This window comes from Lyngbya aestuarii BL J (assembly GCF_000478195.2).
GTDB classification, from domain to species: Bacteria; Cyanobacteriota; Cyanobacteriia; order Cyanobacteriales; family Microcoleaceae; genus Capilliphycus; species Capilliphycus aestuarii.
Genome location: NZ_AUZM01000011.1, coordinates 57,672 through 115,342, shown reverse-complemented (window position 1 = coordinate 115,342; position 57,671 = coordinate 57,672). Strand labels below are relative to the sequence as shown.

The 57,671-nt window shown below is 40.3% G+C and carries 43 protein-coding genes and 1 pseudogene (2 of these 44 cut by a window edge); 36 read left to right on the top strand and 8 right to left on the bottom strand.

What is annotated here, in order from left to right; all coding sequences use genetic code 11:
- From M595_RS07235 to M595_RS07220, 4 genes are all read left to right on the top strand, one after another.
- Window positions 1-299, top strand: partial view of a hypothetical protein gene (locus M595_RS07235; protein WP_023065410.1) — the 3' portion only. It extends 127 nt beyond the left edge of the window; 299 of the gene's 426 nt are visible here — the last part of the coding sequence; the start codon falls outside the window, past its left edge; its stop codon occupies window positions 297-299.
- 37 nt (window positions 300-336) lie between these two features.
- Window positions 337-1,638, top strand: coding sequence for a homoserine dehydrogenase (locus tag M595_RS07230; protein WP_023065403.1), 1,302 nt, complete (start codon window positions 337-339; stop codon window positions 1,636-1,638).
- Window positions 1,639-2,187: 549 nt separating this feature from the next.
- Entirely contained in the window at window positions 2,188-3,282 is a 1,095-nt protein-coding gene (locus tag M595_RS07225; RefSeq protein ID WP_023065445.1) for a hypothetical protein, read from the top strand.
- 511 nt (window positions 3,283-3,793) lie between these two features.
- Window positions 3,794-4,600: a PEP-CTERM sorting domain-containing protein gene (locus M595_RS07220; RefSeq protein WP_023065470.1), complete on the top strand. Its 807-nt coding sequence runs from the start codon at window positions 3,794-3,796 to the stop codon at window positions 4,598-4,600.
- Window positions 4,601-4,681: 81 nt separating this feature from the next.
- On the opposite strand, the gene M595_RS07215 is transcribed toward M595_RS07220, so the two are convergent.
- The gene (locus M595_RS07215) at window positions 4,682-5,107 is read right to left on the bottom strand and encodes a Fur family transcriptional regulator (protein ID WP_052001715.1); all 426 of its coding nucleotides are present in this window, start codon (window positions 5,105-5,107) and stop codon (window positions 4,682-4,684) included.
- A gap of 161 nt (window positions 5,108-5,268) precedes the next feature.
- Here M595_RS07215 and M595_RS32870 point away from each other — a divergent pair, with 161 nt between their 5' ends.
- The 6 genes from M595_RS32870 to M595_RS07185 all read left to right on the top strand — a co-directional run bounded on the left by M595_RS32870 (window position 5,269) and on the right by M595_RS07185 (window position 11,979).
- Window positions 5,269-5,970 (top strand): rubrerythrin family protein, encoded by a 702-nt coding sequence (locus M595_RS32870; RefSeq protein WP_023065408.1) that lies wholly within the window; start codon window positions 5,269-5,271, stop codon window positions 5,968-5,970.
- Between the two features lie 137 nt (window positions 5,971-6,107).
- On the top strand, window positions 6,108-6,842 hold the full coding sequence (locus M595_RS07205) for a glutathione peroxidase (RefSeq protein WP_023065444.1): 735 nt from the start codon (window positions 6,108-6,110) through the stop codon (window positions 6,840-6,842).
- 323 nt (window positions 6,843-7,165) lie between these two features.
- Window positions 7,166-7,579, top strand: a complete 414-nt coding sequence (locus M595_RS07200; protein ID WP_023065409.1) for a hypothetical protein — start codon at window positions 7,166-7,168, stop codon at window positions 7,577-7,579.
- A 58-nt stretch (window positions 7,580-7,637) separates the two neighbouring features.
- The gene (locus M595_RS07195; protein ID WP_023065438.1) at window positions 7,638-8,768 is read left to right on the top strand and encodes a mechanosensitive ion channel family protein; all 1,131 of its coding nucleotides are present in this window, start codon (window positions 7,638-7,640) and stop codon (window positions 8,766-8,768) included.
- Between the two features lies 1 nt (window position 8,769).
- Window positions 8,770-9,906: a mechanosensitive ion channel family protein gene (locus M595_RS07190; protein WP_023065387.1), complete on the top strand. Its 1,137-nt coding sequence runs from the start codon at window positions 8,770-8,772 to the stop codon at window positions 9,904-9,906.
- 594 nt (window positions 9,907-10,500) lie between these two features.
- Entirely contained in the window at window positions 10,501-11,979 is a 1,479-nt protein-coding gene (locus tag M595_RS07185) for a SulP family inorganic anion transporter (RefSeq protein WP_023065420.1), read from the top strand.
- 83 nt (window positions 11,980-12,062) lie between these two features.
- Here M595_RS07185 and M595_RS07180 read toward each other — a convergent pair whose 3' ends face one another.
- Window positions 12,063-12,803 carry a dienelactone hydrolase family protein gene (locus tag M595_RS07180; RefSeq protein ID WP_040483720.1) on the bottom strand — a complete coding sequence of 247 codons (741 nt, stop codon included), beginning with the start codon at window positions 12,801-12,803 and terminating at the stop codon, window positions 12,063-12,065.
- A gap of 192 nt (window positions 12,804-12,995) precedes the next feature.
- On the opposite strand from M595_RS07180, the gene M595_RS07175 reads away from it, so the two are divergent.
- Window positions 12,996-13,577, top strand: a complete 582-nt coding sequence (locus tag M595_RS07175; RefSeq protein ID WP_023065433.1) for an Npun_F5749 family FMN-dependent PPOX-type flavoprotein — start codon at window positions 12,996-12,998, stop codon at window positions 13,575-13,577.
- On the opposite strand, the gene cysE is transcribed toward M595_RS07175, so the two are convergent.
- A complete protein-coding gene (cysE, locus tag M595_RS07170; protein ID WP_052001718.1) occupies window positions 13,567-14,409 on the bottom strand; it encodes a serine O-acetyltransferase in 843 nt (280 codons plus the stop codon). The genes M595_RS07175 and cysE overlap by 11 nt on opposite strands.
- A gap of 240 nt (window positions 14,410-14,649) precedes the next feature.
- On the opposite strand from cysE, the pseudogene M595_RS07165 reads away from it, so the two are divergent.
- The 4 genes and pseudogenes from M595_RS07165 (at window position 14,650) to mrdA (ending at window position 21,343) form a co-directional block, all read left to right on the top strand.
- Window positions 14,650-15,836 (top strand): annotated as a pseudogene (locus M595_RS07165) (RNA-guided endonuclease InsQ/TnpB family protein).
- A gap of 419 nt (window positions 15,837-16,255) precedes the next feature.
- Complete coding sequence (locus M595_RS07160) at window positions 16,256-17,689, top strand: cache domain-containing protein (RefSeq protein WP_023065460.1); 1,434 nt, start codon at window positions 16,256-16,258, stop codon at window positions 17,687-17,689.
- Window positions 17,690-19,153: a sensor domain-containing diguanylate cyclase gene (locus tag M595_RS07155; protein WP_023065427.1), complete on the top strand. Its 1,464-nt coding sequence runs from the start codon at window positions 17,690-17,692 to the stop codon at window positions 19,151-19,153.
- Between the two features lie 384 nt (window positions 19,154-19,537).
- Window positions 19,538-21,343: a penicillin-binding protein 2 gene (mrdA, locus tag M595_RS07150; RefSeq protein WP_023065415.1), complete on the top strand. Its 1,806-nt coding sequence runs from the start codon at window positions 19,538-19,540 to the stop codon at window positions 21,341-21,343.
- A gap of 65 nt (window positions 21,344-21,408) precedes the next feature.
- Here the strand turns inward: mrdA and M595_RS07145 are convergent, their stop codons facing one another.
- The gene (locus M595_RS07145) at window positions 21,409-24,942 is read right to left on the bottom strand and encodes an EAL domain-containing protein (protein WP_023065430.1); all 3,534 of its coding nucleotides are present in this window, start codon (window positions 24,940-24,942) and stop codon (window positions 21,409-21,411) included.
- A 248-nt stretch (window positions 24,943-25,190) separates the two neighbouring features.
- Between M595_RS07145 and M595_RS07140 the strand changes: the two genes are divergently transcribed.
- A complete protein-coding gene (locus M595_RS07140; RefSeq protein WP_023065471.1) occupies window positions 25,191-27,200 on the top strand; it encodes an amylo-alpha-1,6-glucosidase in 2,010 nt (669 codons plus the stop codon).
- A gap of 107 nt (window positions 27,201-27,307) precedes the next feature.
- A complete protein-coding gene (locus M595_RS07135; protein WP_023065380.1) occupies window positions 27,308-27,604 on the top strand; it encodes a TMEM165/GDT1 family protein in 297 nt (98 codons plus the stop codon).
- Between the two features lie 131 nt (window positions 27,605-27,735).
- Here the strand turns inward: M595_RS07135 and M595_RS07130 are convergent, their stop codons facing one another.
- On the bottom strand, window positions 27,736-28,254 hold the full coding sequence (locus M595_RS07130) for a DUF4149 domain-containing protein (RefSeq protein ID WP_023065384.1): 519 nt from the start codon (window positions 28,252-28,254) through the stop codon (window positions 27,736-27,738).
- Between the two features lie 208 nt (window positions 28,255-28,462).
- Here M595_RS07130 and queC point away from each other — a divergent pair, with 208 nt between their 5' ends.
- The 11 genes from queC to M595_RS07075 all read left to right on the top strand — a co-directional run bounded on the left by queC (window position 28,463) and on the right by M595_RS07075 (window position 41,046).
- Window positions 28,463-29,137: a 7-cyano-7-deazaguanine synthase QueC gene (queC, locus tag M595_RS07125; RefSeq protein WP_023065419.1), complete on the top strand. Its 675-nt coding sequence runs from the start codon at window positions 28,463-28,465 to the stop codon at window positions 29,135-29,137.
- A 408-nt stretch (window positions 29,138-29,545) separates the two neighbouring features.
- A complete protein-coding gene (locus tag M595_RS07120) occupies window positions 29,546-30,883 on the top strand; it encodes a Card1-like endonuclease domain-containing protein (protein WP_023065422.1) in 1,338 nt (445 codons plus the stop codon).
- The gene (locus tag M595_RS07115) at window positions 30,883-32,514 is read left to right on the top strand and encodes a Cas10/Cmr2 second palm domain-containing protein (RefSeq protein ID WP_023065393.1); all 1,632 of its coding nucleotides are present in this window, start codon (window positions 30,883-30,885) and stop codon (window positions 32,512-32,514) included. Before M595_RS07120 ends, M595_RS07115 begins: the two co-directional genes overlap by 1 nt.
- On the top strand, window positions 32,495-33,154 hold the full coding sequence (locus M595_RS07110; RefSeq protein WP_040483719.1) for an RAMP superfamily CRISPR-associated protein: 660 nt from the start codon (window positions 32,495-32,497) through the stop codon (window positions 33,152-33,154). The genes M595_RS07115 and M595_RS07110 overlap by 20 nt, the downstream gene beginning before the upstream one ends.
- The gene (locus M595_RS07105; RefSeq protein WP_023065391.1) at window positions 33,154-34,881 is read left to right on the top strand and encodes a type III-B CRISPR module-associated Cmr3 family protein; all 1,728 of its coding nucleotides are present in this window, start codon (window positions 33,154-33,156) and stop codon (window positions 34,879-34,881) included. Before M595_RS07110 ends, M595_RS07105 begins: the two co-directional genes overlap by 1 nt.
- On the top strand, window positions 34,874-36,592 hold the full coding sequence (locus M595_RS32180; RefSeq protein WP_040483718.1) for an RAMP superfamily CRISPR-associated protein: 1,719 nt from the start codon (window positions 34,874-34,876) through the stop codon (window positions 36,590-36,592). Before M595_RS07105 ends, M595_RS32180 begins: the two co-directional genes overlap by 8 nt.
- Window positions 36,579-37,211, top strand: a complete 633-nt coding sequence (gene csx19 / locus M595_RS07095; RefSeq protein ID WP_040483717.1) for a type III-D CRISPR-associated protein Csx19 — start codon at window positions 36,579-36,581, stop codon at window positions 37,209-37,211. Before M595_RS32180 ends, csx19 begins: the two co-directional genes overlap by 14 nt.
- Complete coding sequence (locus M595_RS07090) at window positions 37,208-37,798, top strand: Uma2 family endonuclease (RefSeq protein ID WP_023065469.1); 591 nt, start codon at window positions 37,208-37,210, stop codon at window positions 37,796-37,798. Before csx19 ends, M595_RS07090 begins: the two co-directional genes overlap by 4 nt.
- An 18-nt stretch (window positions 37,799-37,816) precedes the next feature.
- A complete protein-coding gene (locus M595_RS07085) occupies window positions 37,817-38,275 on the top strand; it encodes a DUF29 domain-containing protein (RefSeq protein WP_023065400.1) in 459 nt (152 codons plus the stop codon).
- Window positions 38,276-40,363, top strand: a complete 2,088-nt coding sequence (locus M595_RS07080; RefSeq protein WP_023065377.1) for a TIGR03986 family type III CRISPR-associated RAMP protein — start codon at window positions 38,276-38,278, stop codon at window positions 40,361-40,363.
- 74 nt (window positions 40,364-40,437) lie between these two features.
- A complete protein-coding gene (locus M595_RS07075; RefSeq protein ID WP_023065449.1) occupies window positions 40,438-41,046 on the top strand; it encodes a Uma2 family endonuclease in 609 nt (202 codons plus the stop codon).
- A gap of 91 nt (window positions 41,047-41,137) precedes the next feature.
- Here the strand turns inward: M595_RS07075 and M595_RS07070 are convergent, their stop codons facing one another.
- Both M595_RS07070 and M595_RS07065 read right to left on the bottom strand, forming a co-directional pair.
- Complete coding sequence (locus tag M595_RS07070; protein WP_023065417.1) at window positions 41,138-42,706, bottom strand: phytoene desaturase family protein; 1,569 nt, start codon at window positions 42,704-42,706, stop codon at window positions 41,138-41,140.
- A gap of 268 nt (window positions 42,707-42,974) precedes the next feature.
- Window positions 42,975-43,619 (bottom strand): histidine phosphatase family protein, encoded by a 645-nt coding sequence (locus M595_RS07065; RefSeq protein ID WP_023065404.1) that lies wholly within the window; start codon window positions 43,617-43,619, stop codon window positions 42,975-42,977.
- Between the two features lie 175 nt (window positions 43,620-43,794).
- Here M595_RS07065 and M595_RS07060 point away from each other — a divergent pair, with 175 nt between their 5' ends.
- The gene (locus M595_RS07060) at window positions 43,795-44,157 is read left to right on the top strand and encodes a DUF4864 domain-containing protein (RefSeq protein WP_023065386.1); all 363 of its coding nucleotides are present in this window, start codon (window positions 43,795-43,797) and stop codon (window positions 44,155-44,157) included.
- Window positions 44,158-44,220: 63 nt separating this feature from the next.
- Entirely contained in the window at window positions 44,221-45,936 is a 1,716-nt protein-coding gene (locus M595_RS07055) for a mechanosensitive ion channel family protein (protein WP_023065414.1), read from the top strand.
- 56 nt (window positions 45,937-45,992) lie between these two features.
- Here M595_RS07055 and M595_RS07050 read toward each other — a convergent pair whose 3' ends face one another.
- On the bottom strand, window positions 45,993-46,772 hold the full coding sequence (locus M595_RS07050) for a DUF4079 domain-containing protein (protein ID WP_023065443.1): 780 nt from the start codon (window positions 46,770-46,772) through the stop codon (window positions 45,993-45,995).
- 185 nt (window positions 46,773-46,957) lie between these two features.
- On the opposite strand from M595_RS07050, the gene M595_RS07045 reads away from it, so the two are divergent.
- The 6 genes from M595_RS07045 to M595_RS07020 form a co-directional block, all read left to right on the top strand.
- A complete protein-coding gene (locus M595_RS07045; protein WP_023065432.1) occupies window positions 46,958-48,304 on the top strand; it encodes an FAD-binding oxidoreductase in 1,347 nt (448 codons plus the stop codon).
- Between the two features lie 71 nt (window positions 48,305-48,375).
- The gene (locus M595_RS07040) at window positions 48,376-49,785 is read left to right on the top strand and encodes a (Fe-S)-binding protein (RefSeq protein ID WP_023065473.1); all 1,410 of its coding nucleotides are present in this window, start codon (window positions 48,376-48,378) and stop codon (window positions 49,783-49,785) included.
- 693 nt (window positions 49,786-50,478) lie between these two features.
- Complete coding sequence (locus M595_RS07035; protein ID WP_023065383.1) at window positions 50,479-51,822, top strand: NAD(P)/FAD-dependent oxidoreductase; 1,344 nt, start codon at window positions 50,479-50,481, stop codon at window positions 51,820-51,822.
- A 255-nt stretch (window positions 51,823-52,077) separates the two neighbouring features.
- Window positions 52,078-54,525: a protein kinase domain-containing protein gene (locus tag M595_RS07030; RefSeq protein ID WP_023065478.1), complete on the top strand. Its 2,448-nt coding sequence runs from the start codon at window positions 52,078-52,080 to the stop codon at window positions 54,523-54,525.
- Window positions 54,526-54,915: 390 nt separating this feature from the next.
- Entirely contained in the window at window positions 54,916-55,713 is a 798-nt protein-coding gene (locus M595_RS07025; RefSeq protein WP_023065453.1) for a DUF928 domain-containing protein, read from the top strand.
- A 15-nt stretch (window positions 55,714-55,728) separates the two neighbouring features.
- Window positions 55,729-57,671, top strand: partial view of a CHASE2 domain-containing protein gene (locus tag M595_RS07020; protein ID WP_023065412.1) — the 5' portion only. Its footprint extends 292 nt past the window's final position; the window shows 1,943 of its 2,235 coding nt (coding positions 1-1,943); its start codon is at window positions 55,729-55,731; the stop codon falls past the right edge of the window.

The following is a 57,671-nucleotide window of genomic DNA, read 5'->3' as shown; positions in this document are numbered from 1 at the left end:
TGGGATATATCGCCCTGTTTGGGTTGGTTTGGGATACCCTCTACATCTACTTGCAAAAATTTCGTTGGGATCGAGACTGGCCAGGACTCTTTCAACTCCTCGCCGGAATTTGGGAAGGATTGTTTGTGGGGGGATTGGCTAACACGATCGGTTTACCCGGTATTTCTCCGCAAACTTTCAAGATAGGATTATTTATCTGTCATTACAGTCTGGTTTGGTTGACCACTTACCTCGCCTCTCAAGCCCTAACCCGAATTTTATTTCCTCACTGGCGGTTTCGGGGGGGCCGTTGGTTTTAGAATAGGAAGAATACGAAATTAGTGACGGGTGGGAATTGTGGCTTTTAAGATTGGTTTGTTGGGACTCGGAACAGTTGGAACAGGAACCGTACAAATACTTCTCGATACCAACGGACGACATCCTTTATTGCAAGGGTTAAGCCTACATCGAGTGGGGGTGCGATCGCTGTCTAAGCCTCGTCAAGTGGAACTCCCAGAAACTCTACTGACGACAGATTTAGAAGAAATTGTCACTGATCCGAACGTTGATATTGTTGTTGAACTGATTGGCGGTTTAGAACCTGCGCGATCGCTGATTCTCAAAGCCATTTCTCACGGAAAACACGTCGTCACTGCTAATAAAGCCGTCATCTCTCGCTACGCGGATGAAATCTTCACGGCGGCGAATGAAAAGGGCGTTTATGTGATGTTAGAGGCGGCTGTTGGGGGAGGAATTCCCGTGATTCAACCCTTGAAACAGTCTCTCGGGGCGAATCGCATTCATCGGATTATGGGGATTGTCAACGGGACAACTAACTACATCCTCACCCGAATGCAACTCGAAGGGGTCGATTTTTCTGAGGTTTTAGCGATCGCCCAAGAGTTAGGTTACGCTGAAGCTGATCCGACGGCTGATGTTGATGGGTTAGATGCTGCCGATAAAATTGCGATTTTGGCATCTTTAGGGTTTGGGGGACGGATCAAACTCAGTGAGGTTTACTGTGAAGGAATTCGTAATATTAATGCTAGCGATATTTCCTATGCGGATCGTTTGGGTTTTGTCATCAAGTTACTCGCGATCGCCAGCCGTGATTCCCAAGCTACTGCTGAGAATGATTTACTTTCGATTCGAGTTCATCCGACTTTAGTTCCGAAAGCCCATCCTTTAGCGAGTATTAATGATGTTTACAACGCAATTTTAATTGAAGGTGAACCGATTGGACAGGTGATGTTTTTTGGCCCTGGTGCGGGTGCTGGCCCAACGGCAAGTGCTGTGGTTTCTGATATTTTGAATATTGCGGCGGTTCTCAATAGTCCCCTTTCCGGTGAGGTTCATCCATTGATGAGTTGTACCCATCAACATTATTGTAATCTTGCGCCGATGGAAGATTTAATTACCCGCTTTTATGCTCGTTTTATCACTCAAGATGAATCGGGTGTGATTGGGAAGTTAGGAACTTGTTTTGGAAACCATGATGTCAGTATAGAATCGATTGTACAGATTGATACCCATGGAGAATTGGCGGAAATTGTGGTTGTTACCCACGATGTTCGAGAGGGGAATTTTCGACAGGCGCTTGATGAAATTCAAAGCTTTAATGTTGTTAATCGGATTCCTAGTATTTTGCGCGTGTTGTAAGTTTTAGGTATAAAATAGGAATAAAAGAGGTTTTCAACTTGTTCATAATTTGTATCTAAACTCTTGACGAATTTGGCAACTTTGAGACGGGATTAAAACAGGTTAAGGTTGCTTGAAAAATGGATATCCTCAATCTAAGTTCTGTTACATCCCTCTAAGGTTTTATATCAATTGGAGTAATAACATGAGTTTAGAAGATAATATCAAAGCAACCGCCAAGAATATTGGGTGAAATTACCGGAGATCCTCAGCAAAAAATGGAAGGGAAAAGAATCTTGCCGAAGCTGAAATTCAGCAGGGAATTTAAAACTTAAAAGACAAAGCGAAAAAATTGATTGATTAGTCTTTAAAACTATCTGAATATCAATTCAATTATTCATAATTTGGAGCGTAGACAATATGCTCTTTTTTATTATAAAATTTTCCTTTAAAGATGGATAGAAGAATCGGGAATCATGGTAAATTAGTTCCGGGTGATTTTCTGTCAAGCTGTCAATCTTGCCCTAGAATCCCTGGTTACAGTTAAAAGCCAATTTATTACTAACTCAAATGTTTTTCTTTGGTATAGAACACGAAGTTGCTTTTCTCAACTCGAAAGGAAAGTTTGCGGATTTCTCCCGTACAACATTTGCCGATTTTCAGCAAATAATAGACCAACTCCCCCTCTACCCCAACGATGAGTTACAATTACGAGTTGGCGATGCGGGAATTAGAAAGAAGCGCTGGTATATCGAAGGATTTGAAAGATTTGATGAATCTGGAAAAGTGATTGACTGTGCCGTGAAAGGGATTGAAATTAGAACCACCATTCACGCAGATATTCAAAGGGCAATTAATGAATTAACAACCAGTTTTAAATTATTACGAGAAATGGCGGCTAATTTTGGATTTACACCCGTTCTCACCAGTTTTAATCCTTATACTTCCGTTTTTCAACCCGAACCCCCCTTAAACAAGTACGAAATTAAACAGTTACAGACTCATCCCGATGAAAACACGGCTACAATTTACATGGTCACTTATGGGCCTGATTTAAACTTATCATTCGCCGATTTATCCATAGAAAAACTGATTGATGTGGGACAAAAACTCACTTATTACAGTCCTTATATTGTGCCTTTTAGTTATAGTTCTCCCTTTTCTAACGGACAGTTATGGGAAGGTTTATCGGCGAGAACATTTATCCGAACCGGCAGAAGATCGGCAACATTAGTATTTGTGGCTGAAGAAGAACAATTAATTAAAAGCGTTCCCTCACTCACGAAAGTCGCCAGAATTCCCGCAGAAGTCGGCAGAATAGAATTTAAAGCTTTTGATACTTGTGATGATTTTCGCATCTATGCGGCGCTGTTAGCCTTGTTAAAAGGTTTAATTTTAGATGAAAGCTTATCGGAACGTGCTACCATTCCCGATGCGAATTTACATCAAATTTCTGCCAAATTTGGTTTTGACCATCAAGATATTTTTAACAATGCGACTCGGATTTTAAATGCAGCCGAAATCGCTTTGCAAGATGATCCGGATCGGCATTTATTACAACCGCTCAAACAGATGTTAACCGAACGAAAAACCCGATCCCATGAATTGATTAAAATTTTTCAAAATGTAAGTTCAATTGAAGCCACTTTGAGACAAACTTATTGATAATTTATCTCTTTTAGCGGCTTTGACGATCAACATTTAGACCATCAGGCTTGGGGTTTGGGGTTGAGAAGATCAATTCTCCCGACCCTCGCCTCGAACTCTGGATCTCTCCATCTCGGGGATCGGTCGAGTTATAACGATTAAGTCGATCTAATTTTACTAAAGCTTTACAAAAAAAGTTCAAATTTTTAAATAACTATCTTTTATTCTGGATACCAATCAGACTAAGCTGATAGTAACAAATCCATTACAATAATCCATCCATCCATTAGCTAAGAAGAACATCTAGCTACAGCTTTGTTTTGGGGTAAAAGTGCATCTAGACTGATGGATACACCAGTTGAACATTCCAAAAATTAATTCTTCAAACTCTTCCCTCTATTCGCGCAAAAATAGAGTATTAATACTCTCGAAAAATAACGTGGCTAACAAACAGAAAAAAATTTAGCCTTTCACCGAAAAACCGTTACAACTGTTCAGAAATAACAACAAGGCAGTAATAAAATCAGTCATGCTAAAACAATTACAGCAACGTTTCAATCTAGTTTTAACTTCAATTCCCGTTTTAACAACGTTAACCGTTACCGCTTCACCCAGTATTGCCGCGACTTTTGCTTCTTCAGACTCTATAGCTTTTCTCTATGAGTTTAGTCAGACTCCTTTGAGTGTTGAAACCTTAGCAGATACAGAGACTTTCGCTTTTGCAAGTCAGGGTTCAGTTGATGCAAATGCAGACGCAGATGCTATTTTTCAACAGACTTTAATTCCGTATGCAGAGAACTATTCTTCTGCGATCGCTAGTGGAGAGGGAAAAGAATATTTGGGTATCGCCAATAGTGAAGCTGCTGTGATTGGGCGTAACTTCTTTATTGAAGCAGGTTCAACATTTTCTTTTGATTTTGTTTCTGTTTTTGATCTAGAAACCTCAATTGACAATCCTCTGGGTGAAGCCGCAATTGCTGAGGGTAATATTTCGTTCTTCCTGTTTGACGATTCTACAGAAAACATCATTGATTATTTCACGATTTCTGGAAAATTAAAAACTGCGGGTGATGGTGACTTCTTGGAAGTTCAACAGAGTTCTAACTTTTTAATTCAAGATTTTGAATTTCAAGACTTTGAAGGAAATCAAGAGTTTATTTATGCAGTTTATTTAGGTCAGTATTTTTCTCAGGAATTTAGCGAAGATACCTCTTTAACGTTAGTAGAAGTGAAAACTAACTCTGTGATTGTGAAAGCACCGGAACCGTCTAGTTTTGTGGCTTTCTTTATCTTCGGGGTAACGGGTATGGCTTTGAGAAAGCGGAAACAATCCTAACTCAAACAATCCTAACTCACTATCAAGTCTAACTAGCAAAGGGGACAATCACATCCCCTTTTTTTGCTTTAAAATATTTTTCTACTTCCCCGTACAGCGATCGCATTCACCTTTGAGAATCACTTCATAGTTTTTAACTCGTATTCCCTCGGGAAGCCGATCTAATTGTAAGCTACTAAAAGTTTCCCAGTCAATATCTTGAATCGCGCCACAAGTTTGACAGCAAAAATGATGATGGGGTTCAACTTTAGCATCATAACGAGTGACTCCTTCTTCTAATAAAACTTCCCGCACTAATCCCACTTCTCGCAACACCGACAACGCACTATAAACCGTTGCTTTAGAAGAAATCGGTAGATCGCGGTTAACGTCAACTAAAATTTCTTCGACAGTCGGATGATCGAAACGAGATCGCAGGTTGGCATAAACAGCAAATCGCTGCGGGGTAATCCTCAAACCCTTCGCTCGCATTTGCGCTTCAATTTTTTGGGTGGCGTTGCTAACCATGATGGCGTGTTGTTGTGGCTGTCCTGACTTATATTATATCACATCCAAGAAAATATGGAGTAATTTCTAAGTTTTTGTCTTTTGCTTGACATTTTCTTAAATCAGAATTATTCTGAGATAGTAGCGACTCAATCAACCTTTCTCGCGACGAGGAGAACACTATGGATCTGTCAAACTCCAACACAGCAAAAAACCTAGATGCTGCATTTGCAGGCGAGTCTATGGCAAATCGTAAGTATCTATTTTTTGCAGAAGTAGCTCGAAAACTAGGTATGGGGGATGTCGCGAAACTCTTTCGGGAAACCGCCAACCAAGAAACCGAACACGCCTTTGCTCACTTCCGCCTGATTCACCCGGAATTAGCGGTTGAAGACGCTTCTAGCCTTAGTGAAGCCGAAAAAAAAGCGATGATCTCCCGTTGTTTGGAATTGGCGATAGAAGGCGAAACCTACGAATACACCACGATGTATCCCGAATTCACCACCCAAGCCGTCGAAGATCGCGATGACAAAGCTGTTGCAGAGTTTAAAGAACAAATTGCCGAATCTAAAGAACACGCTGGCATTTTCCGCAAAGCCGCCCAAAACTTTGGCTTCCTCACCTCCATCGAAAACCATCACGCCAACCAATACACCGAAGCGTTACAGGCTTTGGATGGGGTAGAACCCGGGGCGAAAAGTGCCACAAGCGGAAAATGGATTTGTAAGCAATGTTCGATGATTTATGATCCGGTTGTCGGTGATCCCGATTCTGGAATTGCAGCCGGAACCGCATTTGAAGATATTCCCGAAGATTGGTATTGTCCGATTTGTGGGGCGAGTAAAAAATCTTTTGTTCCCTACACCGAAGCGATCGCTGCATAATAACAATGGTGAAGAAAGCGGTTAGGGGAGCAACAAGCGGGACTTTTGTAGAAAAATACCGAGTTTCTTTGTCCCTCCAACTGATTTCTCTGCTATCAAAAACTCAACTTGAACACATTGAATAGGAGAAAACCGAAATGCTAGAAAATCGTGAAGGCCAACGAGTTCCAGATGTGACATTCAGAACCCGCCAAAATAATGACTGGGTTGATGTTTCTTCGAGTGAACTGTTTTCAGGTAAAACGGTAATTGTATTTGCGCTTCCCGGTGCATTTACCCCAACTTGTTCTTCGGCTCATCTTCCCGGTTACAATGAGTTGGCTCCCGTGTTTAAACAAAATGGGGTTGATCATATTATCTGTCTTTCAGTCAATGATGCTTTTGTAATGAATGAATGGTCAAAAGATCAAAAAGCTGAAAATGTTATGCTCATTCCTGATGGGAATGGTGAATTTTCTGAAAAAGTAGGAATGTTAGTCGATAAAGCCGATTTAGGATTTGGACAGCGCTCTTGGCGTTATTCAATGCTGGTTAAAGATGGTGTTATCGATAAAATGTTCATCGAACCGGATGTTCCTGGCGATCCGTTTGAGGTGTCGGATGCTGAAACAATGCTCAACTATATTAATCCGAGCGCGACTAAACCCAAAGCGATTACTATGTTTAGTAAAGTGGGTTGTCCCTACTGTGCAAAAGCAAAATCGATGCTCAAAGATCGGGGTTGGAATTTTGAAGAAATTGTCTTAGGTGAAGATATTTCGACTCGTTCTATTAAAGCGGCGACTGGGGCGACTTCGACTCCACAAGTTTTTATTGATGGGAAATTAATTGGCGGTTCGGATATGTTAGAAGAATATCTGAAATCTAATTAATCTGGGATTTATTGATGACTCATAAAAGCAGAGTTGGGAATGTCGCTTAAAAAAGGGACTGTGGAAATGAGTTGATCGTGAATATGATAGAAATATCCGGTGAATGGGTGTTTCACTCTTAGAAAAAATCAGACAAACCTATTAAAACCTGTTTGCTTGGTTCTTTTCTTAACCTTGGTAGTCAGATCAGTCACATTTTCATAGCTCTTTGCTTGTCAGGAGAGGAACTCATTGAGTTGGGTTTCTCTCTTTCTTTTTTGAACGGATTGATGCTTTTTACGATACAATTACATCAGACTCCCATAATACTTGCCTCCCCTTGAATGAAACGAGGATTTTTATTTTCGGCAATATTGCTCTTGTTTTTAGTCGTCTCTAACCCTGCTTATCCTCTGTCTCTGGCGGCTTCAACTTCTGAGCAACAACAGCCTAAACCTGTAAAAACTTACGTTCGGACTATTTTACCCGAAATTCCCGAGCAGGTGATTAAACTTAATCCTCCGGCTACTCAATTAGTTGTTAATATTAGAACAGGAGATATTGTTGTTCCTTGTGGAAACAAACAGCAAGTTTATACTTGTGTGTCCGGAAAGCCTGTTAAAATTACTTCTGAACCTGAAACCCCGATGCAAAAACTGTGGGTACAAAATCCACTCCACAAAATGATCCAGTTAACTATTAATGTCTATGAACAGTCAGAAATTTTAACTCCGTCTGAAACGACAGAAAGTTCTTGACTTTTGGATCGATTCAATTCATTTTCAGACTTTAGCTTCTATTTTTATATCCGTGATTATGGTATTTGCTCAAAGTTCTGCTTCTTCTCTTGATTTTTTGACTGATGCTCCGTTTTCAATCTTGAGCATTAGAATTGCTTTGATACTTGGTTTCGTGAATTTTGTCGGATTTTTTACGTTTTTTATTCCGCGATTGATCGGAAAGATCACAGCTCGTTTTGCCTCTCCAGAACTGCAAAAAATTTATCAGCAAGTTATTGTTCCTTTTCAAAATCAATTGGGATTTATTTTCCTGATTGTTAGTCTTGATGCGGCGATTTTGATCGCACCGATTCCCCAATGGTTGAAGTGGCTAGAAGTTCCTTTAGGGGTCGTTGTTACGATTGCTGTAGGTTGGCAAATTAACCGAATATTTAAACAGTTTTTTCAGGTTTATTGGTTAGATAATGCTGTCAAAAAAAGACGTAAACTCAACAGTGAGATTTTAATTGTTATTCAAGCCGTTGCTAATATTCTGATTGTTATTACTGTTGTTTTTATCTTTGCTCAAACTCATAGCATCAACATTATTGGTTTACTCGCGAGTGTCGGAGTCGGAGGGTTAGCAGTAGCATTTGCAGCCCAAAAAACCCTAGAACAGTTACTTGGAGGAATTGTTTTATATTTAGATCGACCCTTTGTGATTGATGATTATATTCATTTACCCGATAGAACCTTTGGTCGAGTGGAATCCATTGGTTGGCGTTCGACTAAAATTAGAACTTCAGGAAAAGGAAGTTTAGTGATCATCCCTAATAATATTTTAACTCAAGTTAGCATTGAAAACTTAACGAATGCGAAAAAGATTATTTCGTTGATTCATTTAATGTTTTATCGTTTACTCTCTGAGGAAGAAAAAGCTTTTATTCGTCAAATTGTTTTAGATAGCACCCAAGAGATTTTTGGGATTGATCATCGCATTACTCAAGTGAGTTTTAAAGAAATTGCGAGTGACAATAATGAAGATGCAGTTTTGGTTGAAGCCCAGGTTACTTTCTTTATTTTAGGTTCAGGTGATGTGTCAATGGATTTTCGGACTCATTTGTTAGAAATAGCGGAACAAAATATTACCCAAAGATTACAAGATGTTGGTATAGAATTTGATATTGAAGAAAAACGAATAAATGTTACTTCTCCCGTAAATATCTAAGATGGATATGCTTACTATTCTCAAAGAAATTATGCCCTGGAATGAGGAAATACAACTGTTTCTCATCAGTTTAGGCATACGGCTTTTAGCCTTTCTATTTTTTATTATTTTATCACTCATTGTTGGTCGATATACTCCTAATTTGATTATTCTTATTAATCAAAGATTCTTTCCAAAAATCGGCGATAATATCAACAAAAACTTTATTATTCCCTTAAAAGTTGGGATTAGAATTACCGGAACTTTGATCTTAATCAGTTTTTGCTTAAACCTTCTTAAGCCCTACGAAGAACTTTATGAATTTTTGAGATTTTGTCTATATTTAAGTATTACGATTAGTGCCTCTTGGTTGCTTTCACGTTTATTTCGGCAATTTTTGCGTCTATACGGAATTGTTATTATTCAAAAAATGGGGTTGAAACCGGATGAATTTATTATTGTTTTGGAAACAATCAGTAATGTAATTATCGGTTTTTTTGCCGTGATATTTTTTGCAAATATTAATAATTTTAACTTACTCGGTTTAGTGGCAGGTTTTGGAATTGGTGGGATTGCGATCGCTTTTGCAGCCCAAAGAGTTTTAGAACAATTTATTGGAACTATTGTGATTTATTGTGATCGTCCCTATGTTCCAGGTGAATATGTGCGGGTTAATTTTAATCCTCATCAAGAAGACACCTATGGACGGATTGAAGCCATTGGTTTACGTTCAACAAAAATTAGAATCGCCGCCCGCAATACACTTTTAATTGTTCCTAATTCGATCATGGCAACTAAAGATATTGAGAACATTACGAGAGGCAAAAAAGTCATGGTCTTGCTTTATCTAGATTTCAAACGCCGACTCGAAGAACAAGAAACTGCCCTGATTGATAAAGTTGTCAAAGAAAGTACAGACACCCTCTATGGAATTGATCCGGGAAGTACCAAAATTACATTACTTAAACCTAAAAATAAACCCGGAACTCGGGCGAGAGTCACCTTCTTTATACTCGGTTCTAGTGAAGACTCCACCCAACTGCGAAAACGTTTACTCGAATTAGCCAACGAAAAAATCTCGAAGAAATTGATCAGTTATGGGATTGAATTTGAGATGAAAGAACCCACTATTTATGTAGACTCTCCCATTCCGATTTAGCCTTCTAGACTACACAAAATCTCAAAATTTTTTGGATAATATTTGACTGAAATTGAAAATGATCATCCTAATTAGTCAGGAGAGAATGAGCCACTTGACTTCCGAGGAAAAGTCCAGTATTCTAAGTATTGTGGGGAGAGTGATACACAAGTAGCATTAGCTTTGATCAGGTCATCTCAAAAACTCAATCTCTGAGTCACTTCCGTGAAAATCCCTAATTAATTTAAGAATCACTGAAAAAATAAAAGGGATAAAAGTAAGCGATTAAGCAAACTGTTTTAGTATGAACCCCTCTAACGATACCCTTGTCAGTGATTTAAGCGAGGCTTCACTTCATCCAAATCAACATTAGCGTGTCTTCAAAACAAAATTTTTTTGACAATCTGGTTGACAAATATTAGAGATAGCCAATTGTACTTAATCGTCTGCGTGAAGACTATCATTCAATTTTGAGATCCATTTTTAACAATCTGTTTTTAACCCAGAGAACAAGATTTCTAGCAATACCAACCGATATTCATCAACTGTGTTGCCGAATTGGTGTGCAGAGAAACAGAAAATTAACTTGATTTGTCCTTTAAATTGTGGGAAACAATGAAAAAACTTCTAACTCAGCAAGACTGGTTTTCCAACGTCCAAAAAGACATCCTCGCCGGATCAGTGGTAGCCTTAGCCCTAATTCCCGAAGCGATCGCTTTTTCCATTATCGCCGGAGTTGACCCCAAAGTTGGACTTTATGCCTCCTTTTGCATTGCCATTATTACCGCTTTTCTGGGCGGACGCCCCGGAATGATTTCTGCGGCAACAGGGGCAATGGCCTTGCTGATGACCACTTTAGTCCGCGATCATGGCTTAAACTATCTACTCGCCACCACAATCCTAACAGGTTTTCTGCAAATTTTGTTTGGATGGATCAAACTCGGAAATCAGATGCGGTTTGTCCCTCGGGCAGTGATGGTGGGTTTCGTTAACGCCCTGGCTATCTTGATCTTTAACGCCCAACTTCCCCAATTTGAAGGCGCGTCTTGGCTGGTTTATGTGATGGTCGCCGCCGGACTGGGAATTATCTACGGACTTCCCCGCCTCACCAAAGCCGTCCCTTCGCCGTTAGTTGCCATTGTCGTTTTAACAACCATTGCGATCGCCGGGGGCTTAGACGTTCCCACCGTTGGCGATATGGGAACCTTACCCGATACCTTACCGAGCTTTGCCTTCCCCATTGTACCCTTAAACCTGGAAACCCTCGACATTATTTTACCCTATGCTTTGGCATTGTCTTTAGTGGGTTTATTAGAGTCATTTTTGACAGCAAATGTGATCGATAACCTCACCGATACTTCGAGTAATAAAAACCAAGAAGCAATGGGTCAGGGAATTGCCAATATTGTCGCCGGATGTTTTGGCGGAATGGCAGGTTGTGCGATGATTGGTCAATCTGTGATTAATATTCGTTCAGGTGGACGGACTCGACTCTCCTCGTTGAGTGCTGGAATATTTCTGCTGACTTGTATTATCCTACTGGGAGATTGGGTTGCCCGTATCCCCATGGCGGCTTTAGTAGCGGTGATGATTATGGTTGCTATCAGTACCTTTAGCTGGAATTCTCTCCGCAATATTCGCCGGGTTCCCAAGAATGAAAGTGCGGTGATGGTGACAACAGTATTGGTCACAGTCCTGACTCATAACTTAGCCATTGGGGTAATTATTGGGGTAGCATTAAGTACGATTTTCTTCAGTCGCAAAATTGCCGCTTTGATTTTTATTGACTCATTATTAATCGAGGAAAAACAGGAACGGATCTATAGTGTGAATGGTCAAATTTTCTTCGTTTCCGTCGAGAATTTCCTCAATTCCTTTGACTTACACGAACATTTAGAAAAAGTCACCATTGACCTGACTCATGCCCATCTTTGGGATCAATCTGCGGTCGATGCGGTTGATAAAGTGGTTTTACGCTTCCGCAAACGAGGAGTTCACGTATCATTAATTGGGTTAAATAAAGCCAGTGCAACTTTATTAGATCGTTTGGCGATTCACGATAAACCTGATGCGTTAGAACAGTCAATGCACTAAGTTAAAGTCTTCTATTTTGCCCCCTAAATCCTCCAACTTTGGGGGACTTTTTTTGTTTGTTTATACGCTTTCAGAATTTAGATTTAACTCGCAAATACACGCTCTAAAAATGCTGTTATTTCCGACCAAGCCGCAGTTGTTACCACCGAGTCATAACGATAACCGTCATCTCGCATAAAGGTATGTTCGGCTTCATAGGTAACAATTTTGTGGGGAATATTTGCCTTTTCGAGTTCATTTTTTACCGTTAAACGGTCATTTTCTGGTGTATGACGATCTAGAGTTCCAAATACAATTAACATCTCACCTTTAATCTCAGCAACTCGCTGAATCGTATCGGCGACACCTTGACCTAATTTCCCACTCGGAACACCCGTGGGATAACAACAAACAGATGCTTTTATTTCACTTTCAAAGGCAGTTCTAAACGCTAAATGTCCGCCAATACAAAAGCCTAATGTACCAATTTTATCCGTTGCAACCGAACTTTCTGACTTCAAAAAGTCAATTACCGCCCGACCATCACTATCATAATTTTTAATAGCAGTTTGACGAGCGTCATCATTCCCCCGCATTCGTCCGAGATCATCAGGTTCGATCACTTCACCAATGGGTTCAATGCGATGAAAAATCTCCGGTGCGGCAACCACATAACCATATCCAGCTAAATAATTAGCGAGACGAATAATCGGCCCACCTAACTGATAAATATCACTATAAAAAACAATACCGGGATAAACCCCCGACGGTTTGGGTGCGGCGACATAAACCCGCATCAAACTGTCATCTACTCTTAAGTCTATATTGCTAGATGTAATTTGCACTTAAAATCCCCCTAATTAACGCTTAAATTTAAGCAATAAATATTAGTTATCCCAAAATTTATATTAGTTTAACAGTAATTTTTTGGATTCTGCTCGATTGTTGTGATTTTCTTTAGAATGAGATCAGAAGTCGCGCTGTACTTTGCGATCGCTGTATAATTTGTAATTGATTTTTGTAATATATTGTCTAATATGGAACTTGCGCCTTGGAGAGAACCTTTAGCCCGTGCTTTGCATCGAAATCGCAGTTTAAAATATTCTCGCTATTTTCAACTGGCTACAGTTCGCAGTGATGGACGTCCGGCTAATCGCACCGTTGTTTTTCGAGGTTTTGTTAATCACACAAATCAATTAAAAATTATCACCGATAGTCGTAGTCAAAAAGTACAACAAATTACCAAAAATTCCTCGGGGGAAGCTTGTTGGTATTTTCCCAAAACCCGAGAACAATTCCGTTTTTTGGGTGAACTCACACTCATTACCGCGACATCTTCCGATCCGATTTTATCGCCAGAACGTCAACACACTTGGCAAGATCTTTCCGATAATGCCCGATCTCAATTTTTTTGGCCGTCACCGGGTCAATCTCGTGTGGATGGGTCCGAGTTTACTCCGCCAGAAGTATGGACGGTGGAACCCCCTGCTGAATTTTGCCTATTGTTGCTCGAACCCGAACACATTGATCACTTAGAATTGCGGGGGGAACCTCAGAACCGTTCTCTGTACTGGCGAGAAGCCAATAATAACTGGTTAACTCAAGCGGTTAATCCTTAGAAAACCGAGAACATTCGTCTAAATGCCAGATACCCGAACCATCGAGAAACTCTAAAATTTCCTTATCTTTGAGACTGCAACAGGTTGTCTGGCCACTGCAATCAACCTCAGACTCTTGGGAGTCGCTAACAAGATGATTATTTTCGGAGGTAAAGCATAAAGAAGGTTGAGTTAACGCCTGAGCGGGAACTCCAGAAAGCTGATCGTTTAAGGTGTGAACCTGAGTTTCGAGGGCTTCAATCCGATCCATCAAAGTGCGAATTACAACCGCTTCCGAGTCAGGTAGGCTACCATGTTCGAGGGGGTCAACCCGCACACCCGAACGATAAATCACGCGCCCCGGAATTCCAACAACGGTACAATCGGAAGGAACTTCCCGCAACACAACTGAACCCGCACCGATGCGGACATTGTTGCCAATTTGGATATTTCCGAGAACTTTCGCGCCTGCACCCACAACCACATTTTCCCCCAAAGTGGGATGTCGTTTGCCACTTTCTTTGCCAGTACCACCGAGAGTTACTCCCTGATAAATCAGACAATAGTCTCCAATAATAGCCGTTTCACCAACCACAACACCCATACCATGATCGATGAATACCCCCGTTCCAATGGTGGCGCCGGGATGAATTTCAATTCCCGTTAAAAAGCGAGCCAAATGGGAGATCAGACGAGGAATAAAAGGCATTCCTAGACTATACATCCAATGGGCGAGACGATGAAACAATAGCGCTTGAAGACCGGGGTAGCAAAACAGAACTTCAAGCCAGTTGCGAGCCGCAGGATCTCGCTCGAATATTATGCGGAAGTCAGCTCGTAGGCTTTTGAACACGATTATAAAATATTTGTCAAACATACCACGCCTCTATATTAATCGATATTCGGATCAGAACAGTTCATCAAAAAGGGATATATTCCGAATTTTTTGGGCCGGGTTTCCATCGGATGTCCGTCTTGACCGATAAAAAGCGGGATACAAGCCCCGTCGTTTACGACGGTTAACCTAAGTCAATACAGACAAATCTAACTGTAGGTGAGATACTATTGTTATACGCCAAACAAGTCAGCGTCAATGCTAGTTTACGAATTCAAGGCAAAAGGTAAACTATATCAATATAAAGCAATCGACGAAGCTATCCGAACCGCTCAATTTGTTCGGAATTCATGTTTGCGGTATTGGATGGATAATCGTGGACTCGGAAGAAAAGAGTTGTATCGATACAACACTGAACTCCGAGCTATGTACCCTTTTGTTAAAGACTTGAATTCACACGCGAGTCCGCGCATCTGTAGAACGGTGTTGGTCAGCTATTGCCAGATTTTTCGAGAACTGTAAAAAGAATATTCCGGGCAAAAAAGGTAGTCCCACGATTCAAGAAGAATTGTCGTTCTGTTGAATATAAACAGAGTGGTTGGAGACTTTTAGACCCTAAGCATATCGAATTGAGCGATCAAAAGGGAATTGGAAAACTCAAGCTGATTGGAACTTGGGATTTAGCATTCTATCCGGTTGAACAAATTAAACGGGTAAGACTGGTTAGAAGAGCGGATGGGTATTATGTTCAGTTTTGCATCCAAGTCGATGTGAAGGTAGAAACACAGCCAACTGGAAAAACAATTGGATTAGACGTAGGATTAAAAGAGTTCTACACAGATAGCAATAACAATAATGAATATAACCCCCGTTTCTACAGAAAAAGCGAGAAACGATTAAAGCTTTATCAAAGGCAGGTTTCTCGGAAGAAAAAAGGTAGTGCCAACCGATTAAAAGCCATTAAACGACTGGGTAAAGCACACCTCAAAATAAGTAGGCAACGTGAAGAACACGCCAAGAAAGTGGCGCGTTGCGTAATCCAATCTAATGATCTGGTCGCCTAGGTCGATTTGAGGATCAAAAATCTAGTGAAAAACCATTGTCTCGCTAAGTCAATTAATGATGCAGGTTGGTATCAATTCAGAAAATGGTTGGAGTATTTTGGTAGCAAATTTGGTCGGGTAACGGTTGCAGTTAATCCGGCTTATACTTCTCAAAATTGCTCGAATTGCGGAACAATTGTTAAAAAATCTCTATCAACTCGAACCCACATTTGTCGCTGCGGATGCGAGTTGGATCGGGATCATAACGCCGCAATTAATATTCTCAATTCCGCTTTGAGTACGGTAGGGATACGGTCACTTGGATTTTAGATCCGAACGCGCGACTGAGATTCAACCTCTACTGTCGTAGGAGAAATCCTATCTCAGCAAGTCGAGTCGTAGAATGAAGAATCCCCGCCCTTTAGGGCGTGGGAGTGTCAAAGGTCAAATCAAGCTCAACTGCTCCCACGGCCTTTAATCCACTGAAGGTTTGATCGGTTGTATTAGTTAAGCTAATGGAATTGAAATGTTTTAGAAACTTTTATAGGCTTATTAAGAACATAAAAAAAAATTGATTTATTTTTAATTGATGTTCCGCTCAAGTTTTAATTTATATATAATCGCCGTTAACCCATCACTTGATCAAGTTTTATGAACCCAGATTATACCTTAAAACAATCGTATCAAACGTTGTACAATAATAACTTGGGGGCTGAAACATTGTATACGCTTCTAAAAAATAAAACTATCTCAATCTATTTTATGCCGACCCCTCGCCCCCGCATTTTTCCACATAAACCCTCTGAAATTAACACCTTATTATGTTCTTAAATAACCTCAAACAAAAGCTAACCAACCCAAAAGTTAATATTCGGCTGCGAACCCTATTAATTGTTCTGTTTGTTGTACAGGTTACGGGTGTGGTCAGTTTAGTTAGCTATTTATATTATCGCAGTCAACGCCAAACCATTGAACAGACAGCCCATAAACTCACCGAAGAAGTTGGAAATGAAGTCAGTACCCACCTCGATAATTATCTCAAAATTCCCCATCAAATGATTGCTTTAAATAAAGCCGCTATTGAAACGGGCAAACTTGACTTTACAAATCTTTCTCAATTACAACAAAAGTTTTGGCAACAAATGCAGATTTTTGATCCCACTCCAACGGCGATCACTTTTTCAACTCCCGAAGGAGAATTTATTGCTATAGGATACAATCGGGGGACGGGAATTATTCAAGGTGAATATTCTCAAGGTAAATATATTTTAGGAAAACTTGAAGGGACTCCACCCGGAAATCGAAATTACTATTTATTGGACGAGTCAGGTCGTCCTCAAAATCTAGTTCAATCCCTCCCGAATTGGGATGTGCGAGAACGACCCTGGTATCAAGAAGCCGTCAAATTGAACAAACAAACTTGGGCGACAATTTATCCATTGGCGGGGCTACCTTTAGCGAGTTTAGCAGCCGTCACTCCGGTCTATTCTCGGGGAGAATTTCAAGGGGTTTTATGTTCGGATATATTATTATCCGATATTAATTTATTTTTGGCGGAGTTGGATTTTTCTCCCGAGGGACAAGCGTTTATTATTGACCGTTTGGGTAATATTGTTGCCACGTCCACCCGAGAGCAACCCTTTGTTAAAAATATTGACGGAGAAGTATTAATTCGTCTGGAAGCCACCGAAAGTCAAGACTTGATAACCCGCACCGTCGCCCAAAAACTAGAACAAAAATGGAATAATCTTGACTCAATTAAAGATCCGGAGTTTCTCGCTTTTCAGACGCGGCAATACCGTCGAAAAATTGACCCTTTACCCCGTTCTAAACCCCTCCACAATCTTCAAGACATAAAGTTAAACAAAAGCAGTTTATTCTCCATTCGTCCCCGGTTATTTAGTCCGAAATATTTTGTTCAGGTTGTCCCTTATCGAGATGAGTACGGGTTGGATTGGTTGATTGCGGTTGTCATTCCCGAAACGGACTACATGGGACAAATTAATGCTATTATTTCCCGAACAATTGCCGGGGCGGTATTGGCGTTAATTGGCTCTACTTTTATCGGTATTTTTGTGACTCGATTAATGACGAAGCCCATTTTAAATTTACGGGATGCAATGGCTAAATTTAGTCGCAGTCTAGAACTAGATATTAATATTCAGCCGACCCCAATCCTTGAAGTTCAGCAGCTAAAAACTTCATTTTTAGAGATGGCAAATCAGTTAAATCTTTCTTTTTCTGAAACTCAATAATTGAATAAACAACTTGCCGAAAGTGAGAGGAATACGGCCGAATTTTTAAATGCGGTTCCGGTGGGTGTGGCGGTTCATAATAGCGTGGGAAAACTGATTTATCTCAACCAAGAAGCAAAGCGACTTTTGGGCGATGATATTGTTCCTCATAGCACAGAAGCGGAGTTAATTTCAGCGTATAAAATCTACATTGCGGATACAGATCAAGCTTATCCTCGCGAAGAATTACCCCTTGTGTATGCCTTGCGGGGTGAGCCGGTTACTGTAAATAACATGATGATTAAACGAAATGGAGTTAATATTTATCTAGAAGTTCGCTCAATTCCTATTTTTAACTCCGAACAACAAATTACCCATGCCCTCGTTGTTTTTGAGGATATTAGTTTGCGTCGAGAAGCCGAACAAGTCCTGATAAACTATAATGAAGAACTGGGAGCTAAAATCGACCAGCGCACTCAAAACCTTCGGCAAGAAATAGGAAAACGACAGAAAATAGAAGAAGATTTACGAGAAAATCAAGCCCGTTTTAACGCCCTGTCCGATGCGATACCCGGAATTATTTTTTCTTGCGTCATTAATAAAAAATGTCGGCTAATTTTTGAGTTTGTTAGTCGAGAAATTGAACAAATTTATGAAGTATCTCTGGCAGATTTTGTACAGGATGCAGACTATTATATGTGGGCGTATATGTCTCCAGAAGATGCGATGGGCTACGAACAAGCCCTGATGAAATCAGCCGATACTTTAGAAAAATTTAGCTATGAATGGCGAATTACCACCCCTTCCGGCCAACAGAAATGGCTGCAAGTCAATTCCCAACCCCAACGCCGAGAAAATGGGGAGGTTTGTTGGTCCGGGATTATATTAGATATAAGCGATCGCAAACGGATAGAAATCGCCCTGCGTCAGCGAGAAATCGAACTTCGCCAAGCCAACCAACAACTCAAACAACTCAGCCGCACCGATCCGTTAACTCAAGTCGCCAACCGGGGCTATTTTGAAACCTATCTCCAGCAACAATGGCAGCGGTCAACTCGAGAAGAATATCCCCTATCTGTGATATTATTAGATGTAGACTATTTCAAACGCTACAACGATACCTACGGTCATCCCGCCGGAGATTATTGTTTAAAACAAATAGCCCAAAGTCTGAAAAAATCCGTCCAACGTCCGGCCGATTTGGTGGCCCGTTACGGGGGGGAAGAATTTGTGATTATTTTAGTCAATACCGATGAAAAAGGAGCCGTTCATATCGCCGAAAAGATCCGCGCAGAAATCCAGAATTTAAACATACCCCACCGAGCTTCCGAAGTGAGCGATCGCGTAACAGTCAGCATTGGAATTCGCACCGGTATTCCCACATCAAAACCCCAACCCGACACACTCATCAAACAAGCCGATGAAGCCCTATACACCGCCAAAAAACAGGGACGCGATCGCTATATTTTTGCGGAATTCGTTTAAAATCAATAGGGCAACCGAAAACACCCGCCAGTCAAAAACAACAGCCATGTCAACTTTACTCGCACTCGTGATTGTCGTAGTCAGTTCGATCTTCTGTGAGGTGTTTATCGTTTGGCCAAGCTACGGTCTTGATTGGCTACACCTGCCGCAGTGGGCTGGATTGATGCTGTTCGGATTCGCGTTATCTTGGTTGATGGGAGAATGATTGAGTTTACAAACAGGTCTAGCTTGTGTTCCAATGACGAGTGATTGACATTTGTGTAATAAAAAAATCAAAAGTAACCTGTAATCAGCGATCGCTGATGATCAGCTCAACACTGACCAACGGTTATAGCAGGCAACTTGTCACTGTAATTTTTAAATCAATATTGACACGGCAGGGCTATGGTGCGTCAATTGTCATTTACATCTGAAACGTCTTCTATCAATTTTCTGAAATCCCCTTCTAAAAGCGATAAACGGGATTCTCGCTATCTCTATCGAGCCGTAGCGTTTATTTTGTTAATCACTGGACTGATGGGGGTGAGTGTCTATCGTTTGGTCGGACTACAACTGATAGAAGGCAAGCAAAACCGCATCCGGGCTGAAGAAAATCGAATTCGTTTATTACCCATTCCCTCAAATCGGGGTCGAATTTATGATCGAAATAATCAACCCCTAGCCGACAATCATCTGACTCGGGCGGTCTACTTGTGGCCAAAGGAACAAACCCCCGAAGAATGGAAGCAAACCGCCTCACAGTTAAGCAAAGTTCTAGATGTACCAACCGAAGAAATTATCGCCAAGTTAGAAAAAGTCAACTATAACTCTGCCGCTCCCGTTCGGATTACTCGGTCTGTCACCCCAGAAGCTTTTGTTTGGATTGGAGAAAACGCCCTAGAGTTACCCGGTGTCGAAATTCGCAGTGACTCTAATCGTTACTATCCACACGGGAGTCTAGCGTCTCATGTCCTGGGTTATATTGGCGAAGCAACCCTAGAAGATTTACAGGCGAACCCAGAATATCCGATGGGAATGATTGTGGGCCAACTGGGGTTGGAAGCCGGTGCCAATGACCAACTCGCCGGAGTTTGGGGAGCGCGTTTAGTCGAAGTTAATGCTCAAAACGAAGAATTGCGACTGTTAGGTGAAAAACCCTCTATCGGTGGTAAAGGTATCAAGCTCACTCTCGATATTGCCCTACAAAAAGCAGCAGAACAGGGACTTGGAAACCGACGAGGCGCCGCTGTAGCGTTGAATGTGAAAACGGGAGAAGTGTTGGCGATGGCCAGTAGTCCCCGCTTCAATCCCAATACATTTACCAAACCCATTTCTTCTGAAGAATGGCAACGTTTACAAGGCTTAGAGAATCCTTTTCTCAACCGCACCCTACAAGGATATCCTCCCGGTAGCACGTTTAAAATTGTCTCATCCGCCGCAGGGATGGGATCAGGTAAATTTTCCCCCGGTTCGATGATTGGGACTTCTGCATCGATTACGGTTGGCGGAATCACCTTTCACGAACATAGTGGCAGTTACGGCGTGATTGGGTTTAGAGATGCTTTGGCTTTTAGTAGTAATACGTTTTTTTATCGTTTGGGAATGGCAGTCGGTGCCGAAGAAATTGCTAAGTGGGCGGGGCGCTTTGGGATTGGCAACACAGACTTGAAGTTGCTGAAATTGGGTGAAGGTTCGACAGGTTTTGTTCCGACTCCCGATAACAAAGAAGAAATTTTCGGCGAACCCTGGTATTTGGGTGATACGATTACAATGTCTATTGGTCAGGGGGCTGTTTTAGCAACTCCCTTAGAACTAGCGGTGATGGTGGCGACAGCATCCAATGGCGGGAATCGGGTTAAACCTCATTTACTCGCTGAGATGACGAATACCCCGGAAACTAAACCTGTGCCGACGGGGTTAGATCCACAGGCGATTAATACGATTAAAGAAGGGTTAGTGAGCGTGGTTCAGTATGGTACGGGTCAGGGAATGAATGATGGGACAATTCCCCTCACTGGCGGTAAAACCGGAACTTCTGAGGTGTTGTGGCAGCAATCTCACTCTCTGTTTGTCGGGTTTGGGCCGGCTAAGAATCCCGAAATTGCCATTGCTGTGGTGATTGAAAATGGGGGTTATGGGTCTGTTGCTGCTGCTCCTGTTGCCAAGCAAATGTTTCAAACTTATTTTAGTCGTAAAAATCAGAAAAAATAAAGGAATTGCCAGAAGCCAAAAGTGTTAGAGTCTCCCATCGACTTTAACACTCCCCGATTGGCGAATTAGCTGACTTTTCGAGTTCCGACTAACCATTGTTCAGCTTCGTTGGGGTGTAGGGGTTTCGAGAAATAATAGCCTTGACCGTATTTGCAATTGAGGTTTTTTAACTGAAGATATTGTTCTTTTGTTTCTATTCCTTCGGCGATCGCATCCATTCTCAGACTCTCTGCGAGTTCAACAATAACTCTCACAATTTCTCGTTTATCGTCTAGCTGCATTTTATTCACAAAAGAACGATCAATTTTCAGAATATCAACGGGAAACTGATGTAAATATCCTAAAGAACAATAACCTGTTCCAAAATCATCAATACAAATCATAATTCCTCGTTGCTTCAATTCATTTAAAGTGGCGATCGTAAGTTGAGGATCAGTCATAATTGCAGTTTCAGTGATTTCTAATTTCAATTCTCGTCCTAAAATGTCAGTGTCTTGGAGAATTTGATCAACCCGTTGACTTAAATCTGCGGTAAATTGTTGGCTTGATAAATTCACACTCATCATTAATAACTTGGAAGGGGAAAATTTCTCTTTCCAGGTATGAAGCTGACGACAAGCTTCTCGTAATACCCATTCTCCGAGAGGGACAATAATTCCAGTTTCTTCTGCAACGGGAATAAATTCACCGGGAGAAATAAATCCTTTTTGGGGATGTTCCCACCGCAATAAAGCCTCAAAACCTGCGATTTTACCCGTACTTAATTCTATAATGGGTTGATAGTAGAGTTGAAATTCTTCTTGAGCCAGAGCAAATCGCAAATCCGTTTGAATTTGTAAACGTCGCAACGTATCGGTTCGCATAGCAGCATCAAACAAAACAGCACAGCCTTTTCCTTGTTTTTTAGCGCGATACATCGCCGTGTCTGCATCTCTCAAAATTTCTGGAGGAAGATGATATTCACGAGTTCCTTTAACAATACCAATACTTGTCCCGATAAACACTTTATGACCTTTGATAGTAAAGGGTTTATTGAGTATTTTCAGCACTCGGGAAGCGATTTCTTGAGCTTCGTTGATATCTGAAATTCTTTCTAATAAAATTGTAAATTCATCTCCACCTAATCGACATAAAATATTACCTGAATGAATACAATTTTTTAGACGTTTACTAATTTCGATTAATAACAAATCTCCCATCCCATGACCTAAACTATCATTGATAATTTTAAAGCCATCTAAATCTAAAAATAACACTGCAAATCGATAATTAGAATGTTTATGTAGACGAGTGATAGATTTTTTGAGTCGTTCAATAAAAAAGGATCGATTCCATAAATTTGTTAGAGCATCGTGAGACGCACTATACCGTAATCGTTCTTCAGTTTTCTTGAGATTTGTAATATCAATTACCGAGCCTTCATAATAGATCACTTGCTTTCCTTTCGACGAACGAATAGCTCTAGCATTTTGTAAAATCCAGATTAAACGTCCATCCTGACGATAAACTTGTGATTCAAAATTAGAAACTTCTCCCTGTTTATTTAACGTTTGAATAAATTTAGAATACTGTTCGCTCTGAAAGTAAATATTTTTAACTGGGGTTTGTTTATTGAGTAAAACCTGGGGAGAACTATAACCTAAAATATTGGCTAACGCCGGATTTGCACTGGTATATTGACCTTTTAAATTCATTTGAAATATACCTTCTACTGCATTTTTAAAGATATTTCGATACTTCGCTTCCGCTTGTTTGCGTTCAAAGACAGTACCGAGTTGTGTGGCGATTGAAGAAATAAATTCAACTAAACGTCTATCCTCCGCTTTAGGAACAGACATTAAAAAAACAAGTATCGCTAAGACTTGATTATTGGATAAAATCGGCACTCCAAATCCAGCTTTAAATTCATATTTTGCCGCAATTAAAGTCCGAGGAAATTGAGTGTCAGACTCTCTCGAAATATCAGGAATCCATTCGGGTTTTTGAGAAGACCAAACTCGTCCCGGTAATCCTTCGTTGGGTGCAAATTTAAGACTGTGACTTTGTTGACGAAATGCTGTTGCTTTAGAATTATTTTCATAGCCAATTGTACTGTATTCTAAATGAGTTTTTTCTGCATTAGGAACCCACGCCTCGCCAAATTCCCAACCCGTCGTTTCACAGACTAAACGCAAAGCAACTTCGATAGCGGAGTCAAAATCTGAAGCAATACTGACAGCATTTGTAATCCGTTGAAGAAGTTGTAATTCTTCTTCAGACCGCTTGCGTTCAGTTATGTCCAATCCAGCCCCTAAAAAGTATTCATACTCCTCTGTTTCTGAGTTAAAAACAGCCCGACAATACCACTCTACAATAATTTCTTTGCCATTTTTCATCAAAACTTTTTCCTCACTTCTGATGGGGAGTCGGCGATGAATCATCAACTCAAATACCCAAGGTAAAGCGTCTTTATTCTTGCGAGGAATAAATGTTGCTAAATAATCAGTACCCACAACTTCCTCTAAGCTATAACCCAAAGCATTCAGCATCGCATCATTCATTAATGTGACTTTTCCTTCTGGATCAAGCACAATTAATAACGCTGGATTTGCATGAAAAAGGGTTTGATTAAAGTCTTTTTCTTGACGTAAAGCAATTTCTGCTTTTTGACGCTCAAGAATTTCTGCTTGCATTTGATTCGTCAGTGGACGTAAAATTAAGACTACTCCCGTTGTTCCTAGTCCAATTAAGATGACAATTGCTCCAGCAACCGTTAGAAATTGTCGATAAATCGAAGCATAAAGTTCAAATTTTCCCGTCGCCAGTAATAAACCCCCATTCACCGTTTGAACTGGACTATAAGTGATAAAATAGTCACACTCTTTACACCATAATGCTCCGGTTTCTCCGCGAATAGATTTATCAATTGCAATCTTGATTGACGGATCGAGAAGCAAGAGATCATCAGATGTAGAATCGGGATTACCTAAAGGAAAAAATGCTTCTGTTTTTTCAGGTTGTCGAATTCCTAAAATGGCGTGACAAACTTGGGAAAATCGAGTACACTTATTAAGTTGTTCAATCTGAGGGAATTGAAAGAGAACGATACTGGTTCCAACTTTTTTGGAATTGATGACTGGATTAAGAACGGCAAAGTAAAAGTCTTGTTCAATCCAAAATAGCTTGACTTTAGATGAGTTTGTACCCGAACTCAAACTCTTAAAAACTTGATCGGGTAAAGGTTTACCCACTTCAAACTGTTTTTGATTTTGAGAATCAAGGTAAGCAATTCCGACAACAGATTGATTTAATTTTTGTTGCAGATCAGCTTTAATTTTTTCTGAAGAAATTTTTGCACTGATTCCGGTATTTAAACTCGATAAAACTTGCTGGACTTGAAGATTTTGAGCAAACTGTAATCCCTGTTCCTGAGCTTTTCTTAAAAAAATCTCGAGAGCCACAGCACTTTTTTCAGTTTGCAATAATAAACTCTGTTCTTCTTGTTGTTTAATCCGACTATAAAGCGGGAGCAAGCTAATCAGAGCAACCGTTGTACTAATGACAAAGAGTCCACTTGCAGCCCCAATCACTATCGCTTTTTTTATTTTTTTGGGGTTCATTATCATACTGGATAAAACATTAAAAATTTAATTTTATTAGTTTGATATTAAGTTTTTTAACCTGTGGAATGAAATTTAGCCTCAAAAAACAATTGCTTCTCCGACAACTCTTAAAATAAAAAATAGAATCTCTTTGAAGCCGAAGGTGGGATTTACAATAAACACTCAGTCGTTATTCATGAATCTTTACCCTCAGGAAATTGACAATTACCAGATAGATAAACTGAGTGCAAGTTAGGAGATCAAGCATGATTATTACATTTGGGCGAGAAATCTGTTGTGATCTAGCATCTGCTGAATCGCGAGAATGGCTAGTGACCAACGGAATAGGGGGTTACGCTTCAGGCACAATAGCCGGGGTATTAACCCGTCGATATCACGGATTACTATTAGCAGCTCTCCATCCCCCCTTGGGTCGGACTTTACTCTTAGCAAAGCTAGATGAGACGGTAAGTTATGACAATCGGGTATTTCCAATTTACATGAATCGTTGGTCAGACGGCAAAATTGATCCCGAAGGCTTTAAACATCTAGAACAATTTTATTTGGATGGGACAATACCAACGTGGAAATTTGCCTGTGCAGACGCTTTACTCGAAAAACGGGTCTGGATGCAACAGGGAGAAAATACAACCTACATTCAGTATACGTTGCGTCGTGCCACTCAACCGATGACGCTGACCCTCAGAGCTTTAGTCAACCATCGAGACTACCACCATAATACCCACGCCAATCAATGGCCGATTCAAGTCGATACCATTGAACATGGAATTTGTATCAAAGCGTTTCAATTAGCCACTCCCTTGTATTTACTCACCGATGGGGCAAAAGTTGCCACCTCTCTGGCGACTCATCCCTGGTATTATGGCTTTGATCTGGCCGTTGAACGGGAACGAGGTTTAGATGATACCGAAGATCACTTACACGGTGCCACCTATTACACCACCCTCGAAGCCGGACAATCAATTACCTTTGTCGCCACAACCGAACCCCACCCCCAACTCAATGGTCAAATAGCACTCTTATCTCGCCACAACTACGAACAAAAACTGATTCAAAATTCACCCGTTACCGAACAAACCCCCGCCTGGGTGCGTCAATTAGTTCTCGCCGCCGATCAATTCATTGTAGATCGTCCCACTCCCGATGAACCGGAAGGAAAAACAATTATTGCGGGATATCCCTGGTTTGGAGATTGGGGACGAGATACCATGATTAGCCTTCCCGGTTTAACCTTGTATACTGGACGCTTAGATGTTGCTCGCTCTATTTTGCGAACCTTTGCTCAATACGTCGATCAAGGAATGCTCCCCAATCGGTTTCCGGATCGGGGCGACACTCCCGATTATAATACGGTGGATGCCACGCTCTGGTATTTTGAAGCAATTCGGGCTTACGTTGATGCGAGTAACGATGAAGGCTTAATCGAGGAACTTTTTCCCATTTTGGCTGATATTATCGATTGGTATAAACAAGGAACTCGTTATAATATCAAACTTGATCCGGAAGATGGTTTAATCTACGCCGGAGAACCCGGAACTCAACTGACGTGGATGGATGCAAAAGTCGGAGATTGGGTCGTCACTCCCCGGATGGGAAAACCGATCGAAGTAAATGTACTCTGGTATCATGCGCTTCAGATGATGATCCGTTTTGCTCAAAAACTAGGTAAACCCTCCGACGAATACCAACAACTCGCTCAACAAACCGCCAAAGGCTTTGCTCGGTTTTGGAATGAAGCGGCTGAATATTGTTACGATGTTCTCGATACTCCCAACGGCAATGATGCCAGTTTGCGTCCCAATCAAATTTTAGCCGTTTCTCTGCCCCCTTTAGGAGAAAACTCCTATGCTTGTCTGTTAAATTCCAGGCGTCAACGTCAAGTCGTTGAAATCTGCGCCCAAGAACTGTTAACCTCGTATGGACTCCGTAGTTTGGCTCCTGATGATCCCGAGTATCAAGGCACCTACACCGGAAATCAACTACAACGAGATGGTGCTTATCATCAAGGAACGGTTTGGGGATGGCTGATGGGGCCATTTGTGTTAGCTCATCTGCGAGTCTATAAAAATTCTGATCAGGCTCGTGAATTTTTGCAACCCCTTGCTGATCATTTATTTGCTGCGGGAGTGGGAAATATGAGTGAGATTTTTGAAGGAAATGCACCCATGCGTCCCTGTGGTTGTCCCGCTCAAGCTTGGACAGTCGCGGAGGTGTTACGCGCTTGGTTTTTGAGCGAACCGCAAGCCGCGCGTTGAGGTTTCTAGCGTCAAATCGGGTAAACTTTTGAGTAAACTGAATTGTTTTGAAGAAGACCAGATCGCGCCAAATCGCAATTTTAAACCTAAAATTCTAAACTTGAAAGATGGATTTACAACTGTTGGGATTGAGTTTTATCGCTGTGTTTCTCTCCGAGTTGGGAGATAAAAGTCAAGTCGCGGCGATCGCTTTGAGTGGTACCAGTAAGTCACCTCGGGCAATTTTCTTCGGAACCGCGCTAGCCTTGGTGTTAGCAAGTTTGATTGGAGTGTTAGTCGGAGAAGGAATAGCAGAAGTCTTACCCACTCACTGGATTAAAATCTCTGCGGCGGTGGGATTTGCTGTGATGGGGGCGCGACTATTATTCTGGCCGAGTTCTGAAGAAAGCGAAGAATTAGATTAGCCTTCTTCGTTCAAAAATTAGTCAAAAAGGGGGAATAATTTTTTCATCTTTCCCCCTCCTTTATCTGAGATATCTGCAATGAGTTAATCTCTTTGATTTGTTCAAAAATAGAACAGAATACTGAACAATTATTAATGAACGGCTTCGCGACGAGTTGTACGAACACACCAGCCTAAAACGATACCAACAAGGGTGAGTTTAATCAGTTCTAAACTAAAATAACTGAAGTGGAGTTGATTCATCCCAGTCGGAACTTCAACAACAGGATTAAACAGATTGAGATTTAAGCCTAACGCCGTCATTTGAGGTGTTAAACCGTAAGTGTAAGTTAAAGCGATCGCGAATAAACCCACCGCCAAAATACTTAAGGTACGAATGCGATTACTAAAGCCTTCTGGTAACGTAATTCCTAACGCCATCAAGCCAGTTAATCCCACTGCTGCACAAACCACTTCCACGCGATTAAAAGCAGAAAAAATCATCGAACCCGCAGAGGCAAACTCCGATTGATTCATCATCCCCGTCATATACATACTGGGCATAATCACGAAGTCTAAAACCATACTCCCGCCCATCCAGAGTGCCAGCGTGATTAAAATAACCGTTAACCAACGAGAAGGATTGTATTCGACTTTAGAAAATGTAGTCATAAGATAATACCTGAACACTGAATCATTGTGTCTTGCTTTCTATTTTAACGAACATTGCAGCAAACAAACATGAAGTAATCTTTCGATTTGTACTGCAATCTGTAAAGTAGATTCGTTAAAATTTAATACTCTTGTCTTCCGTCAATTTGATTAATTTTTGTTAAAATCACGGTCATCAAAGTGAAAATAGCAGTAAGAACTCAAAACCGTGAAAGCCGTTATATTACTATCGGGTGGATTAGATTCTTCAACCGTTCTCTATCAAGCCAAAGCTGAGGGCTATGAATGTTACGCCATTTCCTTCGACTATCAGCAACGACATCAACGAGAACTCGCTTCTGCCCAACAAATTGCTCAAAGTGCAGGTGTCGTCGAACATCAAGTGGTAAAATTTGACCTGAGTTTATGGGGCGGATCAGCGTTAACTGATCGCAAAATCAATTTACCCCATGATCGCTCATTAAACCAAATGAGTGAAAATATTCCGATTACTTACGTTCCCGCCCGCAACACCATCTTTTTAAGCTTTGCATTAGGTTACGCCGAAACCGTTAACGCCAGTCGAGTTTATATTGGGGTGAATGCGTTGGATTATTCGGGTTATCCCGATTGTCGCCCCGACTATATCGCCGCCATGCAAGACGTGTTTCGACTGGGAACTAAACAAGGCAGAGAAGGAAACCCGATTACTATTAATTCTCCCCTGATTCATCTCAAAAAAACAGAAATTATTCAACTGGGAAATCGTTTAAGAGTTCCCTGGGAAAAAACGTGGTCATGCTACGCCGGAGAAGAAAAAGCCTGTGGTGTTTGTGACTCCTGTAAACTACGGTTAGCGGCTTTTAAAGAACTGGGATTAACTGATCCGATTCCCTATGTATAAAACGCTTTAAATTAAACACAATTTCAACCCTTTATAGTTGTGCTAGGAACTGACATCAAGTTTGTTTCTAGCACATCTTTTTTTGTTAATTTTATCTCTATATTAAATCATCCTAGAAATACCTTTTCCACATTTTCTTAAAAAGTGAGGCATACTGTCATTCAACAGATAAATTTCATTCAAATAAACGTAAAAAATCTGTAAATAAAATTAAAAATAAATCAACAAAAATTGTTTTATTCAAACCATTTTATTGAGTAAAATTTTGTGAACAAAAGCTTTAAATCAGCTTGTCTGCAATAAGATTACTAGAGTTAGGCTTTTATGAATTTCAGAGTATAGGGAAAAGCGTTAGATTTGAGCCAGTCTGAATTGTATTAACCTGTTAACCTATATTGGGAGGACGTTATGACCAGTACAAATCCGTTAGATTGGGAATATCATCAAGTGGATCATCTGTTTTTGTTGATTGGGGAGAACCCTTTACCGAATTATGTAGCAGCAAAGACATTATTGAGACAAGGTGGTAAGCCTTACTTCGTTTACACAACACATACTCAAAAAGCAGTAGAACGCTTACAGGAAGTGTTAGAGGTTCCTGAAGAACAAAGACAAAAATTAACTGTGGCATTAGAAAATTATGAATCTAATGCCCATGAAATTCGGCAGCGTATTCACAATAAAATCACAGAAATTCGAGAAGAAGAAAGCAAACAGCCAGAACCAAAATTGCGGTTAGGATTGAATTATACAGGTGGAACTAAAGCAATGGCTGTTCATTCTTATCGGGCATTTTTAGAACTCAAGGACTTAGAGCCTGTTGTTTTTAGCTATTTAGATTCTCGAACTATGCAAATGATGTTCGACAATCCTATCCCTCCTGTTTCTGTCAAAAATAAAGCCAGTATTTCTCTGAAGCAGCTTTTTCAGCTACACGGATTATCCTTAAGTAAAGACCCCAAAACCGAAGTTGTGTATCCTGAACTTGTCAGTGTTTTAATTAAGACAGAAAATTTAAAAGCATGGAAATCTTGGTGTCGCAAAGTCTTGCAAGTTCAGGGAAAAGTTCAGACTGAAATAGCTACGATCAAAGATGGTAATGACAAAGAAGTAAAGATAGTTCACTTGAGCAATTGGAAAAAGAAGAATGAACTAAAATCTATGTTTTTGGATATTAAAGAGCTACCTGAAGAAATCAAAAATATCTTAATTAATTACGGTATAACGGAAGATATCAACAAATTATCTATTAACTTGTTAATAGATCAACAAACAATACCTAAGCCTAGTGACAATGCAAAATACCCAGAAGAAATCTGTAAATGGCTTGAGGGAATATGGTTAGAAGATTTTGTTTTACAAACAATCAAACAAATCCAACAAGAAGACGAAAGTATAATTGATGAATTTGGAATGTCATTTAATTTTCCACCAAAAGCTAACATTGCTGAATTTGAGTTTGATGTGGCTTTCTTACGAGGTTATCAACTGTTTGCACTTTCTTGTACAACAGATGATACCCCAGGACTTTGTAAGTTAAAACTATTTGAAGCTTACCGCAGAGCGAAGCAGATGGGAGGAGATGAAGCACGAGTTGCATTAGTTTGTTGCTCTAATAACCCCTCAAAAATTCGCAATGATTTTTTAGCTAAAATTAAAGATGAAAAAGTTAAAGTATTTGGGAGTCAAGATTTACCTGAACTCGGACAAAAACTTCAAACTTGGATTAAAGAGGTAGAAAAATAATGAGTCATTATACGGCAACTGTCATTGATACAACGGGTATTCAGAAGTACATTTTTGGAAGTAACCGATTAAGAGAAAATATCGGTGCTTCTCATTTAGTTAAGTTAGCAACTACTCAATGGGTTGAGGATCGCCTCAAAACAATAGGTCATGTTCATATCCCTAACAAAGATCGAAATGAATTAGAACCAAAAATCCATAAAGACTCTAGTTTGGTTGCTGAATTAGTTTATGCTGGAGGTGGAAATACAGTTATTTTGTTTAGAAATGAAGAAAAAGTAAAAGAATTTACGAGGAATCTGACCCAAGAAATACTTGAAGATGCACCAGGACTCAATGTTGTCATTGCCCATCAAGACTTTAACTGGGAAACTCAATTACTAAGCAACATTATTAACGACAAATTAATTAAGGATAAATTAGATGCGAAAAAAAGAAAACCTATTGCATCAGTTCCGTTATTAGGTTTAGGGGTAACAGCCACTTGTAATTCAACAGGGTTAGTTGCGGTAGAAAATACTGATGGCAAGTATGGAATACGAAAGGGAGAAGGATATCTAGCTTCTAGGGAAATTGTGGCAAAACTTAAAGCTGCGGAAAAAGCCAATGAAGAACTGGAAAATTTACTGTCTATAAAAGATACTTATCAAGTGGCTCGTGATGTTGACGATATGGGACGTTCAGAAGGAGAAAGTAGTTATGTAGCGATTGTTCATGCTGATGGAAATAAAATGGGTCAACGGTTTGAAGAATATGCCACAAATTCTTGTAATCAAGGTTATTCAATTTCAGAAAAAAATGAAAACTATATTATGGCTATGCGAAATCTATCTTGGTCTGTAGATAGAGCCGGAAAGCAAACTATAGAGGAAATTGGTGTAGTTCTCAAGAATGCAATTGAACAAAAATTTGTCAGTATTAAAGAAAACTATTTTCCATTTCGACCCATTGTTTATGGTGGGGATGATATTACGTTTGTTTGTGATGGTCGCCTTGGAATTTCCTTAGCAGTTGAGTTTTTAAAGCGATTTGAAAAGAATACGAAAAATCTACCAGATGAGAAAGGAAAGGTAACAGCTTGTGCGGGAATTGCAATTGTCAAAACTCATTATCCATTTGCTAGAGCTTACGAATTATGTGAAGCTTTATGTGGTAACGCTAAAAAGTTTTTACGAAAAGAAACTGAAGACTATTCAGATGAAAAACCAATGTTTTCAGCTATAGACTGGCATATTGCAGCCAGTGGTGTACTAGGAACAATTAGTAAAGTTCGAGAGCGAGAATATCAGGGGGGAAAGTTAACAGCACGTCCAATGCGATCGCATGAATATGCAGCTTATCAGATTATGTGGGAAGATTTGGCAAAAGTAATTCAAGAATTTAAGGAAGGGGAAGCTTGGAAAGATAAGCAAAATAAAGTAATAAACTTGCGTCAAGTATTGAGGGAAGGAGATAAAGCAACCGAGCAATTTTTAATTGCTTGTGGAGATGAATTACCAGAATTTCCAAGAGCAGAGTCAAGATTAAAACAACAAGGTTGGTTAAATAGTAAATGTTATTACTTTGATGCTATTGAAACCATGAAATTTTATATCCTATTAGGAGGAGATAATGTACTCAATCAAGATTAAATTATTGAGTGATACAACTTTTGGGCGAGGAGATGGCGTTGCAGGATTAATTGATGCTGAAATCGAACACGATCGCTATGGTTTCCCTTATTTGCGAGGACGCACTCTCAAAGGACTGCTGAGTGAGGAGTGTGATAATCTAATTTTGCTCTTACCAGAATCCCAACAACAAAAATGGATTGAGGTTAGATATCAACTGTTTGGGCAAGCAGGAAGCACTCAAGAAAAAATGGCTCAAATGCACGTTGGTGATGCTTGTCTTCCTTTAGGTTTAAGAAATGCGATCGCACAACAACAAGAAAATGGCTTTCCCACTCCTTTCGATATTCTCAATTCTCTAACTGGAATTCGTCAACAAACGGCAATTAATTCAGAAACGGGTGCACCTAATCCCCATAGCTTGCGAAATGCGCGTGCGATCATCCGCGATCGCCCGAATGCTCAACCCAGTTACAAATCCCCCTTATATTTTGATATCGATCCCACAGGGGAAATGTTAGGGCTATTAGGTGCAGGAGTTTTAGCCCTTAGACGCATTGGAAGCGATCGCAATCGAGGGCGGGGTCATGTGCAATGTAGCTTGTACTGTCAAGAGAAAAATATTAGTGCTGAATATCTTAATTGTTTAGGAGAAAATTAATGCAAGTTATTCGCTTTTTATTACAGACTGAACAACCTATTTTAGCGACTTCCTTACAAGGCGATCCGAATAGTGATGTGTCTTATCCCTATATTCCCGGTAGTATGATTCGAGGAATGATAATTGGTCGCTATTTTCGTCAGAAAAAAGTTCAAGAATTAGATATTTTAGATCTAACAATTAGAAGGCTATTTTTTGAAGACAGCACTCGTTACCTAAATGCTTATTTATTCGATTCAGAAAAACAACATAGAACTTTGCCAACTCCTTTATGTTTATACAAGGAAAAAGGAGATGAAGATTTAAAAACTGTTTTTGATTCTAGCCAAACAGATATAGAAGATCGACCCGAATCACCAAAACGATTAGAAAAGCCATTCTGTTGGATTGACGAGTGTTCTCAGCTTTCTCTTTATGAAATTAAGCGATGGATTAATATTCATAACCAGCGCGATCGTCAAAAAGGCAGAGGAACTGAAGCTACGGGAGAAGTGTTTCGTTATGAAGCAATTGACTCTGGTCAAACTTTTGAAGCAGTGATATTTTGCGATCGCGACGAAGATGCTGAAATAATTAAAAATTTACTCGAACCAGAAAAAGAAATACAAAATAGTGAAAAGACAGACCGAATTAATGTTTGGCTTGGTGGTTCTCAGAGTGCAGGTTATGGTCATACAACTATTTCTCCCAATGAAATAAAGTCAACAGATATTTCTCCCAATGAAATAAAGTCAACAGAGATTTGGAATGAAATAGGAATTAACTGGCAAGATAGAAGTGAGCGTAAAAACAATTTAACGGTTACTCTCCTTAGCGATACAATCCTTCGAGATGAATGGGGTCAAATTACAACTGAACCCGAAAGATTGGTTGATTTAATTTCAAAACTTCTAAAAACTGAACTCAAGCTAATTGATACCTACGCAAGTAGTACAATAGTGGGTGGATTTAACCGTAAATGGGGTTTACCGTTGCCACAAGTTCAAGCGATCGCAGCAGGTAGCGTTTTTATTTTTAAATGTCCTGAAAATTCACTTGATCCTCAAGCTGTGAGAGATTTAGAAACTCAAGGAATAGGGGAAAGGCGAGTTGATGGTTTTGGTAGAGTAGTTTTAAACTGGCTACCAGAAAATAGTGAAATTAATGCTGAACAACAAGTTATCAAACCAAATATTGATACACAACCCCTCAACGATCAAGAAAAACAAATTGCTCAAGATATTGCACAAAAAATATTACGAGAAAAATTAGATGAATTATTAATCGAGCAAGTCAGCGAACATTCACCTGATAAAAAGCAGTTTAATTTGGTTCAAAACAACCAACTCTCACGGTTAATGATTATTACTAAAAATGCTTTAAATCAAATGCAAGCAGGTTTACCAAATGATCAACCCCATGTTCTTAATAGTTTTATAGGTAAAGATCGAGAATCTAGTCAAATGTCCAAAGCAGGTAAAGAACAGTTGAGCAAAATTCAAATGAACAATGGTGATCCATTTGATAAGCAAGTTCGAGAATGGCTAAACCCTTCAAATCAGTGGATTCAATTAGCTTGGCGGAAGAAATTTCAAGCCAATTATTTTACTAATGAAGATGAAGAACCAGCTATTAAAATTGCTAATCAACCACCTGCTGTGTTAGATTCCAGCTTATACAGAGAATACACATTACGCCTAATTTTAGGGATTACTAAAAAAATGATGAAGGAGAAAAACAATGCTTAAACTACCTTATAGACCAGATCATCGTCATATTATTCGGCGTGTGATTGTACGCGGAACTCTAGTTTTAGATACACCAACTTGCTTAGGTACAGGAGATACAGATAGTCCTACTGATATGCCATTGTCAGGGGATAATCTAGAAAGGAATAAGGCTTTATTAACAGGTTCATCAATTGCGGGTGCTTTACGCAACTACTTACGAGAACGGAATAAGGGATATGGAAAAAGCGATCGCAGAATCGATATAGCAGCAAAATTGTTTGGAGATTTATTTGCTTATGAAGATGAAAAAAGCCTATCTGAAAAACACAAAATAAGATTGAGAGAAAATGATACGCAAAGTTCTCTAATTATTGACGATGCTATCAGCGCTAAACCCATTCAATCCGAACTCAGAGATGGAGTGAAAATCAATAGCATTACTCGTACTGCTGTTGATAAAGCTAAGTATGATTTAGAGTTACTGCAAGGGGGAACAGAGTTTCCTTTGTGTTTTGAACTGTTGATTGAGAAAGACAGTAATGAAAGGGAGTTACGCAAAGGATTAGCGATCGCACTCTCTGGCCTCGAACAAGGTGAAATTAGCCTTGGTATGAAAAAACGTCGGGGTTTTGGTCGCTGTCATGTTAAAGAGTGGCAAGTTTGGCATTTTAATCTGGAAGATCCAGGCGATCGCATGGCTTGGTTAAAGTTTGAGCATTGGCACACAGCTTTATTTTCTGAACTTCCTAGTTATTCATCAATTAAAGACGCATTTACTCAAGCTAATATTAATAAAGTAGATTTCGATGAATTAGAGAGAGAAGATCAGCGCGATCGCTTCACCATCAACGCCACATTTACCCTCGCCAGTCCTTTACTCATTCGTTCAGGTCAAGCAGAAACGGGACGCGCACCTGATGTTGTGCATTTGAAATCTGCTCGAATAATAAATGAAGTCAAATACTTTTTAGCATCTTGTTTGCGTCAACAGATGTTTAGTCAAGCAATTGCATGGTTGAATTTATTACCCCAAGAAATAACTGTATGGACTTCTGAAAACTTAGAACTATTTTTGCTTGCTTATTTCTTATTGCAACCTTCAAGAAGCAAATTACCTATTCTCTCTGGTACAAGTCTAGCAGGAGTCTTGCGTCATCGTGCTGAACGGATTGTAAAAACGCTTCAGTGTTCATTTAATCAAAATCCAGAATGTGATCAAGAACCAGAAATTATTAAATCTATTTTTGGTCATGTTGAAAATAAGCGATCGCAAGCCAGTCGTTTAATTGTTCGTGAAGCCGAAATCGAAGAATATGAGGAATTAGTACAAACTCGCATCGCTATTGATCGCTTTACAGGAGGTGCATATCACGGTGCTTTATTTCAAGAACAGCCTGTTTTTGCAAATGATGAAACAGAGCTAAAATTAGAAATAGAACTACGAAACCCTGACCAACACGAAATCGGTTTGCTGTTGCTTTTACTGAAAGACTTATGGACAGAAGATTTACCTGTTGGTGGTTCTAGTAGCGTTGGAAGAGGAAGGTTACAAGGAAAAGAAGCAACCTTGGTTTGGTTAAAAGAGGGAAAGTCATGGACAATTTCTCAACCTGACTTAAAGGAAAACTATTTGGAGATTACAGGTAGCGATCGCCAAGACTTAGAAAATTATGTTAACCGATTAGTCGAATATGCTCAACAGGAGACTACCAAAAATGATCAAGCCTGATTGCCAATTGCTTAAAGATACTGAAATAATTGTAGATCCTCAAACTTTATACTCTTGGCTGCAATATAAAGCCAAAGAGCAAGAGTTGAAATATTTATTAGCTCATGCCGATGATGGTGTAATTTGGGGCAAGTTTGACCAAGATGGGAATTTAATCACAGCGAATCCGTCTAAAGAGTTATTTCCTAATTCAGAAGAGTTATTTCCTAAACATAACTTGCCTGTTTTGCGATCGCAAACTCTCCAACAATGTCGCGCCTTTGGTGACAAAACTGAGGTGATGCTTTGGAAAGTAGATAAAACTTGGAAAGCACGTTTAATTAAAGACGATCGTTTGTCAAAAGAAGACTATATTTGTGAAAAACAAATTCTCTGGGGAACTCAACGAGAAAGAGAAAAAAATGGTTTTACTTTAGTTTCAGATGGTTCTCAAGGACTAAAACACGCTGTTCCTTTAACGGATATTACTTTTCAAGATAAAGATTATCGTCCTTTACGATTAAAAGTTCGTCATTATATTGATTATGATGAGAGTGGAATGGCGAGAATTTATTTAAGTCGGTTGGTACATTTAGAATCTGTTAAAATAGAAAGTAACAAAAATGAGGAAAAGTTATGATTGCTGAACCCCAATATCCTCAAAAAATGACCCCAGAAGAATACTTAGAATGGGAAGCCAAGCAAGAACTTCGCCATGAATACATTGACGGCGAAATTTTGGCGATGACAGGGGGGAGTATTCCTCATAATGATATTGCCCTTAATTTCTATACAGCACTCAGAGCTTATCTACGTCAGAGAGGTTGTCGAGTCAATGTATCGGATGTGAAAGTTCAGGCTAGTGAAAAAAGTCGTTATTTTTATCCTGATTTAGTGGTTACTTGTCATCCTGATGATTTAAAATCTCGTAATTTTATTCAACATCCTAAAGTTATTATTGAAGTTCTTTCTCCCAGTACAGCTTCTTACGATCGCGGTGACAAATTCAAGTATTATCGTCAGATTACCACTTTACAAGAATATGTTTTAGTCGATTCAGAATCTATATCTGTTGAGGTTTATCGTCGAGGAGAGGGGAAAATGTGGCTTTATTATGCGTCCTATGAAGGAGAGGCGATCGCATTAGAAAGCATTGAGTTTGAGTGTCCGATCAAACTTCTATATGAAGGGGTTACATTAGGAAATGAATCCCAGGAGTCAATTTAGTTACTAAGGAGGAAAATCATGGCTGAAATAATACCAAAAAACGATACGCTTTACGAGCAAGATTTTGTAGCCTGGTGTGAAGATACTGTGGCTAAATTAAAAAAACGAGATATTGATCATCTAGATTTTGATAATTTAATTGAGGAGATAGAGAGTTTGGGAAGAAGCGATCGCCGAGAATTAAGAAATAGATTGATGGTACTCTTTGCTCATATTCTCAAGCGAATGTATGTCAATAGTTCTGAAAATTTTAATGGCTGGGAATTAACGATTATTGAACAACGCCGTCAAATTCGGTATTTATTAGAAGACTCTCCCAGTCTCAAATCTTACCTAGCAGAAATATTAGCTAAAGTCTATGCTAATGCGCTAGAGAGTGTTCGATTTGAGTATAAACAAACTGAGTTTCCTGATACTTGGCAATTTGATGTTCAAACTGATGTACTTTTATCTAAAAAATATTGGGAGGAACAATAAATGAGTCCTAAACATATAAACCCTATCAAGAATCGTCGAGCGCACGCTCCCTATAACTTTGTAGAATTACCTGAACCCAATCAAGTTGTTTCAGCACAAGATATACCTCAGAAAAATTATTACGATTCACAACGACATACGGGATATCTTAACTGCACACTAACGACTGAATCTCCGCTTTATATTCGTTGCGGGTTAACGCCAACTGACTTTGAAACATTTGGTGAAACCTCTCCTACTGTTGAAGAACTACGAAAACTACAAGACGAGGAGCGTAATAGGCGCACTGACTTCTTTAAAAACCCGGCTACTCAACGACCTATAATTCCTGGTAGTAGCTTGCGGGGAATGCTGCGTACTTTAGTAGAGATTGTAACTTACAGTAAAATAGATAAAGTTTCGGGTCATCAGCGTTTATTTTTCCGTGCTGTTGCGGCACCAAAAGATGACCTTCTCGGAAACCTATATGAAAGAAAACGTGGGAATGGTTGCAGTAATGTCAAAGCTGGGTATCTGGAACAACAAAGAGATGGTAGTTGGCGTATTTATCCCGCTAAGTCTATTCAAGGACAGCCGTTTGTCTGGGTTAGAGAGTCTGATATAAATATAGAAGAAGTTGGTTTAACATCGAAAGATGATAACTACAACTATCGTCCTCAATGTATTGAGGTTTATTTCGGTGATGTATCTGAAGAAAATTATCTCTATGTAGCACATCAAGTAGAAAAAAATGATGTAGAAACCTTAGAGCGAGGTGTCTTAGTCACCAGTGGGAATATGATAGAAACTGGTAAAGCAGACGCTCATTCTCCTCGAACGTACCATTGTATAGTTGGAGAAAAAGATAAATCAGGAGAGCCTCTACAAGTGGCTAAAAGAGCCATAGAAGACTACTGTAATGCTCTAACTGATTTCCAGAAAGATGAATTTGATGAACACCAAGGAATTTTAGCACTTGCTAATCACCGACCTGTTTTCTATTGCCAACCTAAAAAACAAGAGGAAGTTACTTTATTTGGTCATAGTCCCTACTTTCGTATTCCTTACTCTTTTACTAAGGATAATCAATCTGCTTCAGTCAGAGACTTTATTCCACCGCAACTTCGCGATCCGGAAGTACAGGAACAACTCGAACCAATTACAGATATGGCTGAGGCTATTTTTGGTTGGGTCAAAGAAAAAAATAAAAAATTCAAGAAATATCAAGCATATTCTAGTAGAGTTTTTGTTAGTGATGCTATGCTTGACAGTAAAATATCTGGGTCAGACATTTGGGAGGTTAATGATTCCGAGGATAAGCATAATATTATTCCAAAAATTTTAGCTACCCCTAAGCCAACTACATTTCCGCATTACCTAGTACAAACAGATCGAGATGCAAAACAAGAAAATCTAAAGCACTATGGCAGTCAGCCACCGACTGAAAATAGCGAGGGAGATACAGTAATTCGAGGACATAAACTGTATTGGCATCAAAGTAATATTAGTCGCAGTCAGATTGAAGAAACTGAACAGGAAGAAATTGATGATAAGCCTAAGCAATACACGGAAATTAAGCCAATTAAAATAGGAATATATTTTCACTTCAAAGTTTATTTTGAAAATTTAACTGATGAAGAGTTGGGAGCATTGCTATGGGTATTAGATTTAGCTCAAGATAAGCAAAATCGGTTTTACATCAATGTCGGTGGTCAGGAAGAATATCGCTTTTCTTTGGGTATGGGTAAGCCTTTGGGGATGGGAGCAGTAAAGATTACTCATAAATTGTGGTTAAGTGATCGCACAGAAGAACGATATAAAAATTTATTTAATGTTAATGGTAATTATTGGGAGACTGGCGATCGCAATAATACTGAAGAGGAGGCTAAATACTGTTGTATGGAATCATTTAAGTGTTATGTCCTCAAGGGTATTGGTGAAAATCCAGATAACAAATTGGAGGATATACAGCGTATAAAAATGCTCCTCAAAATGCTTAGTTTTCCTGGGAAACCACGCGCTAGTGTGCGCTATATGGAAATTGAACATCCACATAATGGGAATGAGTATGAGAAACGCCCAGTCTTACCAAATCCTTTGGATATTTGATATTGACTATAGCTAGACCACCAAAACCCAAACATTAAAATACGATCGCATTTTAACCTAACCCCAAAATACCAATGATCACAACACCTCTCACCTCTCAACTTACATTCGAGGAATTTCTTAGTCAACTTCCAGATGAAGAAGGATACTACGAACTTGTTAATGGTGAAATCATGAGGAAACTTCCGACTCGACGACATGAAGATATGGCAAATTTTATTCTACGACAGTTTGACAAAGAAGTGGAACGACTTCAATTAAACTACCGAGTTTCTGGGAGAATTGTAATTAGAACTGAAACCAAACAAGGACAAGAACAAGGTCGTCATCCTGATATTACTGTTGTTGATAAAACGCTTTGGGAAGCCCAATCTACTGCTTATTCTGCACTGCTTGAACCGCCCCAATTAGTAGTAGAAATTGTTTCAACGAATTGGGAAGATGACTATGTGGATAAACTGGAGGAGTATCAACGTTTGGGAATTTCTGAATATTGGATGGTCGATTATTTAGCGGTTGCGAGTCGCAGCTATTTAGGAAACCCGAAACTCCCCACCGTTTTTGTCTGTGTACTCGATGAGAACAAAACCTATCAAATGAATCGCTATCAAGGAAGCGAAGCCATTATTTCCCCAACGTTTCCAGAATTTTATCTCACTGTTGAAGAACTGCTACAAAATTAGCTCTTGTCTAGGTTTTCGTCATTCAACTTACCACCGTCATCTTCAACAATTACGATACCTTTGATGGCAAGCAATACATCACCATTTTTGATCAAACTCCACAGCCAATATCATCCAACATTTGTGAGTGTTTTTGAACCGATGCCAATGTATTCGCTGTAATCATACCACTGGCTGCCACCGCAGGTAAGCCAATCCCCGGAAACGTTGAATCTCCGCAGCATAACAGCCCCGCTAAGGGAGTTTGAGGGCCGGGAAACGTCCCCTGTCCAGCCGGAATTGCAGGCCCGTAAGAGCCTCTGTGACGGCGTAAAAAACGTTCATGGGTGAGCGGCGTACCCACCAACGTTACTTCACATCGCGATCGCACATCGGGAATAACCCGTTCTAACGCTTGCCACATGGGTTCAGCACGTTCTTCCTTAAGTTGGGCATATTCAGGACTGCGACGATCCAACCCGGACCAAAGATCATAAGGCTCATTCCCCGGCGTATAAACATGAATTACGTGTTTTCCGGGCGGTGCCAGAGACGGATCTAAAACCGTTGGAATTGACATCACAATCAAATTCAGAGGCGAGGTAATTCCCTGATCCCAGTCATTCACCGTAATATAATGACAAGCGAGATCCTCCGGTAAACCCGTCGCGTCAATCCCCAAATGGAGGTGCATAAAACTCTCACAGTCAGGAGTCTGCGATCGCTCTTTGATAAAGCTTTGCGGTAACGCCCCCAACGGAATTAACTTCAGCGTATCCCAAACCGAAGCCGCAGAAACCACCGCTTTAGAAGCCCGAATTTCCTCGCCGCCCCGTAGACGTACACCCACCGCTCGATTATTTTCGACTAAAACCTGTTCGACATGAGCGCCCAGTTTGAGATCGCCCCCATATTTTTTCAGTCCGCGTACCATTGCCTCAACCAACGCCGCACTGCCGCCTACAGGATAATCTAACACCACGTCAGGTCTGTACCATTCCGCAAACATAAACGCCACTTCTGCCGCACTGGTGCCACTGGCAGGCAGTCCAGACAACAGAAAACATAACATATCTAACCAATTGCGAGTAAAGGGATCTTTAATCACTTCATCCATAATCGGGCCAAATGCTCCCGTGAGTTTAGAAGCGTGGGGAACACTTTGCAATAAAGGCAGGGCAAATCGACCTAAAGTAAAAATTGCACCCAAATCATACCGCATCGCCGCCATTGGTAAAGCAACCGCAGCATCTTTGAGAGGTGCCATTACTCGTTGGAGTTCTCGCCATTCTTGAACGGCTTGAGATCCGCGCAACCGCATCAACACATCACAAAACTGATCCGCCCCAACGGAGGTATCAAAATCACCTTCGGGTAAACGACAACCCCAAACATTGTAAGTTTTCCAGGAGATCTCCTCACCGATGGCATCGAGAACTTGTTTTAACGGGTTCGTCGAGGGACTATAAGACATTCCCGAGTACAGCGATGGCCCGGAGTCAAAAATATAGCCCGACCGTTCAAAGCCATGGGCCGCCCCGCCGGGTATAGTATGACTTTCACAAACCGTCACCGCAAAGCCATAACGGGCAAGTATTGCCGCGCAGCTTAAACCCCCTATTCCACTTCCAATCACGACAACTTCTGTATTTTGAGTTTGAGGAGATGTTTGATCACTCATGTTTGATAGCCTCAGAATAAAAATTAGGAGTTCACGATACAATTGTTTACACTTGTGATTTTAATACTATCTCACCTCTGAGAAATTAAACCATTGACTGTACAAGTGATTGGTGAAGATTTAGGGGATTGAGTGCGATCGCTATTTTTACCTTAAATCGGGTGAAATTAATTGAGTCAAACAGAGTTTAGATGGGATCGCTTAGATCAATAGAATTGAGAGTCTGATTGTCCAAGCGATCGCTAAACTGATTAAATCTGTTGATCTTTTAGTTAAATCGAACTACTTTTTCGGTTGCATCAAGATGGGAAACATCGCCATCAAGTTCAACGATCCATTCGTTTTCGTGACGAACTAATTTTACCAAACAACAAAGAGAAGCATGAATGTCTGTTTCTGCTAAAGTGGGGACTAGACCGAGTGCTGTACCCAAAACCGAAGCACCATGACCCACAAACAACAAATCCTGATTGGGATAAGCAGCAACAAGACTTTGAGCGGTTTTGGCGGTACGATGAAGACAATCTTGCCAGGTTTCAGGATAACGAGCCTCACCAACGGCAGAGGAGAGGTCTATTTTTGGAAATTTTTGCGCTAAGATTTGGGGGGCTAGAGTTTCTGGATAGGCAGACATCCACTCGGAATTTAACCATTCACCCAAACCCCAATTGAGTTTTAAGGATAAGTCAAGCGTTTCTGCGATCACATGAGCGGTTTGTACGGTTCGCAAGAACGGAGAGGAGAAAATATGAGTAATCCCTTCTCCGACTAAGCGGTTGGCCAATTGCTGGGCTTGAACAAAACCATCATCGGACAAATGGGGGTCATAGGGACGTTCTGCGGTGTTGAACCATTCGGGGTTCACAAAATCTATCCGATTTCCGTGTCTGGCTATCCAAACAGTTTGAGTCATGGGTTGGCAATCTGATGATAATTTCCCCTAATAAGATAATTGGTTTTTGCTTCAGGTGATCGGGTAATATGAGCAGGGTTCTCTTTATAATTTGATCAAAGGGAAATCCTTTGTACGCGAGGTCATTCCCTGTTTTGCTGATTTGTTCATTTCTGTATAAATTAACACGTAAGTCATGGAAATTACTGATCGCGATCGCCGTGAGATCCGTTCTGTGATTGAACGTCAAATCCAAGCTTTTCAAAGAGATGATGCTGTCAGTGCTTTTGCATTTGCCAGTTTAGAAATTCAGACCCAATTTGGTACAGCAGAGCAGTTTATGCAGATGGTTAAAACCGAGTATCCTGCTGTTTATCGTCCTCGTTCTGCGGTATTTGAATATGTCACTCTTATTCAAGGTATTCCGACTCAAACGGTGCTTTTACTTTCCCCGAATGGAACCCCTTTTAGAGCTGTTTATATGATGGAAAAATATTCTGATGGAAGTTGGCGAATTGATGGATGTTATCTAGTTTCTATTGAGAGTAAACTGCTCTAAATTAAGTTCTCTTTAAAAAAATCTAAGAATCGTTTTTAATAACTCCATAAAATCAGCATAATTATGATCAAAATTATTAAGAAAATTCCAAAAATAATCACAGCTAAAAAAAATAGCCTACCGATTCATTTACGTCCTTTTAAAAGAGGATTATCCCTGGGAATTATTTTAATTTTAAGTAGCTTTCTATTGTTCAACTCGGTTTCTGCTCAGGACAACACGGCTGAAGGATTTAAGCAAAACACAGCGCCCATCACTCTCGATGGGATACGATTATTTAAGGTGAGCAGTTCTGGAGAATTCACCGCTCAAGATCGAGCCGATATTATTAATTCTAAACTACAGGAAGCAGTTTCTTCACAAGAACCTATTGAGCTAGAAATCAGACAAAATAATGATTTGCCTACCGTTTGGCTGAATGATCGCTACTTACTGACGATAACAGAACGAGATTCTCAAGCGGGAAATAATCAGCAAGAACAAGCAGAAGTTTGGCGAAAAAAGCTTCAAATTTCTTTAATTCAAGCCCAGAAAGAACGCAGTCTAAAGTTTTTAAGAGATGCTTTTATTCGCTCTATACTCATTTTGAGTTTTGCTATTTTATGTAACTTTATTTTAGGTAAATTTTGGAATAAATCTCTACGGCATTTCTTTAAAAAAGTTATTCCTGTACAGCAAACTGAAGACCAAGAACAATCTAAATATCATCGCAGTATAGATCTGTTTGTGTCTCTGACTCTGGCTAGCGTTAGAGTCGGTATTTGGATGGCGACAATTTTATACATTGCCAATCAATTTCCATTCACTCGGCGACTGAGTTTTGAGGTGACAGGGACTTTGATTTCTACCTTAACCTCAGACATAATCAGCTTTGCCAATCAAGCCTATTCTATTCCTGATGTTTTATTTTTAATTGCTTTATTGTGGATCTTGATTGTTTCTGCAAAAGTTGTTAGTGATTTATTACGATCGCGAATTTTAAACGTCACTGGAATTAATCGAGGCGCTCAAGAAGTTATTGCCGTTATTATTCGATATAGTTTAATTTGCATTGGAAGCATTGTCTTATTACAAATATGGGGATTGGATCTAAGTTCATTGACGATTCTCGCCAGTGCTTTAGGTGTGGGGATTGGATTTGGTTTTCAAGATATTGCCAAGAATTTTGGCAGTGGAATTGTACTGTTATTTGAGCGCCCAATTCAAGTAGGAGACTATATTGAAATTGGAGAATATAAAGGAATTGTTGAACGAGTTGGCGCTCGAAGTACCGTGATTAAAACCTTAGATATGATTTCTATTATTGTTCCCAATTCCCGTTTTTTAGAAATCGAATTGATTAACTGGAATCATGATCATCCGGTTTCTGGTGTGCGTCTTCCGGTGGGAGTCGCCTATGGGTCTAATATTGAGGTTGTTAAACAGTCTTTATTAGATGTCGCCAAAGTGAATCCTGATGTTTTAGCAATGCCTTCTCCTCAAGTTTTATTTAAAGGTTTTGGGGATAGTTCTCTCGATTTTGAACTGCGAGTTTGGATTTCTCAGCCGAGTCGTAATGTGATTATTTGTAGTAACTTATATTATCAAATTGAAGCGATATTTCGACTCCGAAATATTGAAATTCCCTTTCCTCAACGAGATTTACACGTTCGCGGAAGTCTTCCTCTAGAGTTGTCTTCTGAGTTAAAAGACTTGCTGATGCGACTCTCTCAACAGCAGAATAATGGTAGCAGTAACGTTGATTCTCACAAAACTGATCTCGATTCTCAGAAACCATAATTACTAAAAAGTTCAGAATTGAAAGTTCAGGGCGCAAACGACAGCGCCCCAATAAACTATTGTGGATGAATATCTCTTTCTTCTGGACTCAAGTTAACAAATTCAGTCGGAAATAGTTCTAAACGACGAGAACTTTCAAACGGACAAGTTTGCTCATTCCAGTCACATTGATAGAGATATTTCTGTTGCCAACTTAAGGGGATTTCCAATAAATCTCGCGCCCCGGTAATCCCTTGAGCAAAAAATAACAGTAAAGCGATACAATTTAAAGCGGTATGGGCAATGCGCCATTTTTTGTTTTTATAAATTTCTGGGATAACAGCCAAAGAAATTACCATTAATAAAGCGGCTATTATCCCATAATAGTAGTGAGAAATATACCATTCATAGCCCCGTCTAAATACTCCTTCTTGACACCCTAAAAGTATTAATCCCATTGAAGTTAATGTCGCAAAGATACCTCGCCATACAGGTTGATTAGGTTTGGCTTTGTAGAGGAACACTAAAGAAGCAATAGTCGCTACAAAAATGAGTATAATAAAAATTGCTTGTGGGGTTTTTTCGGGGGTTAAATCTTTAAAAACACCCTTAAAATAAATCGAATAGGCAACTGCAATTAACGTAATGCCAACCACACTCCCCGTTAACCAGCGCCCGACTTCTAAATGTTCTCGTCCAACCGTCGGTGGAATTTTACTTTTTTGCTTATTTTCTTGCGTTTGAATGCGTCGTTGACGAGTTTGCCAAGCCCGACTCACCGCCATTCCGATAATCGGGAAAACAACGCCAACAGCAAGGGCTGGATGGAGTAATGCCAGAATATCAACTGAGTTCATTGAGATCTCCTCAACATGATGTCTACTGAATAGTTTAAATAAAATGAGTCAAAATAAAATGATTTTTTGCTGAGAAACTGAAAAAGTCAAACGGGAATCGAGTAAATTTTGTTTCCATGGGATCACAGTCGTTCTAAAATAGAGATATCTCAATTTTCAATAAAAGTGATGGATTACATTTCTAAATGAACCTAATTTCAACACCTAATCAAAACCCAACCTCACCCTTGAGTCACGAACATTATCGCCAATTAGAAGCAATTGTCGGTGAATCTGGAATTGATCACTGTAGTGAAATTGATCCGGTTGAACAAAACCGGATTTTTCGCAGTATTGCACCCGAAACAACAGTTAATTCTATCATTTATCCGAACACTCAAACCGAACTTGCCGATGTTATTGCTTACGCGAAACAGCATAAACTCGGTATTCTCCCTTGTGGAAAGGGTAGTAAGTTACATTGGGGAGGATTAGTCAAAAATGTTAATTTAATCGTCAGTACCCAACGTTTAAATCAACTGATTGAACACGCAGTGGGTGACTTAACTGTGACAGTTGAAGCGGGGATGTCTGTTCATCAACTCCAACAAATTTTAGCAGCAACTGGGCAATTTCTCGCCCTTGATCCGGCTTATCCCGAAACCGCAACAATTGGCGGAATTATTGCCACTGCGGATACGGGTTCACTCCGACAACGTTATCGAGGAGTCCGCGATCAAATTTTGGGGATTTCTTTTGTTCGTTCTGATGGTAAAATGACTAAAGCAGGGGGTCGTGTTGTTAAAAATGTCGCCGGATATGATTTGATGAAGCTATTAACTGGATCTTACGGAACATTGGGAATGATTTCTCAAGTCACGTTGCGAGTTTATCCGGTTTCTCCGACTTCTCAAACTGTACTTTTAACGGGAAAAAGTGAGGCAATTGCGATCGCAACTCAAACGTTATTATCCTCTGCTTTAACGCCGATTGCCGTGGATTTACTCTCGCCTAAACTCTTAGAAAAACTGAATAAAGGAAGCGAAATGGGGTTAATTGTTCGCTTTCAAAGTTTACCGGAAAGTGTCGAGCAACAAGCAACTCGGTTGTTAGAAATCGGTGAAAAATTGGGCTTAATCGGCGAACGCTATATTCAAGATGATCATCACTTATGGCAACAATTAAAACAACTGATTTGGCAATCAAACGAAGACCCTCAAATCATTTGTAAAATTGGAGTCACCCCCACCGAAGCCGTTGCAACCTTGAGTCAATGTCAAACTTCCGGGTTAATTCATGCAGGAGTGGGTTTAGGTGTGTTACGGTGGGAAACAGTTGCACCCGAAATTGTCCCCAAAAAGATATTAGAACTGCGAAACTGGTGTAATACTAAAGGCGGTTTTCTATCGATTTTAGACGCACCCTCTGAAGTCAAACAACAGGTAGAGGTTTGGGGATACAACGGAAATGCACTTGATTTAATGCGTCGAATTAAACAGCAGTTTGATCCCGAAAATATATTCAGTCCTCATCGCTTTGTTGGGGAGATTTAAACGCTCTTAGGTTGTGCTTAAATTGATTTAACCTGTTGTTAAAATAAGTTCCAAAAATCTTTTAATTCACCATGCAAACTTCTGAACACCCTTTAGAAAAAACGACAGCCAAAATTCCGGCTAAAGACAGCAACTTTCTCCGCCAAAATCCCCATCTCAACTCAACCGAAGAATATCCCGGTTTTGATTCCCAAAATCCACCTGATCCCAATTTAATTAATACCTGTGTTCACTGTGGTTTTTGTTTAGCAACTTGTCCGAGTTATCGTGTCATTGGGAAAGAAATGGACTCTCCCCGAGGGCGAATTTATCTGATGGATGCGATCAATAATTCCGAAGCGCCTTTAGCCAAAACAAGCGCCCAACATTTTGATACTTGTTTAGGTTGTTTAGCTTGTGTTTCTACTTGTCCGTCTGGGGTTCAATATGATAAACTCATATCAGCCACACGCCCCCAAGTTGAGCGAAATGTTCCTCGAAATTTAGGAGATCGCTTATTACGGTTGCTGATTTTTAATTTATTCCCTTATCCCAACCGTTTGCGTTTGTTTTTAGTTCCACTGTTTGTTTATCAAAAACTCGGCGTTCAAACATTAGTCCGTTCAACAGGTTTACTCCCCAAAATTTTCCCACGTTTAGGGGCGATGGAATCAATTTTACCGGAAATTACAGTTGCATCTTTTCAGGATAATTTACCGACTGTTATTCCCGCAAAAGGTGAAAAACGTTATCGAGTTGGGATGATTTTAGGTTGTGTACAACGGTTATTTTTCAAGAGCGTTAATGAAGCCACCGTGCGAGTTTTAACCGCTAATGGTTGTGAGGTGATTATTCCTCAAAGCCAGGGATGTTGTGCGGCGTTACCCGAACACCAAGGACAAACAAACCAAGCCCACACGCTGGCAAAACAGATGATCGATAGTTTTGAAGAAACAGGCGTTGATGCTATTATTATTAATGCCGCAGGTTGTGGTCATACCTTAAAAGAATATGGTCATATGTTGCAAGATGACCCCGAATATGCCGAAAAAGCCCAAGCATTTTCAGCCAAAGTTAAAGATGTGCAGGAATTTTTAGCAGAAGTGGGTTTAACTGCGCCATTATCTCCGTTAACCGAGGGAGAATTAACCCTTGTTTATCAAGATGCTTGTCACCTCTTACACGGACAAAAAATTAGCCAGCAACCCCGTCAGCTTCTACAACAAATTCCGGGGGTAAAATTGCGGGAACCCATTGATGCGGCGTTGTGTTGTGGGAGTGCAGGCGTTTATAATCTGTTGCAACCAGAAGTCGCAGATGAACTCGGACAGCAAAAAGCCGAGAACTTACTGAATACCGGGGCGACATTAATTGCTTCTGCCAATCCCGGTTGTTCTCTGCAAATTCTCAAACACTTAAAATTAAAAGGGGAATCTATCGCGTTAAAGCATCCGATGGAATTGTTAGATTGTTCTATTCGCGGTGAAAAAATTAACGCTTAATCAAAGCAGAGACGTGCTACGGTGCGTCTCCAAGATAGATCAACAGTGAAAGGGAGACTTTACCGAGAGTGTTGTCTGTAGACCTGTAGCTTTTTCCGAGTTGTCCCTGGAACGAAACAGCCCTGCCCCATCTCCCTACCTCCCGCGCACGGGATAGCCACTCCCCTCAACGCGCTTGTTCCCGCGCACGGGGGTGGACTCACTACCTCCCCACCTCCCCACAAATCAAGTTTTAGGGTTAGAACGCGCACGGCCCTGCATAAATGGGGGGTCAATTCTACCGAGTTCCTACGGAAACAGACTTCTAAATGGATACATCCTCAAAAAAATAGTTATTTTGCTCTACACTTAAAAAAATATTTTAGGTATTCTCGCTCAAAAAATTGGGTTTTTTTGATCAAACTGAGGCGGCTAAAAATTCTCTATAAAAATAAAAAATAGGCGTTAAATCTATGAATCAAAAGCACTTCAATGTTTCTAGCATTTGGGAGATTTTATCCTATCAGATAACCATATTTTATTGATTCAATCTGTATTTAAAATTACGAAAAAGAATAAGTATCCTACACTACTTGAAAGAAGTAAATTCAATTATAAAATAAACGTAAACGTAGGCAAAACCGACTGTTAGAGTTTCTAACCCAACCCTTTTCCCAAACGATTTACCCTGTCAACTCATAGGAGAGGAATTTCATGTCTTTAGACAGCATTACGACCCAGTCTCCTCATCATGTTGTCATTATCGGCGGAGGCTTTGGCGGACTACACGCCGCTCGTGAACTAGGACGGGCTTCGTCAGTCAAAGTCACCTTAATTGACAAACGAAACTATCACCTATTCCAACCCTTGCTTTATCAAGTGGCGACCGGAAACCTATCCCCTGGTGATATCGCCTCTCCCATTCGGGGTGTCATCGGTCAAAACAAAAATACTCAAGTATTAATGGGAGAAGTCGTCGATCTCGATCCAGCAGACAATAAGCTGTATCTCAAAGACGGTGAACTCAGCTACGATACCTTAGTTGTCGCCACGGGAGTGACACACCACTACTTTGGAAATGACAATTGGGCACCGGTTGCCCCTGGACTGAAAACGATTGAAGAAGCTTTAGAAATTCGCAGGAGAATTTTCTCCGCGTTTGAAAAAGCCGAAAAAGAACCCGATCTCGAAAAGCGCAAAGCGTTGTTAACCTTTATCGTTATCGGTGCAGGCCCGACTGGAGTAGAACTGGCCGGAGCGTTAGCAGAAATGGCGCATCAAGGCTTAAAAGATTGCTTCCATAATATTGATCCCTCGGAAGCCACTGTGCTGCTGTTGCAAGGCGCTGATCGCATCCTCCCCACTTTCCCCGAAGATCTCTCCGCCAAAGCCAAAGAAGAACTAGAAGGTTTAGGCGTAACCGTGCGAACCAACGCCCGAGCGATGGATATCGATCCCAACGGCGTAACGGTGAAATCCAAGCTTGATGATCACATCGAATATATTGGTGCAACGACCATTCTTTGGGCAGCAGGCGTGAAAGCTTCTCCGATGGCGGAAGTCTTAGGAAACCGTACCTCTGTTGCCTTAGATCGTTCAGGACGAGTCATGGTTGAACCCAACCTCACCGTTGCTGACCATCCGAATATTTTTGTAATTGGCGATGTGGCCAACTTCTCCCATCAAGGCTCAGAATCTTTACCGGGATTGGCCCCTGTCGCCCAACAGGAAGGCGTTTATGTTGCTAAACTTGTTCAGCAACGTCTACAAGCTCGCACACTGCCACCTTTCTACTACGCTGATAGTGGCACCTTAGCCATGATTGGGCGAAATCAAGCTGTTGCTAACTTAAAATTCGGTAAATTCTCCGGGTTTACCGCATGGGTAATGTGGGTGTTTGTCCACATCTTATTCCTAATTGAATTTGATAACCAAATATTGGTGATGATTCAGTGGGGATGGAGTTACTTCACCCGTCAAGGGGGAGCGCGACTGATTACCAACCGGACATCTCCAGAAGAAAGTTCGATAGAACATGAATCGGCGGTCAAAGTCTAAAACTGAACAGACACCTTGACTCGGGTTCTCAACGGAATTATCACATTTCGGCTTTCAAACCGGAGAAATCGAGTTTTCTAGCTACGACTAGCAACCTACAAATAGACGTGCTGTGTACAGATGTATCATGGCACGTCTTTACCTGTTTTGTTGTTGTTTTTTACTGCTGCTGAATTTTGGACTCAATTTTCATGTTGACCGGGTGAGTTTTCTCCCTCACGGTATAATCAATCAGTACAGGGTCAAGGACTTGCTATGATTGGCCAGCTTCTAGACGGGCGTTATCAGATTCTCAAAGTTATCGAGTCAACGGAGTTAGGAAAAACCTATCTCGCCAAAGATACTCGTCGTCCGGGTGAGTCGCTGTGCTTTGTCAAGCATTTACATCTAGTTGCTGAAGATCCTGATTTTGTAAAAATCGCTCGGCGTCGCTTTCAACAAGAAGCCCAAACTTTAGAGAAGCTTTCCCAACATGATCGCATTCCTCAACTCCTAGCTTATTTTGAGGAAAGTCAAGAATTTTATCTGGTTGAGTCTTATGTTTCTGGTCAATCTCTCGCCCATGAAATTGTACCCGGTCATCCTTTACCAGAAGATGCCGTTATTAAAATTCTGATTGAAGTTTTAGAAATTTTACTCTTTGTTCACGGACATGGGGTAATTCATCGTGATCTGAAACCTACGAATTTAATTCGCCGCGACTCGGATGGAAAAATAGTTTTAATTGATTTTGGGGCGGTTAAAGAAATTCATATTCATCAAAATCATAACCCCCCTACCGCTCGGATTGGGACAATTGAATATATGCCGGTTGAACAGTTTGATGGAAATCCCCATTTAAACAGTGATATTTATGCTTTGGGGATGATTGGCATTCAAGCATTAACAGGAATTCCGATTTTTGAACTGCGTAAACTCCGGGAAAATAACCAATCTCCTAATAATGAATTATCCTGGAGACATCTAGCAGTGGTCAGCTCAGAAATTGGTGATGTTCTCGATAAAATGGTCTGTTATGACTACCACAAACGTTATCAGTCTGCTGGAGAAAATTTAGCCGCTTTAAGACGCTTAGATGAGGAGTCTCAAACTCTACTGGCGAGACTGAATATCTATCGTGCAGAAATCAAACAACGTTCTAACCATCGGGGTGATATTTCCATCGTTGGACGGAAGATTTTAGATGAACTGCGGATCAGTTTAGAACTCACAAAAGATGAAGCAGAAAGTGTAGAAGATGAGATTTTAAACCCTTATCGAAAATACAGAGAAAAAGGTGAACGCTACGAACAAGCTTTAATTGAATCGATGCAGCAAGAGTATCCATTTACTCCAGAAACTCGCTCTGAACTGCAACGGTTACAACAAATTTTAGGAATTAGTGATGAAGATGTTGCTTTTATTGAACAGCAGATTCTTCCTCGTTCGATGCGAGAACAACTTCTCAGTTTCTTTTCTCGTTCTCAATCTCCAAGACGATCCAATTCTCCCAGTTCAGAAGTTAGAAGATCTAAAAATCGTCGTCGAAATAGGCAGCGAGTTCGGAGAAGTTTGTCCGGTTTATGGATATTAATTGGTGCGATTATAGCCGCTATAATTGCCGTGATTTTTGCGATGATTGAATATCAAAGGTCACAGCAAAATCAATTCCTTCAAACTCAAAAAAGAGTTTTAGAACAGCAAAAAGTTACTCGGCTTGAGAATATTTTAGCAGAGGGAAACTATGAACTCTGTGTGAATGAAGCAACTAAAATTTTAAATCGTTCCACTCAGAATCTAGAAATTCAAAAAATACAGCAACAGTGCAAAGATGGCTTAAACTGGAGACAGGTTAAAGTTAGAGATTTTGCTCAACATTTAGGATCAGTCAGTGCGGTGGCTTTTAGTCCGGATGGTCGCACAATAGTTAGTGGAAGTCGGGATCAGACGGTGAAAGTTTGGGATGCAAGAACAGGTGCTTTATTACAAAACTTTTCTGGCGATTTATCTCAAATTACTTCGGTTGATTTTAGTCCAGATGGGGGAGAAATCGCGGCGGGAAGTTTCTATTGGCGAATCTTAGAATGGAGTTTAGAAACGGGGGAATTGTTTCTTCCTCTCGAACATCAAGGAATGGTTTGGTCGGTGGCTTTTAGTCCAGATGAACGCACAATAGCCAGTGGAAGTGGCGATCGCAGTGTGCGCGTTTGGGATAGACAAACCGGATATATTTTATTCAATTTTATCGATCATACTGATATTGTTTACTCTGTTGCTTTCAATACAGAGGGTACAAAATTAGTCAGTGGTTCAAAAGATACCACGATTAAAATTATGGACTTAGAAACGGGAATCGTTCAAAATACTTTAGAAGGACATACCGATGAAGTGCGATCAGTCATGTTTACTTCTGATGGTACAAAAGTTGTCAGTGGGGGTTATGATGATACCGTGAGAATTTGGGATACGAATACCGGACAATTATTAAATACATTAACAGGTCATACAGGCGATATTTTAGCGGTGGCGGTCAGTCCTGATAATCAAATTATTGCCAGTGCGAGTAAAGATCGGACTATTAAAATCTGGAATTTAGAAACCGGAGAATTACTCAACACCTTAAGCGGACATACCAATGAAGTTTATACTGTTATCTTTAGTCCAGATGGTAAAACCATTGCGAGTGGGAGTAAAGATCGCACGATCAAACTTTGGAAAAAATAATCACAAGTTAAACCATTAAACCTCAAAAAAATAGTTTAAAAGTGCTGATGAAAAATAGCTTTTTATTAATAAAAATCCTCCCTACCTCCCTACCTCCCTACCTCCCCACCTCCCCACAAATCAAGTTTTAGGGTTAGAACGCGCACAGCCCTGGTTAGAGAAGGGGTTCGCTAATGGTGAGTTACAAACGACACCTACTGAAAAGATGAAAAAAGACTAATCAAAGTCTTATAATCAATACTAATCAGGCTTTTCAGGGAAATCTTGACCGATCTCTGAACACTGAGATGCAACTTTCGTCCGTGAATATTAATCATACAAACAAAGCCATCCGTAATATTGATTGAACACATTGAAATCAATACAAGGTGATACAGAGGAGAGATGATGATGATGATGAAAACACTTCCCTTATTTGGTCTTGTCGCAGGACTATTATCCCCAACCGTTGTCAGTTTAGCCCATGTTCCCCTAGAATCTTCCCCCAACTTACAATCCCAGATGCAAATAAGCCTAGAATTTCCACCCGCACCTTCTGGGGAAGGGGCGCGAAGTTCAGCCGGAGGAGGTACACGGGGAAACGATGAGGAGGACAAAATTTGTACCAAAGGAGACATACCCCTCACGGCTTTAATACCCGACGAAATAGACGCCGAAATCACCATTTCTGCCAATCCTGATTTGTTTGTATTTGTTCCTGAAAATAATGCCAAACAAGGTCAATTTATTATGGTTGATGAAGACGGAAAAGAAGTCTATCTCAACACATTTGATCTACCGAACGAAGCCGGAATTGTGCAAGTTAGCCTACCTGAAACCGTTACATTAGAAGTCGGTCAAACCTACAAGTGGCAATTTGTTGTTTTATGTAGTGCTGATGACCCAAGTAAAGTCGAATTCGTTGAGGGGAAAATCAAACGGACTGAACTCAGCGAAGACTTGAAAACTCAAATAGAAGCCGCCACAGAACCCCTCGAACAAGCCAAACTCTACGCCCAGGAACGAATTTGGCAAGATACACTAATGATATTAGCTCAGTTGCGCCAATCACATACTACCGAATGGGAACAACTCTTAAAATCTGTTGGACTCGATGCAGTCATTGCTTCAGTTCCTCTGACTCCTTGTTGTGTCGAACTAGAAGAAGAACAAGAAGAACCAACCCCCACCAAACCCGACGAACAATAATTGAGGTTTTAGCGAATGTGGGCGGCTTGTAAACGGCTTCTGTGGGACTGGCGGGGCGTTTGGATTACCACTCCATCTGTGGCGGTGGTTGTCATTCTCCTACGCTTGACAGGGATTTTAGAATCCTTAGAATGGTCGGTGTATGACCAGTATATGCGTCTGCGTCCAGTTGAACCCTCAGATGAACGCATTGCCATTATTGGCTTAGATGAAGCGGATATGAAATATATCGGTCAGGGATACGTTCCTGATGGCGTTTATGCAGACTTACTGCGGAAATTAATCGCCATGCAACCGAGGGCAATTGGGTTAGATATTTATCGGGATTTACCCTATGAACCGGGTCACGAAGAATTAGTTGAAATTTTTAAATCGACTCCGAATTTAGTCGGTGTAGAAAAGGTGATTGGGGATCAATTACGCCAACGAGTTTCGCCGCCACCGCAATTGAAAGCTAAAGGACAAACGGGTGCAAATGATCTGATTTTGGATGAAGATAATACCATTCGACGAGCGTTATTAGTACAAAGAAATCAAGATGGGGAAACTTATTATAGTTTTCCCTTGTATTTAGCAATGTTGTATCTGCAAGCTGAGGGGATTTCTCCTCAAGTGGTAGAAGGAACAGATAATTGGTGGAAATTTGGTGATGTTCTTTTTACTCCCTTTCAAACTAATGATGGGGGTTATGTGGGGGCGGATGCAGGAGGATATCAGGTTTTTCTCAACTATCGCGGGCCGATAAGCACATTTGAAACCGTTCCTTATCGTGATATTTTAGAAGGTCAAGTTCCGCCAGATTGGGGACGTGATCGGATTATTTTAATTGGATCAGTTGGTGAAAGTTTTCAAGATTTATTCGTTTCTCCCTATACTTTACTCGCCAATGAACGCATTCCCGGTGTAGAAATTCATGCTAATATTACGAGTCAAATTATCAGTGCGGCTTTAGATGATCGTCCGTTAATTAAAACGGCGTCAGAACTAATTGAATGGCAGTGGATTTTAATTTGGTCAGCAATTGGGGCGAGTTTAACGTGGAAATTGCGTTCAGCCCGCGATGTTAAGCGGTTTTTATTGCGAGAAGTTGGCTTTTTTGTTTTGGCGACAGGGGTTTTATTTCTAACGACTTATCTCGGCTTTCTACAAGGATGGTGGATACCTATCATTCCACCTTTTTTAGCTATGTCAGGTTCGGCGATCGCAATTACGGCTTATGTCGCCCGCAGTGCGGCGGAAATTCGCAAAACATTTGGGCGTTATCTCAGTGATGAAATTGTTTCTACATTATTAGAAAGTCCGACAGGTTTACAGTTAGGGGGAGAACGTCGTCGAATTACGATTTTAACTTCTGATTTAAGAGGGTTTACTGCCCTTTCTGAACGGTTATCTCCTGAAGAAGTGATCAAGGTTCTCAACTTTTATCTGTCAAAAATGGCAGATGTAATTACTCAATACAAGGGAACAATTGATGAATTTATGGGAGATGGTATTTTAGTTTTATTTGGTGCGCCCACTCCCCGCCCAGATGATGCAAAACGAGCGATTGCTTGTGCAGTTTCAATGCAATTGGCAATGGTTGAAGTGAATAAACAAATTGAAGCTTGGGATTTGAATCCGTTAGAAATGGGAATTGGGATTAATACCGGGGAAGTGGTTGTGGGGAATTTAGGTTCAGAAAAACGCTCAAAATATGGAGTTGTTGGAAGTCAAGTTAATCTCACTTATCGGATTGAATCTTATACCACAGGCGGACAAATTATTATCTCAGGAACCACCTTAAAAGAAGCGGGTGAAGATTTGATTGAAATCGAAAATCAGAAGTTAGTTCAACCCAAAGGTGTTAAACGTCCGATTACGATTTATGAAGTTGGGGGAATTCGGGATCAATATAATCTTTTTCTACACAAAGAAGAAGAAATATTTTATTCTTTGTCAGAGTCTATTTTACTCAACTA

What these genes read in the sequence shown, in the direction of transcription:
- M595_RS07045 (WP_023065432.1), top strand. Translation starts at nt 46,958, where the DNA reads ATGAACCTAATTTCAACACCTAATCAAAACCCAACCTCACCCTTGAGT.
- M595_RS07070 (WP_023065417.1), bottom strand. Translation starts at nt 42,706, where the DNA reads ATGAGTGATCAAACATCTCCTCAAACTCAAAATACAGAAGTTGTCGTG.
- M595_RS32180 (WP_040483718.1), top strand. Translation starts at nt 34,874, where the DNA reads ATGCTTAAACTACCTTATAGACCAGATCATCGTCATATTATTCGGCGT.
- M595_RS07075 (WP_023065449.1), top strand. Translation starts at nt 40,438, where the DNA reads ATGATCACAACACCTCTCACCTCTCAACTTACATTCGAGGAATTTCTT.
- M595_RS07175 (WP_023065433.1), top strand. Translation starts at nt 12,996, where the DNA reads ATGGAACTTGCGCCTTGGAGAGAACCTTTAGCCCGTGCTTTGCATCGA.
- M595_RS07120 (WP_023065422.1), top strand. Translation starts at nt 29,546, where the DNA reads ATGACCAGTACAAATCCGTTAGATTGGGAATATCATCAAGTGGATCAT.
- mrdA (WP_023065415.1), top strand. Translation starts at nt 19,538, where the DNA reads ATGGTGCGTCAATTGTCATTTACATCTGAAACGTCTTCTATCAATTTT.
- M595_RS07190 (WP_023065387.1), top strand. Translation starts at nt 8,770, where the DNA reads ATGGATATGCTTACTATTCTCAAAGAAATTATGCCCTGGAATGAGGAA.
- M595_RS07035 (WP_023065383.1), top strand. Translation starts at nt 50,479, where the DNA reads ATGTCTTTAGACAGCATTACGACCCAGTCTCCTCATCATGTTGTCATT.
- M595_RS07115 (WP_023065393.1), top strand. Translation starts at nt 30,883, where the DNA reads ATGAGTCATTATACGGCAACTGTCATTGATACAACGGGTATTCAGAAG.
- M595_RS07160 (WP_023065460.1), top strand. Translation starts at nt 16,256, where the DNA reads ATGTTCTTAAATAACCTCAAACAAAAGCTAACCAACCCAAAAGTTAAT.
- M595_RS07215 (WP_052001715.1), bottom strand. Translation starts at nt 5,107, where the DNA reads ATGGTTAGCAACGCCACCCAAAAAATTGAAGCGCAAATGCGAGCGAAG.
- M595_RS07145 (WP_023065430.1), bottom strand. Translation starts at nt 24,942, where the DNA reads ATGAACCCCAAAAAAATAAAAAAAGCGATAGTGATTGGGGCTGCAAGT.
- M595_RS07085 (WP_023065400.1), top strand. Translation starts at nt 37,817, where the DNA reads ATGGCTGAAATAATACCAAAAAACGATACGCTTTACGAGCAAGATTTT.
- M595_RS07200 (WP_023065409.1), top strand. Translation starts at nt 7,166, where the DNA reads ATGAAACGAGGATTTTTATTTTCGGCAATATTGCTCTTGTTTTTAGTC.
- M595_RS07060 (WP_023065386.1), top strand. Translation starts at nt 43,795, where the DNA reads ATGGAAATTACTGATCGCGATCGCCGTGAGATCCGTTCTGTGATTGAA.
- M595_RS07135 (WP_023065380.1), top strand. Translation starts at nt 27,308, where the DNA reads ATGGATTTACAACTGTTGGGATTGAGTTTTATCGCTGTGTTTCTCTCC.
- M595_RS07140 (WP_023065471.1), top strand. Translation starts at nt 25,191, where the DNA reads ATGATTATTACATTTGGGCGAGAAATCTGTTGTGATCTAGCATCTGCT.
- M595_RS07195 (WP_023065438.1), top strand. Translation starts at nt 7,638, where the DNA reads ATGGTATTTGCTCAAAGTTCTGCTTCTTCTCTTGATTTTTTGACTGAT.
- M595_RS07050 (WP_023065443.1), bottom strand. Translation starts at nt 46,772, where the DNA reads ATGAACTCAGTTGATATTCTGGCATTACTCCATCCAGCCCTTGCTGTT.
- M595_RS07040 (WP_023065473.1), top strand. Translation starts at nt 48,376, where the DNA reads ATGCAAACTTCTGAACACCCTTTAGAAAAAACGACAGCCAAAATTCCG.
- M595_RS07030 (WP_023065478.1), top strand. Translation starts at nt 52,078, where the DNA reads ATGATTGGCCAGCTTCTAGACGGGCGTTATCAGATTCTCAAAGTTATC.
- M595_RS07025 (WP_023065453.1), top strand. Translation starts at nt 54,916, where the DNA reads ATGATGATGAAAACACTTCCCTTATTTGGTCTTGTCGCAGGACTATTA.
- M595_RS32870 (WP_023065408.1), top strand. Translation starts at nt 5,269, where the DNA reads ATGGATCTGTCAAACTCCAACACAGCAAAAAACCTAGATGCTGCATTT.
- M595_RS07130 (WP_023065384.1), bottom strand. Translation starts at nt 28,254, where the DNA reads ATGACTACATTTTCTAAAGTCGAATACAATCCTTCTCGTTGGTTAACG.
- M595_RS07185 (WP_023065420.1), top strand. Translation starts at nt 10,501, where the DNA reads ATGAAAAAACTTCTAACTCAGCAAGACTGGTTTTCCAACGTCCAAAAA.
- M595_RS07105 (WP_023065391.1), top strand. Translation starts at nt 33,154, where the DNA reads ATGCAAGTTATTCGCTTTTTATTACAGACTGAACAACCTATTTTAGCG.
- csx19 (WP_040483717.1), top strand. Translation starts at nt 36,579, where the DNA reads ATGATCAAGCCTGATTGCCAATTGCTTAAAGATACTGAAATAATTGTA.
- M595_RS07205 (WP_023065444.1), top strand. Translation starts at nt 6,108, where the DNA reads ATGCTAGAAAATCGTGAAGGCCAACGAGTTCCAGATGTGACATTCAGA.
- M595_RS07080 (WP_023065377.1), top strand. Translation starts at nt 38,276, where the DNA reads ATGAGTCCTAAACATATAAACCCTATCAAGAATCGTCGAGCGCACGCT.
- M595_RS07090 (WP_023065469.1), top strand. Translation starts at nt 37,208, where the DNA reads ATGATTGCTGAACCCCAATATCCTCAAAAAATGACCCCAGAAGAATAC.
- M595_RS07220 (WP_023065470.1), top strand. Translation starts at nt 3,794, where the DNA reads ATGCTAAAACAATTACAGCAACGTTTCAATCTAGTTTTAACTTCAATT.
- M595_RS07225 (WP_023065445.1), top strand. Translation starts at nt 2,188, where the DNA reads ATGTTTTTCTTTGGTATAGAACACGAAGTTGCTTTTCTCAACTCGAAA.
- M595_RS07110 (WP_040483719.1), top strand. Translation starts at nt 32,495, where the DNA reads ATGTACTCAATCAAGATTAAATTATTGAGTGATACAACTTTTGGGCGA.
- M595_RS07065 (WP_023065404.1), bottom strand. Translation starts at nt 43,619, where the DNA reads ATGACTCAAACTGTTTGGATAGCCAGACACGGAAATCGGATAGATTTT.
- M595_RS07055 (WP_023065414.1), top strand. Translation starts at nt 44,221, where the DNA reads ATGATCAAAATTATTAAGAAAATTCCAAAAATAATCACAGCTAAAAAA.